This is a genomic window from Pseudomonas sp. GW821-FHT10B02 (genome assembly GCF_059415665.1).
On record NZ_JBWKNR010000009.1, the window covers coordinates 115,344 to 173,014 of the forward strand.

The 57,671-nt window shown below is 61.0% G+C and carries 41 protein-coding genes and 2 pseudogenes (2 of these 43 cut by a window edge); 21 read left to right on the forward strand and 22 right to left on the reverse strand.

What is annotated here, in order from left to right:
• Positions 1-1,995, reverse strand: the 5' portion of a protein-coding gene (locus AC07OF_RS15160) for a patatin-like phospholipase domain-containing protein (RefSeq protein ID WP_495073095.1). Its footprint begins 297 nt before the window's first position; only the first 1,995 of its 2,292 coding nucleotides appear in the window; the start codon lies at positions 1,993-1,995; the stop codon falls past the left edge of the window.
• 252 nt (positions 1,996-2,247) lie between these two features.
• Between AC07OF_RS15160 and AC07OF_RS15165 the strand changes: the two genes are divergently transcribed.
• Both AC07OF_RS15165 and AC07OF_RS15170 read left to right on the forward strand, forming a co-directional pair.
• Positions 2,248-3,213, forward strand: coding sequence for a hypothetical protein (locus tag AC07OF_RS15165; RefSeq protein ID WP_495073096.1), 966 nt, complete (start codon positions 2,248-2,250; stop codon positions 3,211-3,213).
• Positions 3,214-3,225: 12 nt separating this feature from the next.
• On the forward strand, positions 3,226-3,552 hold the full coding sequence (locus AC07OF_RS15170) for a hypothetical protein (RefSeq protein WP_157192379.1): 327 nt from the start codon (positions 3,226-3,228) through the stop codon (positions 3,550-3,552).
• A 202-nt stretch (positions 3,553-3,754) separates the two neighbouring features.
• Here AC07OF_RS15170 and AC07OF_RS15175 read toward each other — a convergent pair whose 3' ends face one another.
• On the reverse strand, positions 3,755-4,453 hold the full coding sequence (locus AC07OF_RS15175; protein ID WP_157192380.1) for a pirin family protein: 699 nt from the start codon (positions 4,451-4,453) through the stop codon (positions 3,755-3,757).
• 221 nt (positions 4,454-4,674) lie between these two features.
• Here AC07OF_RS15175 and AC07OF_RS15180 point away from each other — a divergent pair, with 221 nt between their 5' ends.
• Positions 4,675-7,149: a UvrD-helicase domain-containing protein gene (locus AC07OF_RS15180; protein WP_495073097.1), complete on the forward strand. Its 2,475-nt coding sequence runs from the start codon at positions 4,675-4,677 to the stop codon at positions 7,147-7,149.
• Between the two features lie 124 nt (positions 7,150-7,273).
• On the opposite strand, the gene AC07OF_RS15185 is transcribed toward AC07OF_RS15180, so the two are convergent.
• Together AC07OF_RS15185 and ccoN are read right to left on the reverse strand one after the other, a co-directional pair.
• Positions 7,274-7,486, reverse strand: a complete 213-nt coding sequence (locus AC07OF_RS15185; protein ID WP_038610403.1) for a hypothetical protein — start codon at positions 7,484-7,486, stop codon at positions 7,274-7,276.
• Positions 7,487-7,497: 11 nt separating this feature from the next.
• Positions 7,498-8,925 carry a cytochrome-c oxidase, cbb3-type subunit I gene (gene ccoN / locus AC07OF_RS15190; protein WP_157192382.1) on the reverse strand — a complete coding sequence of 476 codons (1,428 nt, stop codon included), beginning with the start codon at positions 8,923-8,925 and terminating at the stop codon, positions 7,498-7,500.
• Between the two features lie 449 nt (positions 8,926-9,374).
• On the opposite strand from ccoN, the gene AC07OF_RS15195 reads away from it, so the two are divergent.
• The 5 genes from AC07OF_RS15195 to AC07OF_RS15215 all read left to right on the forward strand — a co-directional run bounded on the left by AC07OF_RS15195 (position 9,375) and on the right by AC07OF_RS15215 (position 14,740).
• Positions 9,375-10,976, forward strand: a complete 1,602-nt coding sequence (locus AC07OF_RS15195) for a phosphopantetheine-binding protein (RefSeq protein ID WP_495073098.1) — start codon at positions 9,375-9,377, stop codon at positions 10,974-10,976.
• Positions 10,963-12,540: a class I adenylate-forming enzyme family protein gene (locus AC07OF_RS15200; protein ID WP_157192384.1), complete on the forward strand. Its 1,578-nt coding sequence runs from the start codon at positions 10,963-10,965 to the stop codon at positions 12,538-12,540. The genes AC07OF_RS15195 and AC07OF_RS15200 overlap by 14 nt, the downstream gene beginning before the upstream one ends.
• A 37-nt stretch (positions 12,541-12,577) precedes the next feature.
• Positions 12,578-13,504, forward strand: a complete 927-nt coding sequence (locus tag AC07OF_RS15205; protein WP_157192385.1) for an alpha/beta fold hydrolase — start codon at positions 12,578-12,580, stop codon at positions 13,502-13,504.
• A 12-nt stretch (positions 13,505-13,516) separates the two neighbouring features.
• Positions 13,517-14,200, forward strand: coding sequence for a ribulose-phosphate 3-epimerase (gene rpe, locus AC07OF_RS15210; RefSeq protein WP_157192386.1), 684 nt, complete (start codon positions 13,517-13,519; stop codon positions 14,198-14,200).
• Positions 14,201-14,311: 111 nt separating this feature from the next.
• Complete coding sequence (locus AC07OF_RS15215) at positions 14,312-14,740, forward strand: MarR family winged helix-turn-helix transcriptional regulator (protein ID WP_157192387.1); 429 nt, start codon at positions 14,312-14,314, stop codon at positions 14,738-14,740.
• A 12-nt stretch (positions 14,741-14,752) separates the two neighbouring features.
• Here AC07OF_RS15215 and mobA read toward each other — a convergent pair whose 3' ends face one another.
• The 3 genes from mobA to AC07OF_RS15230 form a co-directional block, all read right to left on the reverse strand.
• Positions 14,753-15,328: a molybdenum cofactor guanylyltransferase MobA gene (gene mobA / locus AC07OF_RS15220; RefSeq protein WP_157192388.1), complete on the reverse strand. Its 576-nt coding sequence runs from the start codon at positions 15,326-15,328 to the stop codon at positions 14,753-14,755.
• Between the two features lie 61 nt (positions 15,329-15,389).
• Positions 15,390-18,518, reverse strand: coding sequence for a multidrug efflux RND transporter permease subunit (locus AC07OF_RS15225; RefSeq protein ID WP_495073099.1), 3,129 nt, complete (start codon positions 18,516-18,518; stop codon positions 15,390-15,392).
• Between the two features lie 11 nt (positions 18,519-18,529).
• The gene (locus AC07OF_RS15230; RefSeq protein WP_157192390.1) at positions 18,530-19,708 is read right to left on the reverse strand and encodes an efflux RND transporter periplasmic adaptor subunit; all 1,179 of its coding nucleotides are present in this window, start codon (positions 19,706-19,708) and stop codon (positions 18,530-18,532) included.
• 157 nt (positions 19,709-19,865) lie between these two features.
• Between AC07OF_RS15230 and AC07OF_RS15235 the strand changes: the two genes are divergently transcribed.
• Positions 19,866-20,567 (forward strand): response regulator, encoded by a 702-nt coding sequence (locus AC07OF_RS15235; RefSeq protein ID WP_157192391.1) that lies wholly within the window; start codon positions 19,866-19,868, stop codon positions 20,565-20,567.
• Between the two features lie 7 nt (positions 20,568-20,574).
• A complete protein-coding gene (locus AC07OF_RS15240; RefSeq protein ID WP_157192392.1) occupies positions 20,575-21,873 on the forward strand; it encodes an ATP-binding protein in 1,299 nt (432 codons plus the stop codon).
• Here the strand turns inward: AC07OF_RS15240 and AC07OF_RS15245 are convergent.
• The 3 genes from AC07OF_RS15245 to AC07OF_RS15255 form a co-directional block, all read right to left on the reverse strand.
• Complete coding sequence (locus AC07OF_RS15245; protein WP_495073100.1) at positions 21,848-22,963, reverse strand: GGDEF domain-containing protein; 1,116 nt, start codon at positions 22,961-22,963, stop codon at positions 21,848-21,850. The genes AC07OF_RS15240 and AC07OF_RS15245 overlap by 26 nt on opposite strands.
• Before the next feature lie 97 nt (positions 22,964-23,060).
• Positions 23,061-24,215: a non-hydrolyzing UDP-N-acetylglucosamine 2-epimerase gene (wecB, locus tag AC07OF_RS15250; RefSeq protein WP_157192393.1), complete on the reverse strand. Its 1,155-nt coding sequence runs from the start codon at positions 24,213-24,215 to the stop codon at positions 23,061-23,063.
• A gap of 81 nt (positions 24,216-24,296) precedes the next feature.
• Complete coding sequence (locus tag AC07OF_RS15255; RefSeq protein WP_198325417.1) at positions 24,297-25,181, reverse strand: LysR substrate-binding domain-containing protein; 885 nt, start codon at positions 25,179-25,181, stop codon at positions 24,297-24,299.
• Between the two features lie 97 nt (positions 25,182-25,278).
• Between AC07OF_RS15255 and AC07OF_RS15260 the strand changes: the two genes are divergently transcribed.
• From AC07OF_RS15260 to yiaY, 3 genes are all read left to right on the forward strand, one after another.
• A complete protein-coding gene (locus tag AC07OF_RS15260; RefSeq protein WP_157192395.1) occupies positions 25,279-25,707 on the forward strand; it encodes a PACE efflux transporter in 429 nt (142 codons plus the stop codon).
• Positions 25,708-25,885: 178 nt separating this feature from the next.
• Positions 25,886-27,448: a threonine ammonia-lyase, biosynthetic gene (ilvA, locus tag AC07OF_RS15265; protein ID WP_157192396.1), complete on the forward strand. Its 1,563-nt coding sequence runs from the start codon at positions 25,886-25,888 to the stop codon at positions 27,446-27,448.
• Positions 27,449-27,530: 82 nt separating this feature from the next.
• Positions 27,531-28,679: an L-threonine dehydrogenase gene (yiaY, locus tag AC07OF_RS15270; protein ID WP_157192397.1), complete on the forward strand. Its 1,149-nt coding sequence runs from the start codon at positions 27,531-27,533 to the stop codon at positions 28,677-28,679.
• Positions 28,680-28,756: 77 nt separating this feature from the next.
• Here yiaY and AC07OF_RS15275 read toward each other — a convergent pair whose 3' ends face one another.
• Together AC07OF_RS15275 and AC07OF_RS15280 are read right to left on the reverse strand one after the other, a co-directional pair.
• Positions 28,757-30,109, reverse strand: coding sequence for a GntP family permease (locus AC07OF_RS15275; protein ID WP_038610434.1), 1,353 nt, complete (start codon positions 30,107-30,109; stop codon positions 28,757-28,759).
• Between the two features lie 97 nt (positions 30,110-30,206).
• Positions 30,207-30,746 carry a gluconokinase gene (locus AC07OF_RS15280; protein WP_157192398.1) on the reverse strand — a complete coding sequence of 180 codons (540 nt, stop codon included), beginning with the start codon at positions 30,744-30,746 and terminating at the stop codon, positions 30,207-30,209.
• 207 nt (positions 30,747-30,953) lie between these two features.
• Between AC07OF_RS15280 and gntR the strand changes: the two genes are divergently transcribed.
• From gntR to AC07OF_RS15295, 3 genes and pseudogenes are all read left to right on the forward strand, one after another.
• On the forward strand, positions 30,954-31,973 hold the full coding sequence (gene gntR / locus AC07OF_RS15285; protein WP_495073101.1) for an HTH-type transcriptional regulator GntR: 1,020 nt from the start codon (positions 30,954-30,956) through the stop codon (positions 31,971-31,973).
• A gap of 204 nt (positions 31,974-32,177) precedes the next feature.
• A pseudogene (locus tag AC07OF_RS15290) lies at positions 32,178-32,855 on the forward strand (PAS domain-containing protein); the annotation flags it as partial.
• A 108-nt stretch (positions 32,856-32,963) separates the two neighbouring features.
• A pseudogene (locus AC07OF_RS15295) lies at positions 32,964-33,392 on the forward strand (methyl-accepting chemotaxis protein); the annotation flags it as partial.
• On the opposite strand, the gene AC07OF_RS15300 reads toward AC07OF_RS15295, so the two are convergent.
• The 7 genes from AC07OF_RS15300 to AC07OF_RS15330 form a co-directional block, all read right to left on the reverse strand.
• Positions 33,367-36,666, reverse strand: a complete 3,300-nt coding sequence (locus AC07OF_RS15300; protein ID WP_476447234.1) for a transporter substrate-binding domain-containing protein — start codon at positions 36,664-36,666, stop codon at positions 33,367-33,369. The pseudogene AC07OF_RS15295 and the gene AC07OF_RS15300 overlap by 26 nt on opposite strands.
• A 7-nt stretch (positions 36,667-36,673) precedes the next feature.
• The gene (locus tag AC07OF_RS15305) at positions 36,674-37,285 is read right to left on the reverse strand and encodes a response regulator transcription factor (protein ID WP_157192402.1); all 612 of its coding nucleotides are present in this window, start codon (positions 37,283-37,285) and stop codon (positions 36,674-36,676) included.
• Positions 37,286-37,517: 232 nt separating this feature from the next.
• A complete protein-coding gene (locus AC07OF_RS15310; RefSeq protein ID WP_495073102.1) occupies positions 37,518-39,764 on the reverse strand; it encodes a FepA family TonB-dependent siderophore receptor in 2,247 nt (748 codons plus the stop codon).
• A gap of 305 nt (positions 39,765-40,069) precedes the next feature.
• Positions 40,070-41,515 (reverse strand): curlin, encoded by a 1,446-nt coding sequence (locus tag AC07OF_RS15315; RefSeq protein WP_157192404.1) that lies wholly within the window; start codon positions 41,513-41,515, stop codon positions 40,070-40,072.
• A gap of 17 nt (positions 41,516-41,532) precedes the next feature.
• A complete protein-coding gene (locus tag AC07OF_RS15320; RefSeq protein ID WP_038610449.1) occupies positions 41,533-42,006 on the reverse strand; it encodes a curlin in 474 nt (157 codons plus the stop codon).
• 18 nt (positions 42,007-42,024) lie between these two features.
• Positions 42,025-44,256: an Ig-like domain-containing protein gene (locus AC07OF_RS15325; RefSeq protein ID WP_157192405.1), complete on the reverse strand. Its 2,232-nt coding sequence runs from the start codon at positions 44,254-44,256 to the stop codon at positions 42,025-42,027.
• A 35-nt stretch (positions 44,257-44,291) separates the two neighbouring features.
• Entirely contained in the window at positions 44,292-45,638 is a 1,347-nt protein-coding gene (locus AC07OF_RS15330) for a hypothetical protein (RefSeq protein WP_157192406.1), read from the reverse strand.
• A gap of 238 nt (positions 45,639-45,876) precedes the next feature.
• Between AC07OF_RS15330 and AC07OF_RS15335 the strand changes: the two genes are divergently transcribed.
• The 5 genes from AC07OF_RS15335 (at position 45,877) to AC07OF_RS15355 (ending at position 54,307) form a co-directional block, all read left to right on the forward strand.
• Positions 45,877-47,334, forward strand: coding sequence for a sensor histidine kinase (locus tag AC07OF_RS15335; RefSeq protein WP_157192407.1), 1,458 nt, complete (start codon positions 45,877-45,879; stop codon positions 47,332-47,334).
• 188 nt (positions 47,335-47,522) lie between these two features.
• Positions 47,523-50,306 carry a multicopper oxidase domain-containing protein gene (locus AC07OF_RS15340; RefSeq protein WP_476447231.1) on the forward strand — a complete coding sequence of 928 codons (2,784 nt, stop codon included), beginning with the start codon at positions 47,523-47,525 and terminating at the stop codon, positions 50,304-50,306.
• A 17-nt stretch (positions 50,307-50,323) separates the two neighbouring features.
• Positions 50,324-51,304, forward strand: coding sequence for an SCO family protein (locus AC07OF_RS15345; protein WP_157192409.1), 981 nt, complete (start codon positions 50,324-50,326; stop codon positions 51,302-51,304).
• Positions 51,305-51,411: 107 nt separating this feature from the next.
• Complete coding sequence (locus tag AC07OF_RS15350) at positions 51,412-52,908, forward strand: sensor histidine kinase (RefSeq protein ID WP_157192410.1); 1,497 nt, start codon at positions 51,412-51,414, stop codon at positions 52,906-52,908.
• The gene (locus AC07OF_RS15355; protein ID WP_495073103.1) at positions 52,877-54,307 is read left to right on the forward strand and encodes a sigma-54-dependent transcriptional regulator; all 1,431 of its coding nucleotides are present in this window, start codon (positions 52,877-52,879) and stop codon (positions 54,305-54,307) included. The genes AC07OF_RS15350 and AC07OF_RS15355 overlap by 32 nt, the downstream gene beginning before the upstream one ends.
• Positions 54,308-54,365: 58 nt before the next feature.
• Here the strand turns inward: AC07OF_RS15355 and AC07OF_RS15360 are convergent, their stop codons facing one another.
• The 3 genes from AC07OF_RS15360 to AC07OF_RS15370 all read right to left on the reverse strand — a co-directional run.
• Positions 54,366-55,559, reverse strand: a complete 1,194-nt coding sequence (locus tag AC07OF_RS15360) for a DUF8534 domain-containing protein (protein WP_495073104.1) — start codon at positions 55,557-55,559, stop codon at positions 54,366-54,368.
• 88 nt (positions 55,560-55,647) lie between these two features.
• Complete coding sequence (locus AC07OF_RS15365) at positions 55,648-56,115, reverse strand: VOC family protein (protein ID WP_157192413.1); 468 nt, start codon at positions 56,113-56,115, stop codon at positions 55,648-55,650.
• A 108-nt stretch (positions 56,116-56,223) separates the two neighbouring features.
• Positions 56,224-57,671: the 3' portion of an NADP-dependent glyceraldehyde-3-phosphate dehydrogenase gene (locus AC07OF_RS15370; protein ID WP_495073105.1), read on the reverse strand. It continues 172 nt past the right edge of the window; only the last 1,448 of its 1,620 coding nucleotides appear in the window; its start codon lies off the right edge, out of view — the gene reads right to left on this strand; it ends in the stop codon at positions 56,224-56,226.

Sequence of the window (57,671 nt, forward strand, 5' to 3'; positions counted from 1 at the left end):
GCCGGTTGCATTTCTGAGGAAGAACGCGAACATTTCGCAGGATGGTGGCGGTGCGCCTTGCCACATCGGACTGTCATCCGAGGTGTTTGGAAATTGGCAGGCGTCTCTGATTTCCTTGGTGCAGGCTCTGTCTCGATCGATCTTGTTTTTAAAGGATTGATAAAAACACACGTTCCCGATCTTGTTGAGTTTTTCCCGCATTGCGGTGTTGGCCAGTGCCGGTTTGATGAGGAACAGGTGGGCGGCATATTGCCCTTTTTCGAGAGAGGTCGGGAGGTTCTCGCAGCCCAGGCTTTCCAGGGATTTGGAGACAATGCAACCCACCAGAACGGGATGTCTCCAGGCGAAAATGTTATAGCCGGTATTGCCGTCCTCATACAGTTGGCAGTGACGATCGAGATTGCTCAAGCCTGGCAATAGCAGTCTCAGGTTTTGATTCTTGAGGGTTTTCTCCAGTCCGTTTTTCAGCCAGCACAGATCAATCATCTCGCCATCACGATCACCGGCATGGTCGGAAACGATCAAGTTGGCAGTACCTCGGCGAATCAGTGCGTAAGCGCCAAGATTCTCCGACATGCCACCGTCGGACAAGTGAATGAAGGCGGAGTTTTCTTCGCCGGCCAAGCGCTCAGCATAGTAAAGCGGGAATGGCAGCAAATAATGCAGGCCGTACTGGAAGTCGCCGGCATTCGGATTGCGGATGGAGTACCCCCAGTCAGCGGCGCTGATTCGCAGTAACGCATTTAAGGCATTTCGTCCGAGTATGTTGGGAACGACCTTTTGCTGCGAGTCTGAGAAAGCAGCTGAGGATAACACCGCCTTGAAGGGAGGCAGGCTGTCGGGGGCGCCCTGATGGTAGCCATACAAACCTGAGCCATGTTGGTAGGGATCGATCTCGAATGCCGATAGGTAGAAGGGTTTGCGCTTTCCTATATCGAGCACACTGCGATCTTCCCCGGCGGTCGTATTGATGATCCATAAGGGGGCGCCTTTTATCTCATGAACCCGCTTGATGTCGTCGAAGGTCAAGGAGCGTGCTTGATCCATATCGCCTTCGATGCGGATATCGTTTCCGTAGATCGTGGTGATGCAGCCTTCGGTTTGCTTGTCGCAATTTGGAGGGCTGGCGCCATAGGTACGCACAATGCCTTTGGCATAGGCGTATTGAGTGGCGGAAAGTTCGAGATTCCAGTCAAAAAGTATATTTCCAAAGGCGTTGGCAACGACGGAGCCCACTTCCATGGGAATCAGTTCAACGACTTCATTGGAGAAGCGGCCATCCTCGCTGGTGGTGGTGTAATCAAATGCATGGGCTCCGAACATGTTCAGCCCTGTGCTGAAGATGTCCTGGTAACCACGCAGGTAATTCTGGAAGCGGTAGGGGTCACTACCCAGTTCAGGTCGATCCAGTGCATCCATGAGTTGGTCAAACTGCTTCTTTACAGTCATCCGTTGCTGGGGGGTGTCGTGCTCGTCGTCACTGGCCACCTTCAGCAGGTTTGTGTGGTTGTACTGGGGACAAGGATGCGGCTGCCTTGGCAGCCAGGTCGATGACTGGAAGGTGACGCCGGATTCGTCCATAAAGCGGCTGGGCAAACAGTCCAGAAAAATCGACTTTATGAAGGCTGGTGCAGTAGCGCGATTGCTAGCGAAATCGGGGTCGTCAAAGACAAGTCGCGAATAGTACCAATAGGTCGCATAGCCGCCGCCTGAGACCGATGAAATTACGTCAACGTTTTCCATTTGCCCTGATTCCACGAGGCCTTTAAGCACGCCCATGGAAAAATTCGAGGCTTTGGTGCCGCCACCTGCCAATGCCAACCCGAGGTAGGGCGGCTTATAGGCCGTGGCTTTCTGCTCGATGGAGAACTTTTCCTGCAATGTTGCCTGGCTGTAGTCAAGGAGAGGCTCTTTGTAGTCGCTGCTGCAACCAGTGAGCAGAACGCCGGCAATCAGCGTCGCAATTCGTCTGGTGAAAGCCTCGGATTGCTGCATTGTTCCCCCCATGTCCTGAGTGTTGCAGGACCCGATTGGATGGTTGTCATATCCCATCGAACCTAGTTCACGGCAGTTGCGGGAGGTCTGGACATGGCGCATTTCCGTGGAAAGTGTGACGCAGTTCACAAAAGAATGTTGTTTTTTTGACGTGCTGAGCTAGTCATTATCAATAGCGATTCTAAGTTGTTGAAGCGGAACCATATTAAATGGTTCGGTTTCTCAAGCGTTCAACCCGACAAGGTGGACAGAATGTCAAAGCCAAGATTCCTACCCGTTTTTGTGGTGTGCTCGCTGCTGACCGCCTGTGCAAGCATTGACAAAGGTGACGCCGCCAAGTTGGCAGAGGAAGGGAAGGCGACCACGCAGGAGGTGGTCAGGAAGAATGATCTTGTCGCTGAAAGCTTTATAACAAAAAACCAATGGCAATTGGTTCAGCGGCAACTCAGGTGCTCTGATTACAAGGACGAAGTTAAGTGTATTTCTGATAGTTCCAATTCCGCTGATGAGAAAATACTTGTTGAACTTTCGGAGTCAACGTCAAGTTATCTTGCGTTATTGAACAAAACCAGCATGGCTTTGAACAAGGTTTATGATGATTATTACAAGCTGGCCACTTATGACGACACTGAAGACATAAAATCCTCGGCAAAGGACTCGATAGCCCTGACCAATCAACTCATTGGTGCCGCCAACAAGCTGTCAGGCAAACAGTTCAGTCCTGTAGCTGAGGAACGTTCGGAAAAAGTTGGCAAGGGGCTTGGGTTTATAGCAAATACGTACAGGAATCATAGTCTGGTTAAGTATAATCAGGCGCTTTGTGATATGAGTGATGGGCTGCTTTATGGCATTAAGACCATGAATGAAAAGATACTTCCGGCGCATTATCAGCAAATAGCCAGTATGAAGTCATCCATCTCGAAATACTTGATCAAAACCGGTATCGTTTCCCCAAGCAATGCGTTAACTCCCTTGGTTGGGCAAGTGATGCCGGGTGTGCCGATGGCCAATCCCTATACGGGTAACAATCGTAAGGTGGTGGACAGTGCAGCGGCTACCTACTTGAAGGCTACAGGAAGCAGGCAAGACAAACTGGATCTTGCAGAACGAAATAAGTCAATCACTGACCTGAACAAGCTAATGGATGATCATGTTAAGTTGGGCGCAGTCAAACGCAAAGAGATAACTACCAATCAGGCCGCCGCTGCCAGGTTTTAAGGAGTTACTTCGATGGATGTATATGACCTTATTGCAAAGTCAGCTGAGAACTATTCGAATGCGGTTTCCAAGCGAGAGTACCATGCGGATGCTGCAGATGACATAGAGCTGAAAGGATTGGATGAGGCGGTTGATGAAGCGTATATGGCTTTAGAAACTGCATTCAATGACGGGCTTCGGTCTGTTGCTCTGGCAACTGACTCCCTTAAGTTTCAGGCTGAGAAAACTTCCAAGGCGATTGAAAGTGCAATAGAGGTGGCAGGGGATATACAAAGTGCTGTGGATAAAATCAATAAAGCCACAAAAGCAATAATTGATTTTATTGGCAAGGTCATTTAAGTGCTGCGTGTTGCTGTTGAGCGTTATCGGGGTGGCTGGCGCAACTCGGCATGTCAGATGTGATCCAAGACGACTCTGAGGCGTTCCAGGATCAAGAAATGCTCAGAGAGCTTGTAGGATGGGCCCGTTCCCACAGGGTGCTGATTCTTCCCTGTGGGAGCGGCGATGCACAATTCGACTTATCCCGCGTTAAGGCCTGACATTACGCCACATCCACCAAAACGATCTCGCTGTCTTCCAGCGCCGTCACCCTGAGCACCTGCTCATCCTCAATGGCAACACCATCGCGCGCTTCGGCCCGCACACCGTTCACCTCGATCAGCCCCTTGGCCGGCACCAGATAGCCACGCCGTCCGGCCTCAAAGCGATACTCAGCGCTTTCCCCTGCCTGCAGGGTTGCCGCCACCAGGCGCGCATCGGCGCGAATGCGCAGGCTGCCTTCATCGCCTTCACGACCGCTGGCCAGGGTCACGAAACCTTCGCCGCGCTCGCCTTTCGGGAAGGGCCGGGTGCCCCACGAAGGCGCCTGTCCGACGCGCTCTGGCACGATCCAGATCTGGAAGATCCGCGTATCGACTTTTTCCAGGTTGTACTCACTGTGGGTGATGCCGGTACCGGCACTCATCACCTGTACGTCACCGGCCTCGGTGCGGCCCTTGTTGCCCAGGTTGTCCTGATGGCTGATGGCGCCTTCACGCACATAAGTGATGATTTCCATGTCGCGGTGCGGGTGCGGCGGGAAGCCGCTGCCTGCCGCAATCAGGTCGTCGTTCCAGACCCGCAGGTTGCCCCAGTGCATCCGTTGCGGGTCGTAGTACTCGGCAAAGGAAAAATGATGGTGGGCGTCGAGCCAGCCATGGTTGGCATGGCCAAGGCTCTTGAAAGGGCGCAGTTGCAGCATGATGGGCTCTCCTGGTGAGTCGGTTGATGGGAGAATCATCGCTGAATCTATGATCGAAATTAAGCGTAAATTTCGGCTGATTCTCATCGATTTGTTGGATATATAGAGCTACGGTGCTTTATACGCTTCATCGTCTAATTCACTGATCTGCAAGCAATCAGCTGGTGATTTCTGCCGGATGGAGCGAACATGAGCGCAGGTTTTTTCTTGTTGGAGTCAGTGTGTCTGAAGAGCGTCCCAAGCTACCCCTGGAGTTGACTCCACCTGCGCAACTGCCCTGGATCCGGCGCCTGGCGGCGCGCCTGCTGGGCCGGGGCTTGAGCCGTTTACAGGCCCAGCACCGCGATTCCTGGTTCCAGGGCCACGCCACCGGCCAGCGCACCGGGCACGCCGACGGTTTGCGCGAAGGCTACGAAGAAGGGCGGGTGGACGGCTATGAAGCCGGGCGCCAGGTGCTGGTGATCCGTGATACGCGTCCCGACGGCCATGGCGTGCCGGGGCAGGATGACCACCTGTTCGACGACTGGCGCCTGCCGTTGACGGCCGAGTTGAAGAAGCGCTTCAAGGCTGACGTCGCCCAGCGCCTGCCAGCGTATGCCCAGCCAAGCGCGGCGCAGTGGAAGATGATCTTCAGCGACACGCCTTCCACCTGCGTGATCGCGGGTGCCGGGGCTGGCAAGTCGACGTCGCTGGTGCTGCGCATCCTGTTGTTGCGTCATTACCTGGGCTACGAGCTGGACGCCATGACCGTGGTGACTTTCACCCGTGAGTCGCGCAAGGATTTCATTGCCCGTCTGGTGCAGGTCTTCGGCCTCTGGCAGCTTGAGCTGAGTCCCGCCCAGGCCCGCGAACTGGTGCGCACCTTCCACTCGCGCATCCTGCCGCTGGTGCGTAGTCTGCCGGGCTTCAGCCAGGTGCGTGCGTTCGAGACCCTGGGCAGCGAGATGCCGGGGGGCAGCGAAGCCAGCGCCGAGAGTAATCCGTTCGACCTGCGCATCAACGACGCCCAGCGCCAGCAACTCAACCTGTGCTACCGCGACCTGCTCAACAGCAGCCCGCGGTTTGCCGAGCTGATTGCCAGCCTGCGCCGCGAAGCCCTGCAGCTCAAGGCCCTGGACCGCGATCACCCGGATGTGCAAAAGCGCGTGGCAGTCACCCAGCTGTCCGCCAGTCGTGACGAAGAGCTGTGCGACACCCTCGAAGACCTCTGGTTTGCCGCCGGTGCCTGGCCGATCAAGGGTATCGAGCCGAGCCGCGAGACAGTCGAGATCAACGGCAGCCGGTTCCACTTCCATGGCCATATCGCCGAGCTGGATGCCTGGGTCGTGCTCGGTTTCGATCCGGGTGAAAACCAGCAGTACAAGCGCCCCGGGGCCAAGCTTCCGGTTTGGGCGGAGTGGGTGATCAAGCGCACCCTGTTTCAAGCTTTCTGCGATAAGCCTGTGATTTGGTTGGAAAATTATGCTGCAGCCAAGCGCCTGACATCCTCTCTGGCGGGTGATGCAGTGGCCGGACCGGGCTTCGATTACAAAGTCAAGGGTGAGCTGTCGGCGGTGCCGCTGCTCGATGCCTTTGTCGGCGCCGCAGGCTTTATCGAGAACCTTGGGCTCGAAGTAAACCAGGCGGTGGGCGCCATGAGCTTTCCCGCAGGCGACAGCGATGCGCAGTTCTTCGAAGCCCTGGGCCTGTACTGGAAGGCCCTGGAGGCGCACCTGCTCGCCCAGTCGCCACCGATCATGAGTTACAACCGCATGTTTGCCCTGTTTGGCGAGAACAACCCGGAGAACCTGCGCTTGTTGCCTGACCCGCTGTTGCGGCCGCTGGCACACCTGATGATCGATGAGTTCCAGGACGTCTCGCCGCAGATCGTCTCGTGGTTGCGGGCCTGCCTGCGCGAGATCCGCAGACGTGGCCCAAGCCTCAACGTCGGGCGAGTAGCCCAGCACTCCTCGCTGTTGTGTGTGGGGGACGATTGGCAGTCGATCTATGGCTGGCGTGGCAGTTCGCCGAAATTCTTCATGGAGTTCAGCAAGGAGTTCGTGTCCCCAGCCAATACCCGGGTGATGCTTGCTGACAACTACCGCAGCCATCAACACATCATCGACGCGGCCGAGCATATCGTGAAGTCGGCGCCGGCGATCACTGGCAAGAAGGCCAGAGCCTGTGGTCCGGCGGCAGAGGATCCGCTGCCGGTCAAAGTGCTTGAGCGTGACGAAGCGGCCTTGGCGCAAACGTTGATGGAGCATTACCGACGCGGCGAATCGGTGATGATGTTGTTTCGAAAAAGTAGCGATAAGCTATTGATATCTGAGCATATTAAGCCTTTGGTAAATCATGAGGCCGGGCTGCCAACCAGCCAGCGCCGGTTCCGCCAACTGACCTATCACAGTGCCAAGGGACTGCAGGCAGATGCGGTGTTCATGCTCGGTGATTGCCAGCACCTGACCAGTTCGCCGTACAAGAACCAGGTGTACCGTCAGGCGGGGCTCGGGCGTGCGGGGGATCCGCTGGCGTTCGACAGCGCCCAGAAGGATGAAGTGTTGCGTCTGGCTTATGTGGCCATCACGCGTGCGGCCAGGCATTGCTATTGGTATGTGGAGAAACCCACGGGTGAGGCGGCCAACTTGCCAAGGGCATCGAGCCAGGTGGATGGGCGCAAGGTGTTTTTCGAGGATGGCCGTGACGCTGCGGGGTGAACTGTGGGAGCTGGCCTTGCCAGCGATGCAGACGCCGCGCAACTACTGGCACCGAGTTGATAGCATCGCCGGCAAGGCCGGCTCCCACAGTGATTCGGGAGCCGGCTCCTGTTTGAAGTTACGATCAGGCTTTGAGCGCCGCATCCGGCTTGACCGCCGGCACCGGTTTGCCGATTGCCTGCTCGACCCGCTGTGCGGCGGCCGGGTCATCGGCAAATGGCATCAGGCTGACCTGGTCGTCCACCTCGCGGCTATGGCCGCGCAGGCAGACGCTGGTGACCAGGTAGAAGAACACGACCCCGTTCAGGCAATACAGCGCATACAGCCACTCGTTCATGGGTGTTCTCCTCAGGCCATCTGGGCGTTGGACAACGCCAGCTTTTCATCTGCTACACGCACCGTGCGCCAGGTGTTGTAAGCCATCAGCAGCATGCCCGTGAGGAACAGCACCCCGCCAATGAAGCGCACCAGGAAGCCCGGATGGCTGGCCACCAGCGCTTCGACAAAGGAGTAGGTGAGGGTGCCGTCTTCGTTGGTGGCGCGCCACATCAGGCCCTGGGCGATACCGTTGACCCACATCGAGGCGATGTACAGCACGGTGCCGATGGTGGCCAGCCAGAAGTGCGCGTTGATCAGGCCGATGCTGTGCATCTGCTCGCGGCCGAAGACTTTCGGGATCATGTGATAGAGCGATCCGAAGGTGATCATCGCCACCCAGCCCAGAGCGCCGGCATGGACGTGGCCGATGGTCCAGTCGGTGTAGTGCGACAAGGCGTTGACGGTCTTGATTGCCATCATCGGGCCTTCGAAGGTCGACATGCCGTAGAACGCCAGCGACAGCACCAGAAAACGCAGGATCGGGTCGCTGCGCAGCTTATGCCAGGCACCCGAGAGGGTCATCATGCCGTTGATCATGCCGCCCCAGCTCGGTGCCAGAAGGATCAGCGACATGGCCATGCCCAGCGATTGCGCCCAGTCGGGCAGGGCGGTGTAGTGCAGGTGGTGGGGACCTGCCCAGATGTACAGGGTGATCAGCGCCCAGAAGTGCACGATCGACAGGCGATAGGAGTACACCGGCCGGCCAACCTGCTTGGGTACGAAGTAATACATCATGCCGAGGAAGCCTGTGGTCAGGAAGAAGCCCACGGCGTTATGCCCGTACCACCACTGGACCATCGCGTCGGTGGCGCCGGAGTAGACCGGGTAGGACTTGAACCAGCTGACCGGAATCGACAGGTGATTGACCACGTGCAGCATGGCGATCACCACGATGAAGGCACCGAAGAACCAGTTGCCGACATAGATGTGCTTGGCCTTGCGGCGCATCAGGGTGGCGAAGAACACGATGCCATAAGCGACCCAGACGATTGCCATCCATACCGCACCGGTGAACTCGATCTCGGCGTATTCCTTGGTGGTGGTCAGGCCCAGCGGCAGGCTGATCAGCATGATGACGATGGTCGCCTGCCAGCCCCAGAAGGTGAAGGCTGCCAGCTTGTCGCTGTACAGGCGCACCTGGCAGGTGCGTTGGACCGCATAGTAACTGGCGGCAAATTGTGCGCTGCCGGCAAAACCGAAGATCACCAGGCTGGTGTGCAGGGGGCGCAAGCGACCGAAGCTGGTCCAGGGCAGTTCAAGATTGAGTTCCGGCCAGACCAGCTGCGAGGCGATCCATACGCCCATCGCCATGCCGACGATGCCCCAGAACACCGTCATGATGACGAATTGCCGGACCACCTTGTAGTTATAGGCCTGGGCCTGTTGATGTGTGCTCATGGCTAGTTTCCACAGTTCCTGTAAGGCTCGTCCTGCCGAAAAGGGCAGGACACCGGCGCAGACTGTAGGAACCTGCCGATATTCAAAACAGACTCAGAAACTGGGCATAACACCGGATCAGATAAAAGCCCCGTATTTACTGGGGATAATCCTCTCTGATATGCACAAGGTGCGACGATTTACCCCTGTTCTGTCCGAAAATTCCCAGAATACCGTGGCTTTCTGCCGCATACCTGTGCCAGTGGAATTACCTTGACATCACCTTCAGGGCGCCCTCAAAATTTCTATAAACTTTGCGCGCAAAGTTTTAAGCTTTACCGCAAGATCGTGTCAGTGATGCGCAATCAACAATGAAGCCAATCCGCCATCGAGCGTGTGCGCCGGTGCTTACACGCCGGGACCAGCACCGCCGCCAGAGCGGGACACTATAAGAACGATGGGAGCAACAGATGAAGCTTTCCAAGGAACTCGTCATCCAGGCAAAAGCGACGTTCGGGACACCGACCTACCTCTACGATGAAGCGGTGCTGCGCAGCAGTTTCAACGAGTTGCGTGACGCATTGCCGGACTGCGTGGATATCTTCTATGCGTTGAAGGTCAATCCCAATCTGTCCCTGGTGAAACTGATCCGGTCATACGGCGGTAACACTGAGGTTTGCTCGCTGGGCGAGTTGGAAATTGCCCTGAAGGCAGGGGTGGCGCCGCAGGACATTATTCTGCTAGGCCCCTACAAGAAGCCTGAAGAGCATCGCCGTGCCCTCGAAATCGGGGTGTTCGCCATCGTTGTCGAATCGGAAAGCGAGTTGCGCAAGTTGTCTGCCCTGGCTGGGGAGCTGGGCTGCGACGCACCGGTTGCGATTCGCATCAATCCGAATTTCTCGGCTGCCGGCTCACCCTGGAAGATGGGCGGGCGGCCTACTCACTTCGGTATCCAGGAAGACACCGCAGTGGCCAACTTCGCCGAGTACCTGGCGCTGCCCAACATCAGGATCAAGGGTATTCACGTCTATAACGGCACCAAGATCCTTGATGCGCAATCGGTCTACGATAACGCCGCGTACATTCTCGGCTTGTTCCGCACCTTGTCTGAACGCCACAAGCTGGACATGCGCATGGTCGATGTGGGTGGCGGCCTGGGTATCAAGTACTACGAAAACGAAACAGAGCTCGATACCGCCCAGCTCAAACAGTTGCTTGCGCCGCTGTTCAATGATTTCCATCAGCAATTCCCGCGTACGCGCATCATCCTTGAGTCGGGGCGTTTCATTGCCGGTAAGTGCGGTGCCTTGCTGGTCACGGTCGACAATATCAAGGAAAACCACGGCAAGACCTTTGCCGTCACCGATGGCGGCACCAATTGCCACGGTGCTGCAGCGGGCAGCGGTCAGGTGCTCAAGCGCAACTTCCGCATCATCAAGGCCACCGGCAATAACGGTGCGCCGCTGCGCGAATACCATATCTCCGGACCGCTCTGTAGTCCCGATGACCTGCTCGGGCGCGATGTGCGCCTGGAAACCCTGCATGAAGGCGATGTTCTGGCCGTGACCGCCTCGGGTGCGTATGGCCCTTCGGCCTCGCCGACCCTGTTCCACAGTCATGGTCACCCGGCCGAAGTGGTGGTCAGCAACAACCAGCTGTTTCTCGCCAGGGCGCGGCAGACCGCCGTGGACATTCGCGACAGTCATGCCGATGTGCCGCTTGAAGCGATGCTCAGTACCGCCGCCGCAGCCGAACCTGCCGCTGAAATCCAGCTGGCGACCCAGCGTCAGCTCAGCGACATCCTGCGGGTGGTACTGAAGTTACCGGAAGGCACGATCATCACGGCCGACTCTCACTTGCGTGATGACCTGGGGCTGGACTCATTGACCTCCATGGAGCTGCTGATCAGCCTGGAGGACGATATCGAAGGCTTTTTCGTCAACCCGGACACCATTGTTCCGGGGCATTTCAATACCGTGGCGACCCTGGCCGGTTACATCGATGCTCATCGACAGACCCGCTCGGTGGGGCGCCCGCTGGGCGTTGTCGAGGTGCAGCATGAGCGTGCGTGAAGTCCTTCTGCAGGATGTGCTGGAAACCCGCAACGGTTTGCATCCGGACAAAGCTGCGATCATCTATGCCGATGAAACCTACACCTATGCGCAGCTGGACGAAGCCAGCGCGCGCCTGGCGGCCGGCTTGCAGGTCAATGGCCTGCAGCGCCAGGAGCGGGTGGTGGTGTGCCTGGGCAACCGCGTCGAAACCGTATGCGCCTTCTGGGGGATCCTCAAGGCCGGTGGCGTAGTGGTCAATGTCGGCCTGGATACTGCGGCCGACTGCCTCGACTATATCGTTCGCGATGCCGAGGCCTCGGTGTTGATCACCACCACCGAGAAAATCGCCAGCCTGCCGGCGAGCATCGCCGACCTCGCGCATCTCAAGCTGATCGTGCTGCTCGATGGCGAAGCCGGTTCGACCGTGGCCCAGACCTTTGAAAGCCTGCTCGGCCAGGGCGGCGGCGAGCCGTTGCCGTGTGGCAACCTTGACCTCGACCTGGCGGCGATCATCTACACCTCAGGCTCCACCGGCGCGCCCAAAGGCGTGATGCTGACTCACCGCAACATGCTCGCGGCGCTGACCTCACTGCACACCTACCTGGGGTACAACGACACCGACAAGGTGCTTTGCTCGCTGCCGCTGTCGTTCGATTACGGTTTGTACCAGATGATCATGGCCATCAGTGCCGGGTCTACCCTGGTGCTGGAAAAGGAATTCACCTGGCCGATTTTCCTGATCAGGAAGATCCGTCAGTACCAGGTGACGGTGATCCCGTTCGTGCCGACCATGCTGACGCTGCTGCATGAGTACGCGCGCAAGCGCGAGGCGGTGTTTGCCGATGTGCGCATGGTTACCAACACCGGTGCCGCGCTCAAGGCGCCGCATATCGCCCAGATGAAGGCGCTGTTTCCCCAGGCGCTGATTTTCTCGATGTATGGCCTGACCGAGTGCAAGCGCTGCACCTACCTGCCACCTGAAGACATCGACAGCAAACCGGGCAGTGTCGGTATCGCCATTCCCAACACCGAATTGTGGCTGGTGGACGAGCAGGACCAGCGTATCGATCAGCCTCATCAGGTCGGGCAACTGGTGATTCGTGGCGCCACGGTCATGGCCGGCTATTGGCGCAACCCAGCAGCCACTGCGCTCAAGCTCAAGCCTGGGCGCTATCCGGGGGAAAGCGTGCTGTATACCGGGGACTACTGCAGCCTCGACGAGGACGGTTATTTGTATTTTCGCGGCCGCATGGACCACATGATCAAGTCGCGGGGCATGAAGGTCAGCCCCAGTGAAGTGGAGGGCTTTCTCTACGCCATCGACGGTGTCGAAGCCGCTGCCGTGGTCGGTGTCGAACACGCTTCGGTCGGCGAGGGACTGTGTGCGTTCATTACCTTGGGGCAAGGTGTGAGCCTCAGCGCCGAGCAATTGCTTGAACGTTGCCGTCATGGCCTGGAGGCGTACAAGGTGCCGTTATCGATCAGCATCGAGAGCAGCCTGCCACGCACCGCCAACGGCAAGATCGACCTGCTGCAGTTACAGCGCTCGGCACGCACCACACAGTCGCTGGTGGCCGGATGACAGCCGGTGCACGGCGGCCCCACAGGGAGAGCCACCCATGAGTCCGGGCCACAGCGGTCGCGACCAATCGCTGGACGTCAATGGCAACCACTTTGCCTTGCGTACCTGGGGTAATGAACGCGGGCATCCGGTGCTGGCCTTGCACGGCTGGCTGGACAATGCCGCCTCCTTCGAGCGCATCGCGCCGTTGTTGCGCGACTGCTTTGTGGTTGCCCCGGACCTGGCCGGGCACGGACGCTCGCAACATCGCCGGGCCGACAGCGGTTACTACCTGTGGGAACACGCCGACGATATGAACGCCCTGGTCGAGTGCCTGGGCTGGAAGCGTTTTTCCGTACTCGGCCATTCCATGGGCACTGGCGTGGCGTCGATTCTTGCGGCGATGAGCCGGGGTATCGACAGCATGGTGTTTCTCGATGGCTTGGGCGCACCGTTTACTGTGGACGACGGCAACACCGTCGAGCACATGCGCAAGGCGCAACGCTTGCTGCGGTTGGCGTTGCGCACCCGTCTGCACGGTTTCAGCGGGCCTGAAGAAGCTCAGTTCAGCAGCCTGGAGGCCGCCATCAACGAGCGGCGTAACAGCATCGACGGCAGCCTCTGTGCCGAAGGGGCACGCTTGCTGGCCCTGCGTGATCTGCTCAATCTGGGGCATGGCTTTCGCTGGCGCCATGACCCGCGCCTGGTGCTCCCCGAACCGCTGCAACTGACCGAACGTCAGGCTTGTGAGTTCCTGCAGCAGATCAGTTGCCCTTTGCATGTGCTACTCGGACGCCAGGGGCTGTTCATGGGTAATGCCTTCGACAAACGAAAAAACGCCTTGCCTGCGGATACCCGTGTGCACTGGCACGACGGCGGTCATCATTTTCACCTGGATGCCCCCACGCCTGCGCTGATCGAACAGCTCAATGCAGCGCTGGGACAGGGTGATTCGGGGCCGCGGCAACGCTTAGTCAATGAGTAATGGAGTACGCGTGTGAAAGATTTCTGGATTGCTCCGTCGATTCTGGCGGCCGATTTCGCCCGGCTGGGAGAGGAGGCCGAGCAGGTGCTGGCCGCCGGTGCCGATGTCATCCATATCGATGTCATGGATAATCACTATGTGCCCAACCTGACCATGGGCCCGCAGTTCTGCAAGGCCTTGCGCAGTCACGGCATTACCGCGCCGATCGATGTGCACTTGATGGTGACGCCGGTGGACGGCATGATCCAGGCCTTCGCCGAGGCAGGCGCCGATTACATTTCGATTCATCCCGAGGCAACCCTGCACCTGGACCGTTCCGTGCAACTGATCAAGGACCTGGGTTGCAAGGCGGGGCTGGTGTTCAACCCGGCCAGTACCCTGGACGCTGCCCAGTACGTGCTTGACCGGCTTGACCTGATCCTGCTGATGTCGGTCAACCCGGGCTTCGGCGGCCAGCGTTTCATCCCCCAGGTGTTGCCCAAGATTGCCGCAGCGCGCAAGCTGATTGATGACAGTGGCCGCAACATCCGCCTGGAAGTGGACGGCGGCGTCAACCTGGAGACTATCGGGCAGGTTGCCGCGGCGGGCGCGGACATGTTCGTTGCCGGCACGGCAATCTTCGCCCAAGACAACTACCGCGAAACGATCTCGGCCTTGCGTCGCCAGATTGCAGACGCTGTGACCAACCGCACCTGATAATAAGCGGACTTACCCACGATTCTCGCGAATCCAGCATGAGTTACCTGTCCTTGCATAACAATACCGAAATCACCTTGCAGGCGTTCAGTCGGGTCAAGGGAGGTGGGCATGCTTGACCCGACCTTCGACTTCGACAAGATGCTGTGCTTCTCGCTGTACTCGACCGCCAACGCCATGGTCCGCGATTATGCCGAGCCATTGAAAAAGCGTGGCATCACCTATCCGCAATTGCTGGTGATGGCCGGATTGTGGGGCAAGGATGATGTGTCGATCAGCGCCTTGAGTGAATTGACCCTGTTTGACCTGGGTACCTTGACGCCTATTGTCAAACGCCTGGCCGATAATGGCTTTATCACCGTGTACCTCGACCCGAACGATCGCCGTCGGCGCAACCTGCTGCTGACAGACAAGGGCCGTGAACTCAAGGCCGAAGCGGCCCAAGTGTTCAATAGCATGGCCTGCAAGATCGACCTTGGGGAGAGCGAGGTGCAGCAGGTGCTGAGCGTGTGCCAGCGGATTCGTTCGCGGTTGCGCTGATGCAGGCCTTGATCAGCCCTGGAGAAACTCCGGCGTATTGAAGTTGCTCAAGCGCCGATCATCCTCCGGGTATTCCAGCGCCCGCACCGGATGCTTGAGCAACGCCCGCTGAATCCCTCGATCACCCTGTTGCCAGGCCTGTTCAAGGTCATCGCGCAAGGCGCAAGGGATCAGGCTGAACATCGGCTGCCAGTAACCACCCTGGCGAATCATTGCCGGTTGCCCCTGGTCATTGGCCTGGCTGAGCAGATCAACAATCAGCGCGCTGTCGATCAATGGGGCATCACAGGCCAGCACCAGCATCCAGGGATGGCGTGCCACTGCAAGCCCCGCCAGCACGCCGGCCAGCGGCCCGGGGAAGTCGGCCTGGGCGTCACTGACCAGTTGATCGGCAAAGGGCCGGTAGTGGTCCTGGTTGCGGTTGCAGGAAATGATCAGGTCATCGGTCAGGGGCCGCACGACCGCCTGGATATGGGCAATCAGTGGCTTGCCCTGCCAGGGCAGCAGGCCCTTGTCCTGGCCGCCCATGCGCTGGCCGCGACCGCCGGCCAGCAGAAGAATGGAGCAGGGTGGAGTGGCGGCGGGCATGGTCAGGGTTCCTGGCAGTGTCAGCCGCTTACCTTCCCATGCACGCCGTCAACTGTCCAGATCAGTGCTCTTCGAGCGCGGCCTGTGGCTGTTGTGCCCGGGTCCGGCGCTTGCCGGTCAGGCGCATGACCACGACGAAGAACACCGGCACGAACACCACCGCCAGCGTGGCACTGAGCATACCGCCGATCACCCCGGTGCCGATCGCCTGCTGGCTGGCCGAGCTGGCGCCGCTGGCAATCGCCAGCGGTACCACGCCGAGGATGAACGCCAGTGAGGTCATGACAATCGGCCGCAGGCGCAGGCGCGCGGCCTGTACCGTCGCTTCCAACAGGTCATGGCCGTCATCGACCAGGCTCTTGGCGAACTCGATGATCAGGATGGCGTTCTTCGCCGACAGGCCGATCAGGGTGATCAAGCCGACTTTGAAGAACACGTCGTTAGGCATGCCGCGCAAGCTCACGGCGATCACCGCACCGAGCACACCCAGCGGCACCACCAGCAGTACCGAGGTCGGAATCGACCAGCTTTCATACAACGCCGCCAGGCACAGGAACACCACCAGCAGCGACAGCGCCATGAGCATCGGTGCCTGGGCGCCAGACAAGCGTTCCTGCAGCGACAGCCCGGTCCACTCCAGGCCCATTCCCAGCGGCAGTTGATCGACCAGGCGCTGGATCTCCTCCATCGCCTGGCCCGAGCTGTAGCCCGGTGCCGGCTCGCCCGACACCGCGATTGCCGGGTAACCGTTGTAGCGCGTCAGTTGTACCGGGCCGGTGATCCACTTGGCCTGGACAAAGGCGGACAGCGGAACCATCTTGCCGCTGTTGTTGCGCACATGAATCTTCAGCAGGTCTTCGACCTGAGCGCGCTGGTCGCCTTCGGCTTGCACCACCACGCGCTGCATGCGCCCCTGGTTGGGGAAGTCGTTGACGTAGTTGGAGCCCACCGCGGTATTGAGCACATTGCCAATATCGGCAAAGGACACGCCCAGGGCGTTGGCCTGCTTGCGGTCGACTTCGAGCTGTACCTGTGGGCTTTCGGCCAGGGCGCTTTCACGCACGTTGACCAGCACCGGGCTCTTTTCGGCATTGGCCAGCAGCTGGTCGCGCGCCGCCATCAGTGCCGCATGGCCGAGGCCGCCACGGTCCTGCAGGCGGAACTCGAAACCGCTGGAGGTACCCAGGCCGTCCACCGGTGGTGGCAGCACGGAATAGGCAACGGCGTCCTTGAGCTGGCTGAAGGCCGCATTGGCGCGGTCGGCAATCGACTGGGCACTGTCGTCGGCACCGCGCTCGGACCAGTCCTTGAGCGTGGTAAAGCCCAGCGCCGCGTTCTGACCGTTGCCGGAGAAGCTGAAACCGAGAATCAGCGTGCTGTTGCCAACCCCTGGTTCTGTGGCGTTGTGCGCCTCGATCTGCGCCGCCACCGCTTCGGTACGCGCCCGGCTGGCGCCTGGCGGCAGCTGGATGTCGGTGATGGTGTAGCCCTGGTCTTCGGTGGGCAGGAACGAGGAGGGCAACTGGCTGAAGCCGTAGACCAGGCCCGCCACCAGCACCAGGTACACCATCAGGTAGCGGCCGCTGCGCTTGAGGGCCTGGATCACCCAGCGCTGGTAGCCATTGCTGAGGTTTTCGAAGCGGCGGTTGAACCAGCCAAAGAACCCGCGTTTTTCGTGGTGCTCGCCCTTGGCGATGGGTTTGAGCAGCGTGGCGCACAGGGCCGGGGTCAGGCTCAGGGCGAGGAACGCCGAGAACAGGATCGACACCGCCATCGACACCGAAAACTGCTGGTAGATAACTCCCACCGAGCCGCTCATGAAGGCCATGGGCAGGAACACCGCCACCAGCACCAAGGTAATGCCGACAATCGCGCCGCTGATCTGGCCCATGGCTTTTTTCGTCGCTTCGCGCGGCGCCAGGCCTTCTTCGCTCATGATCCGCTCGACGTTCTCCACTACGACAATGGCGTCGTCCACCAGGATACCGATGGCCAGGACCATGCCGAACAGGGTCAGCACGTTGACCGAAAAGCCCAGCAGCATCATCACCGCGAAGGTGCCCATCAGCGCCACCGGCACCACCAGGGTCGGGATCAGGGTATAGCGGATGTTCTGCAGGAACAGGAACATCACCGCAAACACCAGGGCCATGGCTTCGAGCAGGGTGGTAATCACTTGCTGGATCGAAACCTTGACGAACGGCGAAGTGTCGTAAGGGATATCGAACTTGGCGCCCGCTGGCAGGTAACGCGACAGCTCGGCAAGCTTGGCCTGCACCAGGGTCGCGGTTTCCATGGCGTTGGCGCCGGGCGACAGCTGCACGCTGAAGGCACTGGTGGGTTTGCCGTTCAGGCGGGTGCCGTATTGATACTCCTGGCTGCCGATCTCGACCCGGGCGACATCGCCAATGGTCAAGCGCGAACCGTCCGGATTGGCACGCAAGACAATGTCTTCGAACTCCTGCACCGTGCTCAGCTGGCCCTTGATCACCACGTTGGCGGTAATTTCCTGGCTGCCGGTGGTGGGTAGGTCGCCGATGCTGCCTGGCGCGACCTGGGCGTTCTGGGCGGCAATCGCCTCGTTGACATCATCCGGGGTGAGGTTGAAACCGATCAGCTTCTGCGGGTCGAGCCAGATCCGCATGGCCCGTTCCGAGCCATACAGCTGGGCCTTGCCGACGCCCTTGAGGCGGCGGATCTCGTTCATCACGTTGCGCGCCAGGAAGTCGCTCAAGGTCACTTCATCGAGACTGCCGTCCTCGGCGGTGAGGGTCACCAGCAACAGGAAGCCAGTGGACACCTTTTCCACCTGCAGGCCCTGCTGGGTAACCGGCCGCGGCAGGCGCGACTCGACCACTTTCAGGCGGTTCTGCACATCGACCTGGGCCAGGTCCGGATTGGTGCCCGGTTCGAAGGTGGCGGTAATGGTGGCGCTGCCCAGGCTGCTTTGCGAGCTGAAGTAGAGCAGGTTGTCGGCGCCGTTGAGCTCCTCTTCGATCAGGCTGACCACGCTTTCGTCGATGGTCTGCGCCGAAGCCCCCGGATAGACGGCATAGATTTCTACCTGCGGCGGCGCCACGTCGGGGTACTGGGCGACCGGCAACTGCGGAATCGCCAGGGCACCGGCCAGCAGGATGAACAGCGCGACCACCCAGGCGAATACCGGGCGATCAATGAAAAACTGCGGCATGAATCAGGCCCTCACTGGCCGGTGGTCTGAACGATGGAAGGGGCGTCCTTGCCCGCGTTGTCGACCTGTACCTGGTCGCCTGGATTGACGTGCTGCAGGCCTTCGATCACCACCCGGTCACCGGGGGCCAGGCCTGCGCTGACGATCCAGCGGTCGTGTTGCACGCCGCCGAGCACTACCGGGCGCTCGCTGATGCGCTGCTGGGCATCGACCAGCAATACCCGTGGATTGCCGGCGCTGTCCCGCAGGATGGCGCGCTGCGGCACGCTGATGCCTTGCTGTTTGATCGCTTGCTCCAGGCGTACGCGAATGAAACTGCCCGGCAGCAGGTCAAGGTCGGGGTTGGGGAACTCGCTGCGCAAGGTGATCTGCCCGGTGCTCGGATCGACACTGATGTCGGAGAACAGCAGCTTGCCCGGCAGCGGGTAGGGCGTGCCGTCGTCCTGGATCAGCGTTGCGCCGGCCTGGTCCTGACCGACCTGTTGCAGCTCGCCGGCGCGCAAGGCGCGACGCAGGGCGGTGAGTTCGCGGGTCGACTGGGTGACATCGGCATGGATCGGGTCCAGTTGCTGGATGGTTGCCAGCGGCGTGCTCTCGTTCTGGCCGACCAGTGCACCCTCGGTTACCAGGGCACGGCCGATGCGCCCGGAAATCGGTGCGGTGACGGTGGCGTAACCCAGGTTCAGCTTCGCCCGTTCCAGCGCGGCCTTGGCTTCGGCGACGGCCGCATCGGCCTGCATCAGCGCGGCGCGGGCGTTGTCGTGGTCCTGGCGGCTGACGGCGTTGATGGTGATCAGTTCGCGGTAGCGCTGATCCTGCAGGCGCGCCTGGTAGCGCGTGGCCTCGGCCTTGGCCAGGGTCGCGCGGGCGCTGTCGTAATCCGCCTGGAACGGCGCCGGGTCGATGCGGAACAGCACGTCGCCCTGTTTGACGTCGCTGCCCTCACGGTACACGCGCTTGAGCACCACGCCGGCCACACGGGCGCGGACCTCGGCGGTACGCGGGGCGAGGATACGGCCATTGAGCTCGGTGCTGATGGCCAGCGGCTGGATTTTCACCGTCTCGATGCTGACGGTGCTGGGCGGTGTCTGCTGTTCTTCGAGGGCGCTGTCATTGCACGCGCTCAGGGACAGCGCGATGGCAAACAGCGGTAGCAGGGCGCACAGACGGGCGGGGCTTGAACTGAACATGCGGATCTTCCATAAATGACCCGGCAATGCTAAGGCAGGAGGCCAACGTCCAACTGTTAAGCTGTGTAGGCCGAGTGTGAAAAAGTGTGAAGGGTTGCGCTGGCTGCGCACAAGGTCCTATATCCTTGCCTGACTTTCCCAGCCTGTCAAACTAGCCATGCCGAATATCCTTCTGGTCGAAGACGACTGCGCCTTGTCCGAATTGATCGCCAGCTACCTGCAGCGCAATGAGTTCTGCGTCACGGTGATTGCCCGTGGTGATCATGTGCTGGCCGAGGCTCGCCGCAGCAAACCGGACCTGGTGATCCTCGACCTGATGCTGCCGGGCCTTGATGGCCTGCAGGTCTGCCGCCTGTTGCGCGCCGAGTCGCAGTCGTTGCCGATCCTCATGCTCACCGCCCGTGACGACAGTCATGATCAGGTGCTCGGGCTGGAGATGGGCGCCGACGACTATGTCACCAAACCCTGCGAACCACGGGTGCTGCTGGCCCGGGTGCGGACCTTGCTGCGCCGCAGCAGCATCAATGAGCCGCGCCTGGAAACCGATCTGATCGTGGTCGGCGGCCTGCGCATCGACCTGGCCGAACGCAATGTGTTCTGGCGCGAGCAATGGGTGGAACTGTCCAGCGGTGAGTACAACCTGCTGGTGGTACTGGCGCGCAATGCCGGCGTGGTGCTCAGCCGCGATCGCATCCTGCAACAGCTGCGCGGCATCGAATTCAATGGCACCGACCGTTCGGTGGACGTGGCCATCTCCAAACTGCGGCGCAAGTTCGACGACAGCGCCGGCGAAGCGCGCAAGATCAAGACCGTGTGGGGCAAGGGCTATCTGTTCAGCCGCCTCGAGTGGGAGTTCTGACACCGGTATGCTGAAGATCCTGATTCGCCTGTACCTGGTGATCATCGCCGCGTACGCCGGTGCCCTGTTGCTGATCCCCGACGCCATTGTCGGGGCGTTTCATGAGCGCTTCATCGCCTACAACCTGAACCAGGCCAAGGGCGTGCAAAAGCTCATTGTCGAGCGCTTTCAACAGGTCCCGGCCGAGCGTTGGCCGGCAGTGGAGCGTGAACTGGCGGCGGACTTCGCTCCGCTGCAGATCGAGCTGCGGCGCCAGGACCAGATCGGCCTGGCGCATGCCGACCGGGCGCGGCTGGCGGCTGGCGAGAATGTCGTGCGCCTGGGCGACTGGGGCTATTACAAGTCGGCTCTGGCACCTCTGGACGCGACCTGGGCGGTGGAACTGCGCAATCCCCCGGACCCACTGGATATCAACCTGATTTCCTGGGGCGTCACGGTGCTGATCGTTGCCGCCTTGCTCGGCTGCCTGCTGCTGTGGGTCTGGCCGCACTGGCGTGACCTCGAGCGCCTCAAGGAAACCGCCCGCAGCCTGGGCCAGGGGCGCTTGTCGGAACGTACGCAGATCCCGGCGCGCTCGAACATTGGCGAACTGGCCGAGGTGTTCGACACCATGGCCCAGGATGTCGAACGGTTGCTGACCCAGCAACGCGAACTGCTCAACGCCGTCTCCCATGAACTGCGCACGCCGCTGACCCGCCTTGATTTTGGCCTGGTGCTGCTGTTCGACGAAGTTCCGCCGCAGTGCCGCAAGCGCTTGCTGGAACTGGTCGGGCATGTGCGTGAGCTGGACGAACTGGTGCTTGAGCTGTTGTCCTACAGCCGCTTGCAGAACGCCGATCAGGCGCGCGAACGCGTCGAGGTGTCGTTGCTGGAGCTGGTCGACAGCATTCTCGGCAGCTTTGCCGAAGAACTCGATGGCCGCGGTATCGAATGGCAGGTGCGTGCCGAAGACAACCTGCCGCGCTTTATCCTCGACCCGCGCCTCACGGCCCGGGCCTTGCAGAATCTGGTGCGCAATGCCATGCGCTACTGCGACCGGCAATTGTTGCTGCGCCTGAGCCTGGATGCCGAGGGTCACTGCCTGCTGACTGTCGAGGATGACGGCATCGGTATTCCAGCGGACCAGCGTGAATTGATCTTTCAGCCGTTCTACCGCCTCGACCGCAGCCGTGATCGCGCCACCGGTGGCTTTGGCCTGGGGCTGGCGATCAGCCGGCGGGCGATCGAAGGACAGGGTGGGACCTTGACCGTGAGCCAGTCGGCGTTGGGCGGCGCGCAGTTCAGGATTCGTCTGCCGCGGGGCTGAGCAGGGGATTTGTGGCTTCCCGCCACAACACATACCGATCCTTGCCGCCATGCTTGGCCTGATACAGGGCTTCATCCGCCTTCACCAGCGCATTGCTCAGGTTGTCTTCGCGGCGTATCCGGGTCAGGCCAATGCTGATGGTGACCGGGTGCTCGGCGGCATCTTCGCGGACCCGTTGGCACAGCGCATCGACGCGCTGCTCGGCGTCAGCCTGATTAATGCCCCAGAGGTAGATGGCAAACTCTTCACCCCCCAGGCGTGCGTACTCGAACTCGGTCATCGAGGCCTTGATGTTAGCCGCGGTACGTTTGAGCACGACGTCGCCGATGTCGTGGCCGAACTGGTCGTTGACCTTCTTGAAATTGTCGATATCGACCATCGCCAGGTAGCGGCTCTGCTCGTCGTCTTCCTGCAGGTGGGTCTGCGCCTTGGCCATGAATGAGCGGCGGTTGGGGATCTCGGTGAGGGCGTCGACGTAGGCCTGGTCCAGCAGCACCTTGGACATGTAGAAGTTGTACAGCTTGGCGCGGCGCATTTTCAGGTAGGTGTAGAGGATCAGGCCGTTGATGAACACGGCGTAGCAGATGAACATCACGCCGCGCAGATCCAGCAGGTGCAAGCCGGGTACCTGGAAGGGGTGAAGATTGATCCAGGTGATCACCAGCGCGGCGAAAAACGACCAGCGCCGCACCGGCAGTACCGACACGCTGTACAGCACGCTGGAGGCGCCCAGCATCAGCCAGGCCGGGCGCAGTTCCTGCGGCAGGCCTTCGATCACCAGGCGCATGGCCAGGGTGATGATGCCGATGAATACCAGGTTGAGAAGGTCGAAGTGCCCGGCCTTGCGGGTAAACGCCAGGATGATGCTGAGGGTCGCCATGACCGTGATGAAGGCCATCGACTTCCAGGTGAAGTCCTGCTGGCCGAGGTAGCTGACGATCAGGTCGAACAGAAGCCAGATGCCGATGCTGATGCCGAAGATCAGTAGGCAGAACGAATGCAGACTTTCGAAATCATGCTGGCGAAACTCCCGGCGCAGCTCGGGCGGTGCGATATTCCTGCGCACCTGTTGTTCGATGGTCTTGTACATGGCGGCCTTGCGTATTCGATGAGTTCTTGTAGTGCTTCCATTGCCGCTCAAGATTAGCAGGCCCGCTACGCAGGGGTAACATCGACCAACGCCAACCTCATGGCTCGGGACGTTCGCGAGGGTTTTCCTCAAGCCAGCGGCTCAGCCGTTCGGCGATACGCTCGCTCGCATGGCCATCGCCATAGGGGAGGAAGACGCGACTCATCCGCTTGTAGGCTTCAGGGTCGTCGAGCAGCACGCAGGTTTCCTTGACGATCCGCTCGGTCTGGGTACCCACCAGTTTCACGGTGCCGCCTTCGAGCACCGAGTGTCGCTCGGTGACTTTACGCAGTACCAGCAGCGGCTTGCCCAGCGCCGGTGCCTCTTCCTGGATGCCGCCGGAGTCGCTGAGGATCAGGTAGGCGCGGTCCATCAGCCAGACGAAATGCTGGTAGTCCTGAGGGGGTACCAAGAGCATGTTCGAATGGCGCGAGAGCAGCGGGTACACCGATTTTTGCACCTGTGGATTGAGGTGCACCGGGTAGACGAACTGTATGTCCGGGTAGCGCAGGGCCAGTTCCGCCAGGGCCAGGCAGATGCGCTCGAAGCCCGGGCCGAAGTTTTCCCGACGGTGGCCGGTGATCAGCACCAGCCGCTGGTCATCGCGCAACTGCGCCAGCGGGGAGCCTGCGCCCGGCTTCCAGCGGCTCTTGATCAAGTGTTCGCGCATCCACAGCAAGGCATCGATGACGGTGTTGCCAGTGACTTCGATCTGCTCGGGCGCCACGCCTTCATGCAACAGGTTGTCGCGGGCGCGGTTGGTGGGCGGGAAATGCAGGTCGGCGAGTACTGAAGTCAGGCGCCGGTTGCCTTCTTCGGGCCAGGGCGACTTGAGATTGCCGGAGCGCAATCCGGCTTCGACATGACCGATGGGGATCTGCCGGTTGAAGGCGGCGAGGGCGGCAATAAAGCTGGTGGTGGTACTGCCATGGACCAGGACGATGTCTGGCTGGATCCGCGCGTAGGTGGCGTCCAGCTGTGCCAGCAATTGCTGTGACAGGCTGTTGAGGGTCTGGTTCTGGGCCATTACCCGCAGGTCTTCATCCACGCTCAGACCAAAGTCCCGAAGCACCTGCTGAAGCATTTCCCGGTGCTGGCCGGTGGAGCAGATGTTCAGCTCGATGTCCGGCCACAGCCGCAATATTTGCGCCAAGGGGGCCATCTTGATCGCTTCAGGACGGGTACCGAACACCATCATGACTTTGTAGGCCATTGTTGTGCGCTTTTTCCGCTTCTGTAGGCTTTAGATACAAGCAGCAGAAGGCCGGGTTGTCCACTGACTGTAGGAGCGGATTCAGGTGTTCAACTGACCTTGCAACCAATCGAGAAAAGCCCGCAGCGCCGGTTCGCGCTGGCGCCCCGGCAGCCACACCGCGCTGTACTGCGCCGCCGCCAGGCGCACGTCTTCGCGCCATGGCTGCAGCAGGCCCTGCCTGACACTGTCGGCCACCAGCACGTTGCTCGCCAGCACCAGGCCATAGCCGGCGGCGGCTGCCTGCAAGGCGTAATGCTCATCGTCATAGTGATGAAAGCGTGCGCGCTGCAGCCAGTCTTCGCAACCGGCCAGGGCGCACCAGCGCGGCCAGTCGATGATCACCCCGCTGACCGATACCCAGGGCACTGCAAGCAACGACAAGGGCTGATCGGCAGGCGGCTCCTGCCAGCCGGGCGGGGTGTACACCGAAAAATACTCCGCCAGCAGCGGCAAACGCTGCAACCCGGGGTCGGGGTTGAATTCGGCGCGCAAGGCCAGGTCGAAACTGTGGTCGCGCTGCAGGTCGACCACCTCGCTGCCGGTCAGCACCCGTACCTGGATGTCGGCATGGCGGCGATGGAAGTCGCCCAGGCGCGGGATCAACCACAGGCTGGCAAAGGCGGCGGTGGTGGTCAGGGTCAGTTGCTGGCGATCGCAAGGTGGTTGCAGCTCGCCGAGGCTGCGCTGCAGGTCGGCCAGCCCCTGATGCACCTGGCGATACAGGCGCTCACCGGCTTCGCTGAGCATCACCCCTTGCGCGCTGCGTTGAAACAGTAGCAGGCCAAGGTGCGATTCCAGGCGCTTGATCTGGTGCGAGACGGCTGCCGGGGTCACCGCCAGTTCGTCGCTGGCAGCCTTGAAGCCGCCCAGACGAGCCGCCGATTCGAAGGTGCGCAAGGCCGTCAGGGGCAGTTTGGCGAACACGGTGCTCAAGCCAATTGAGGGAGACTCAATTTAGCTCAATTGAACCGGCGCCTCAACGCAGCTAGGGTGGTGGCTCATTTCCCGAATGGAGCCGGTCATGCAAGGCAAGGCGCGTAAAGTGGTTCAGGCCATCCTCTACGAAACCATCGCGGTGGTGTGTGTCGCTCCGGTGCTGTCCTGGGCCTTCGATGCCAGCATGGCCCACTCCACGGCGTTGTCGTTGATCCTCTCGGCCGTGGCCCTGACCTGGAACATGTTCTACAACTGGGCGTTCGAACACTGGGAAGCCCGCCAGCAGCAACGCCGGCGTACCCTGTGGCGGCGCTTCCTGCATGCCTTGGGTTTCGAAGGCGGCCTGGTGCTGATTCTCCTTCCGGTGGTCGCCGGTTGGTTGCAGATCAGCCTGTGGGCGGCACTGTTGACTAACCTGGCGCTGTTCCTGTTCTTCTTTGTCTATGCCTTTGTCTTTCAGTGGGGTTTCGACCGGGTATTCGATGTGCCTGAGTCGGCGCGCGAGCCCGCTTGACTTTGACTGCTGGCCTGCGCTAGTTTCCTCGCAATGAACACATTCCTGCAGTCGCCTCAGCAAAGCATTATTACCGCCATTATCGTTTTGGCGGGCTAGCTGGCACTTGCACCGAACCCGCCCTGGAGGCGGGTTCTTTCTCTCTCTCCTGGGCACTTTAAAAAACCAGGAGTCACTGATGACCAGCCTTGCCGTTAGCCCTCGCACACCGTCCGCGTCGCTGAACCTGCTGTCCGACTATGTGCGGCGCATTCTTGCTGCACCGGTGTACGACCTGGCAATCGAGACGCCCCTGCAGTTGGCGCCAGCCTTGTCCGCGGCCCTGGGCAATCAGGTGCTGCTCAAGCGTGAAGACCTGCAACCGACTTTCTCGTTCAAGATCCGCGGCGCCTATAACCGTCTCAGCCGCCTGAGCCCGGCTCAGCGCGGCCGTGGAGTAATCACTGCATCGGCCGGCAACCACGCCCAGGGGGTGGCCCTGGCGGCCCGTGAACTGGGCATGCGCGCCACCATCGTCATGCCGACCACCACACCGGAATTGAAGGTCAACGGGGTACGCTCACGCGGTGGTGAAGTGGTCCTGCATGGCGACAGTTTTCCTCATGCCCTGGCCCATGCGCTGAAACTCGCCGACAGCGAAGGCGCGACCTTTGTCCCGCCCTTCGACGATCCGGACGTGATCGCAGGCCAGGGCACGGTGGCCATGGAGATCCTGCGTCAGCAGCCGGGCGCACTGGATGCGATCTTCGTTCCCGTGGGGGGCGGCGGCTTGATCGCCGGGATCGCCGCCTACGTCAAATACCTGCGCCCTGAAGTGAAGGTGATCGGCGTCGAACCCCAGGACTCCAACTGCCTGCAGGCCGCCATGCTGGCCGGCGAGCGGGTGGTGCTGGCGCAGGTCGGCAGTTTTGCTGAAGGCGTTGCCGTGGCGCAGATCGGTGCGCATTGCTTCGAGCTATGCCGACACTATGTGGACGAGGTAATCACCGTCAGCAACGATGAGCTGTGCGCCGCGATCAAGGATATCTACGACGACACCCGCTCGATCACCGAACCGTCCGGCGCCCTGGCGGTGGCCGGGATCAAGAAGTACGTCGTTCGCGAGCAGGCCCAAGGCCAGACCCTGGTGGCGATCGACTCGGGGGCCAACGTCAACTTCGACCGCCTGCGCCATGTCGCCGAACGCGCCGAGCTGGGCGAGCAGCGCGAAGCGATCATCGCCGTGACCATCCCGGAGCAGCCCGGCAGTTTCCGCGCCTTCTGCCAGGCCCTGGGCAAACGCCAGATCACCGAGTTCAACTACCGCTATTACCCGGGCAAGGAAGCGCGGCTGTTTGTCGGCGTGCAGACTCACCCGCAGCATGATCCGCGCGATCAGTTGCTGGCCAGCCTGAGTGCCCAGGGCTACAGCGTGCTCGATCTGACCGATAACGAACTGGCCAAGCTGCACGTACGCCACACGGTGGGCGGGCATGCCGGGCCGGGGGCGAAAGAGCGGGTGATGCGCTTTGAATTCCCGGAGCGTCCAGGGGCTTTGCTGGGCTTTCTGGAGCGTCTGGGCAAACGCTGGAACATCAGCCTGTTCCACTACCGCAACCACGGTGCGGCTGAAGCACGGGTGTTCGCGGCGCTGGAGGTGCCGGAAGAAGAGCAGGCCGGCTTGCCTGCGGCCCTCGATGCCATGGGTTATCGCTACTGGGATGAAACCGACAACCCGGCCTACCGGTTGTTCCTCGGCTGAGCAAGGCTTGCCCCAGATCAACACGTAGTGGGGCATAGAGGCGGATCCTGAAGGCAATGGAATATTGCACGAGGGTTTCGCCATGAGCAGCACGTTCTTCATCCCCGCCGTCAACATCATGGGCATCGACTGCCTCGACGAAGCGATGGCCGCCATCGCCGGCTACGGATTGCGCAAGGCGCTGATCGTCACCGACACCGGCCTGGCCAAGGCCGGGGTCGCCGAGCGTATTGCCGAACTGCTGGCGATGCGTGACATCGACTCGTCGATTTTCGACGGCGCCAAACCCAACCCCAGCATCGCCAACGTCGAGCAAGGCCTGGCGCAGTTGCAGCGCGAGCGCTGCGATTGTGTGATTTCCCTCGGTGGCGGCTCGCCCCATGACTGCGCCAAGGGCATTGCCCTGTGCGCGACCAACGGCGGCAAGATCAGCGACTATGAGGGGGTCGACCGCTCGGCCAAGCCGCAGCTACCGTTGATTGCCATCAACACCACGGCTGGCACAGCCAGTGAAATGACCCGTTTCTGCATCATCACCGACGAGGCGCGCCATGTGAAAATGGCCATCGTCGACCGCAACGTCACGCCCTTGCTGTCGGTCAACGACCCGGCATTGATGGCGGCCATGCCCAAGGGCCTGACCGCAGCGACCGGTATGGATGCGCTGACCCACGCCATCGAGGCCTATGTCTCCACGGCCGCCACACCGATTACCGATGCCTGTGCCATCAAGGCCATTGAACTGATCAGCCAGAACCTGCGCCAGGCCGTGGCCGTTGGCAGCGACTTGCAGGCGCGGGAAAACATGGCCTATGCGCAGTTCCTCGCCGGCATGGCCTTCAATAACGCCTCGTTGGGTTATGTGCACGCCATGGCGCACCAGCTGGGCGGTTTCTACGACCTGCCGCATGGTGTGTGCAACGCCGTACTGCTGCCGCATGTACAGCGCTTCAATGCCAAGGTCAGCGCCGCGCGTTTGCGTGATGTAGCCAAGGCGATGGGTGTGGAGGTGTCCGGCATGAGTGCGGAGCAGGGCAGTGATGCGGCGATTGCAGCGATTGAGAGCCTGTCGCGGGACATCGATATCCCGGCCGGTCTGGCAGTGTTGGGCGCCAAAGAAGCGGATGTGCCGACCCTGGCCAGTAATGCGCTGAAAGATGCCTGTGGCCTGACCAACCCGCGGGTGGCCAGTCAGGAGGAGATTGAGGGTATCTTCAAGGCTGCCTTTTAAGCACATCGCGGGGCAAGCCCGCTCCCACAGGTTTATCACAAACCTGTGGGAGCGGGCTTGCCCCGCGATAAGGGCCTTCAGACCACCAACGACAACAGCATGATAAAGATGATGCCAACCACCGAAAGGATGGTCTCCATCATGCTCCAGGTTTTGAAGGTCTCGGCCACGGTCATGTTGAAGTACTGTTTCACCAGCCAGAAACCGGCGTCGTTGACGTGCGACAGAATCAACGAACCGGCACCGGTAGCCAGCACCAGCAACTCACGGTTGACCCCCGGCATCATGCCGATCACCGGTGCCACGATACCGGCACCGGTAATGGTCGCCACTGTCGCCGACCCGGTAGCGATGCGAATCACTGCCGCCACCAGCCAGGCCAGCATGATCGGAGAAATCTGCGCCTGCACGGCCATCTGGCCGATGACATTACCTACCCCGGTGTCCACCAGCATCTGCTTGAAACCACCCCCGGCGCCGACAATCAATATGATCGCTGCGGTGGGCGCCAGGCTCTGGTCGAGCAGTTTCATGATCTGCTGACGCGAGAAGCCCCGGGCTGCCCCAAAGGTATAGAACGCCAGCAGCAGCGCGGCGAGCAGGGCGGTGATCGGGTGGCCGATCAGGTCCATCCATTGGCGCACGATGTGTTCAGCCGGCAACACCACATCGGCGAAGGTCTTCAGCAGCATCAGGAACACTGGCAGCAGCACGGTGATCAGGGTCACGGTGAAGCTGGGCAGGTTCTTTTGCTCGGACTCGCGGGCGATCTGGTCCATCAGCTCCTGGGACGGCGATCCCGGAATGTAGCGGGAGATGAAGTTGCCGTACAACGGGCCGGCAATGATCGCGGTGGGCAGGGCGACGATCAGGCCGTAGAAAATGGTCTTGCCGATATCGGCATTGAAAATGCCGATGGCCAGCAAAGGCCCCGGATGCGGCGGTACCAGGCCATGCACCACCGACAGCCCGGCGAGCAGCGGAATACCGATCTTGATCAGCGACACCCCGGAACGCCGGGCGACGATGAATACCAGCGGAATCAGCAGCACAAAGCCGATTTCGAAGAACAGCGGAATGCCCACCAGGAACGCGGCGAACATCATCGCCCAGTGCACTTTCTGTTTGCCGAAGGCGCGGATCAGCGTCTGCGCGATCTGGTCGGCGCCGCCAGAGTCGGCCATCAGTTTGCCGAGCATGGTACCCAGGGCGAGGACGATACCGACAAAGCCAAGCACGCCACCAAAACCGTCCTGGAAGGATTTCATGACCTTGGCCACCGGCATGCCCGAGGTCAGGCCGAGAAAACCGGCGGCCAGGGTCAGGGCGACAAAGGGGTGGACCTTGAAGTGGGTGATCAGCAGCACCAGGCCGACGATGGTGACCACTGCATCGAGCAGCAGGTAGGTATCAGTTGCCAAACCGAACATGGTTCAGTGCCTCATCTTGTCATTGTTGTGGGCGGAGCATTTGCAGCGTTTACGTATCGAGACAGCGCTATCTTTGGTGAGCCGGAAAACCGCCTGATCAGGCCGTTCGCGCCAGCACCGGCTCACCGCAAGGCTTTAGCCACAGGTCGACCTGCACCGCCAGTTGTGCCACCGGCAGCGTGGCATCCAGGGGCAGGGTCAGGGCTTCGCCGTTGGGGCGTTCGAGGGCGGCGAACTGGCTGTCGATCAGGCTGGCCGGCATGAAGTGCCCAGGGCGGGCAAGCACCCGGCGGCTGGCTTCTTCAGGGGTGAGATCGAGAAACACGAAACCCAGGTCGGGCACGGCATGGCGCAAGGCGTCGCGATAGCGCTTTTTCAGCGCCGAACAGGTCAGGATCGGGCGTTCGCCGGACTTGAGGGTGGCCTGCATCTCTTCACCCAGACGGATCAGCCAACCGGCACGGTCGTCATCGTCCAGGGGAATGCCGGCACTCATCTTTTCGATGTTGGCAGCAGGGTGGAAGTCGTCGCCTTCGATCAGGCGACCGCCGCTCAAGCCGGCAATGGCGGCGCCGACGTAGCTCTTGCCGCAGCCAGCTACGCCCATGACCACGATCGCGGATAGGGGTGGGTTCATCGGTACCTCCTGCAGGGCAAGATAGCGCTATCTTTAGCCGCGACTGAATTAGCCTCGGGCGCTTCTTTCCTGGATGTTATTGATCTTGTATTCAGCAGTCTGGATGCTCAATTCAGGTCACCTGCAGTTATGCATTGCCTGTGTAGTGAGACAGCGCTACCTTAGTGCCCGTTCCCCATTCTTTGCAAGTCGAAAATACAATTCCCCATGACCCGCATCGGCTCCCGTACTACCGGTCGTCCCACTCTGGCTGAAGTGGCCAGGCTTTCCGGGGTTTCCCCGATTACCGCTTCGCGCGCCCTGCGCGGGGTCAGCACCGTTGCCCCGGAGCTGGTCGAGAAGGTCAAGCTGGCAGCAACCACCCTCGGTTATGTCGCCAACCCGGCGGCCCGGGCGTTGGCCTCGGCGCAGAGCGAGTCGATCGTGGTGTTGATTCCGTCGCTGTCCAACCAGTTGTTCATCGAGACCCTGGAGGCCGTCCACGAGGTCATGCGCCCGCGCGGCCTTGAAGTGCTGATCGGTAACTATCACTACGATATCGCCGAAGAAGAGAACCTGATTCGCAACTATCTGGCCTATCAGCCGCGTGGCATGCTGCTCACCGGTTTTGATCGCAGCGAAGCGTCCAAGCAGATGCTCAGCGCCAGTGGCGTGCCCTGTGTGCACATGATGGAGCTGGGGCTGCAGGAGCAGGGCATGTCGGTGGGTTTTTCCCAGCAGCAGGCCGGTGCGGCGGCGGCGCAGCACTTGCTTGAGCGCGGCTGCCAGCGCCTGGGCTTCATCGCCGCGCAGCTCGACCCGCGGGTGATGCAGCGTGCCGAAGGTTTTCGCCAGGCCCTGGTTGCAGCGGGGAGCTATGCCAGTGAACTGCAGGTACTGTCGCCGCAGCCATCATCCATCGGTCTGGGTGGTGAGTTGTTCAGGCAGTTGCTGGCCGAACATGGCGATGTCGATGGCATTTTCTTCTGCAACGACGACCTGGCCCAAGGGGCGATTCTTGAGGCACTGCGCCTGGGTGTAAAGGTGCCACAACAAGTGGCCATGGTCGGCTTCAACGACCTGCCGGCATCGGCGCACATGGTTCCGCGCCTGACCTCGATCCGCACCCCGCGCGCGGCCATTGGCCGGTGCGCCGCCCAGGCCTTGCTGGGCTTGCTCGATGGCAAGCGTGGCACCGTGCACAACCAGGATCTGGGCTTTGAACTGGTGGTCCGCGAGAGCAGTTGAGCGTTGCCCCTCCCATGAAGGGTGGGGTGACATCAAAGTGCTTGCACGGCGCCAAAGCCTATCTATGCTCAGCAACACCTGAGCCTGGAGGGCGCTTCGATGTTTGATTTTCATCGCAAGTCCGATTTGCTTGAAATTGAGCAGTGCAACCGGGTTTTGGCCGGCATCAATGCCAAACTGGCCGCCATCAGCCGCTCCATGGCGATGATCGAGTTCAGCCCGGATGGCATCATCCTTGAAGCCAACGACAACTTCTGCAAGGCCATGGGCTATAGCCTTGAGCAGATTCGTGGCAAACACCACCGGATTTTCTGCGAGCCGGGCTACGCCAACAGTGAAGCGTACCGGCACCTGTGGCGGGACCTGGCGCGGGGCGAGGCGCAAAGCGGCACCTTTGCCCGGATAGACCAGCAAGGCCGCGAGCTCTGGCTTGAAGCCAGCTACATGCCGGTGCTGGGACCTCAGCAGCAAGTCACCAGCGTGATCAAAGTGGCCTCCGACATCACCCGCCGGGTGAAAGACGAGCATGAGAGCGAAAGCCTGATCAAGGCCATCAGCCGCTCAATGGCGATGATCGAGTTCACCCCGCAAGGCAAGGTGATCAAGGCCAACCAGAACTTTCTCGACACCATGCATTATCGTCACGAAGAGATTGTCGGCCAGCATCACAGCCTGTTCTGCCACAAAAGCGAAAGCGAGTCGGCAAGCTACAAGGCCTTCTGGGCCTCGCTCAATCGTGGCGAATACCATTCGCACCGCTTCGAGCGGGTCAACAAGCTGGGGCAGATGGTTTACCTCGAGGCTTCCTACAACCCGATCTTCGACACCCAAGGCCGCCTGTACAAAGTGGTCAAGTTCGCCAGCGACATTACTTCGCAGGTCTGTACCCAGCAGACGGCCGCCGAGGCGGCCCATGCCACCTCGGTGCAAAATGATGCCTGCGCCCGCAAAGGCACGCAGGTCGTGCAGCAGACCGTGCAGGTGATCGAGGAGATATCGGTAAACCTCAATGCGGCGGCGCGCAGTATCGATGCGGTGAGCAAACAGTCGGAACTGATCGGGCAGATCATTCAGACTATTCGCGGCATTGCCGACCAGACCAACCTGTTGGCACTCAATGCGGCCATCGAGGCGGCCCGCGCCGGTGAGCACGGCCGGGGGTTTGCTGTCGTCGCCGATGAGGTGCGCAGCCTGGCGGCGCGTACCAGCAAGGCAACCCTGGAAATTGTCGAGGTGGTGCGTCAGAACCACGACCTGTCGCTGACAGCCGTGGCCAGCATGCAATCGAGCCTGAGCCGCACCGGGATTGGCGTGGAGCTGGCCAACGAGGCCGGGGAGGTGATCCGGGAAATCCAGCAGGGCTCTCAGCATGTGGTCGATGCCATCAGTCAGATCAACTCGACCCTGCAGTTACACTGACAAGTTGGCTCAGCTGTTTTTCCAGGGTCAGCAAACTGTGCTCCAGGGTATTGAGCAATACATTGAGCTGTTCATCCGTGGCATCACCGAGACTGGCCTGCTCCAGCGCTTCGCAGTTGCGCACCAGAGCGCGCGCTTTGAGCATCTTGGCGCCGCCTTTGATCCGGTGGGCCAGGGCACGCAGGCTGCTGCGTGAAGGTTGCGGGCCCAAGGCGCGCAGGGCACTGAGATCTTCATGGTTGCTGCGTGCCAGTTCGCCGACCAGGCGGCGGATCAGCGCTGGGTCGCCCAAGGTCAGGTACTGGAGGTTGTCGATGTCGAAACCACTGGGGTGTCCATCATCGTCGGCAGTTTCCGGCAGCGGCGTCTGGGAAGTACCGGCCTGCAGATGACGACGCAATTCGGCCAGGCCAATGGGCTTGAACAGGCAACCGTTCATGCCGCTGGCCAGGCAACGCTCGCGTTCTTCGGCCTGGGCATTGGCGGTCAAGCCGAGAATCAGGCAGGCGGGTAGCTGCAGCCGCTGCTCCTGGGCGCGGATCTGCCGGGCCAGTTGATGCCCGTCCATGTCTGGCATGTGGCAATCGGTGATCACCGTATCGAAGGCGCCTTCTTGCCACAGCACCAACGCCTGCTGAGCGTCGCAGGCCTGAATGACCCGGTGGCCAAGTACTGTGAGTTGACGTTCGAGCAGCATCAGGTTGGCGGGGTAGTCGTCCACTACCAGAATGGACTGCGTCGGCATGCCGTTGTCGCTGGCCTGCGGTTTGCTGTCGGTGTGAGCGGCAGATTCGGCCAGGGCCAGGTTCAGTTTGACCTGCACACGTGTGCCCTGGTGCGGGGCACTGTGCAGGTTCAAGGTTCCGCCCATGAGTTCACACAGGCTGCGGCTGATGACCAGGCCCAGCCCTGTGCCCTGACGCGCCGTTTGCGTACCGACCTGGGCAAAATGCTGGAACAGACGTTGCTGATCTTCGCTGCTGATGCCGATGCCGCTGTCTATGACCTCCAGCAGAACCTGCAATTGTCCATCCTCGCGCAGGTGAAGCCGAAGGCTGACCTTGACGCTGCCCTGATCGGTGAACTTGATCGCATTGCTTACCAGGTTCGAGAGGATCTGCTTGAGACGCAGCGAATCGACCAGGACCAGCTGCTGCGTGGGCTGCAGATCGCTTTCCAGTCTCAGCCCTTTGAGCCTGGCATTGCCTTCGAATACCCGCACGGTCGCGCTGGCCAGGGCATTGAGGTCGGTCGGCTGCGGCGCCAGAGACATGTGCCCGGATTCGATACGGGCGATGTCGAGAATGTCGCCGATCAGTTCCAGCATGCCATTGGCCGACTCGAATGCCACCTGCAGGGACGCGCGGTCGGCACGGCCCTGTTCAGCATCCTGGACGGCTAACTCAAGCAAACCGATGACCGCGTTCATCGGCGTACGGATCTCATGGCTCATGGTCGCCAGGAAGGTGCTTTTGGCGCGACTGGCGTCTTCGGCCTGCTCTTTGGCCAGGCGTAACTCTTCAAGCAGGCGCTTGCTGAAACCCAGCTCCGTTTGCAGGGCCTGTTCGGCCGCGCTGCGTTGCTGGATCAGTTTGCGCAGGTAGCGGTTCCAGACAATCACCGCCGCGATCAGTACCCCTGCGCCCAGCAGGATCTGCAGGATAAGCCCGCGGTAGTTGTACCAGAGGCTGTCGCTGATCAGCGCATTGGTTCGCCAGCGGCCGGTCAGTTCGGTCATTTCGTCGGGGGGGATGCTGAGCAGGGCTTTGTCGAGGATCGAGTGCAACTGTGTGGCGTCACGGCCCACGGCAAAGGAGAAAATGCCCGGTTGGTCACCGTATATAGAGGCAATCTGCAGACGATCCTTGAACATGCGGCTGACAAAATAGGCAGCGTTGATCTGTGAGCTCAAGGCCACATCGGCCTTGCCCTGCGCCACAGATTCCATCAGCGACAACGGGTTATCGACGGCTACCAATGTGGTTTGCGGGTAGCGCAGACGCAGCTCGGCTTCGACCGGGGAGACGTCACGTATCAACGCCAGGCGCTTGCCGTTGAGCTGTGCGGCGCCGCTCAGGCTGGAGTTGTCAGTCCGGGTGACCAGTACTCGCGGGGTAATCAAGTAAGGGCGAGTGAAGCGCAAAGTGCCTTCGCGAGCCGGGGTGGGCGGCAGCACACCGGCAATATCGACATGACCTAGTTCGACCTGGCTGATCATTTGCGCTATCGAATCGACCACTTGAATGTCGAACTTCAGACCGGTGCGCAGGCTGATCTGGTCAAGGACATCGGCAGTGATGCCGCGAAACTGATGACGGTCATCGTAAAAGCTCATGGGCGCAAAGTACTTGTTGATCGCCACCCGCACCCGTGGATGCTGCTCGATCCAGCTGCGCTCAGCGGCGCTCAGGCTCAGGCTGCTGCGGTTGAGCAGCACCCGGGTACTGCCGCTGGTCCAGCGGCGCAGAATGTTCAAACGGTCGTTGTCGCCGATGCGGTCGAGCGCCTGATTGACCAGGCGCAGTACGCCAGGGTTGTTGCGGGACACGGCAAAGGCGAAGGTGCCGCGCAGGTTCTTGATGAAGTGATCGATCTGCACGCTGCCCAGGTACACGCGGGTGATCAGGTAGTCACTGCTGACCGCATCGCCGAGAAACGCGTCGGCCTGTCCCAGCGATACGGCCGAGAGGCCGGCCAGGTTGGAGCTGTAAAGCTGCAGCTTGGCCTGGGGGTAAAGCGCGGTGACCACAGGGGTTGGCAGATAATGATCGACCATCGCCAGGCGCAACCCTGCAAGCTTGTCGTTGAGCCCCAGGGATTTCCCTGAGCCGATGGCAATCACTGATTGGTCGTCGGTGTAGGCGCGGCTAAGTACCAGCTGCGCGTCGGCGGCTTCGAAGGCGTTGGAACTGCCCAGCAGATCGATCTTGCCGGCATGCAGCGCGGCAATCGCCTGGGCGCGATCGGCAAAGCGTCGGACCTCGATCGGAATGCCGAGCAGCTCACTGACCAGTCCGGCGTAATCGGCAGTCAAACCTTCATAGTCACTGCTGCTGACATTGATATCGAACGGCGGGTAGTCGGGATTGGTGGTGCCGAGCAGCAAGTGATGCTTGTGCTTGAGCCAGTTTCGGTCTTCGGCCGACAGCGTCAACATCGTGCTGCTGATCGAGCGCGCCAGGAGCTGGCGAGGCTCACCGACATCAATGGCAAAGGCGAGGAGTGTCTGCAGGCTTAGCAGACAACCCAGTAGTAAGGCTGTGAGCCGGTTCATGGCGGGCTCAGAGCGAATGACGGCGCGACAGTTCGATCAGCTCCACGAAGGATCGCAGCTCCAGTTTGTCCAGGATCCGGGTTTTGTAGGTGCTGACGGTTTTCGCACTCAGGTGCATGCAGTCAGCGATGGCGTTGTTCGATTGTCCTTCTATCAGCAGCCGTAGTACGGCTAACTCCTGATCGGAAAGTTTCTTCAAGCGCTGTTGTTCGCTCAGCATTGGACCGTGCTGCATCGGTAGGTCGGGAAAAACCGAGTAGCCCTTGATCATGGCTTTCAATGCCGACAACAGGGCTTCGAGGTCTTCGTCCTTGCGAATGAAGGCTGAAGCACCGGCGTCCAGGCAGCGGCGGGCAAACAGATTGGCGGGCTGGCCGGTCAGCACCATCACGCGCGGCGCAGGTTCGAGTTGTTGCAAGCGTTTCAATACGCTCAGGCCATCAATACCTGGCAGACCGATGTCGAGAATCACCACACCAGGGCGAAGGTCCCGTGCCATCTGCACTGCAGTTTCACCGTCGTGGGCTTCACCGACGACAGTGAAGTGTTCGCGTTCAAGCAGCATGCGAACGGCCAAGCGCACAGTGGAGTGGTCGTCAACAATCAACACAGAGGTCAAAGTTCAGCTCCTTGTCGAGTATGTAAGCAAAATCCCGAGTCATTCAGGAGGGCGGCTCTGGCCTGGGCCGGAAGGGCGCCAACGATACGTCGAATCAAGGAACGATAGTACGGGGGGTGTAGTTGTGTTGAATTTATCGGGTAGCGCTGACGAAAAATCCTACACGTGAAGAGTTTTCGTCTGGCTGGATCTAGTCAGGGCCGACACAGTGTTGTGCGGCCCCTGTAGGTTTTTAGAACGAAGTAGTGAAGGAAGCGTAGTAGGCTCGTCCAGCTTCGTTGTAGGTCAATGCACCGGCTTCGTCAGAATTACCTTCACGGTACAGGCGCTTGTCGAACAGGTTGTTGACTCCGACCCGCACACTCAGGTGCTTGTTGAATTCATAGCCACTGCTGATGCCGACCAGCCCATAAGGGTCGACGTCCTTTTGCACTTTGGGGTCCAGTGTTTCATTGGCGCGAGCGTTGTAGCTGGGTGCTTCCTGCTTGCCATAGTAGGTGCCGTTGAGCTGGAACGAGAGTTTGTCGGTGGCATTCCAGTCCAGGGTCGAGTTGACCGTGTACTCCGGGATGATGCTCAGCGGTTCGCCGGTTTTCTTGTCTTCTGATTCGATCATGTAGGTGAAGTTGGTGTTCCAGTCCAGGCTTGGCGTGAGCGCGATGAACAGGTTGCCTTCCACCCCTTGCACCACCGCCTTGCCGGTATTCTCCCAGCGCAGGATGCGGCGGCCGTTGGGCAGGCGGAACAAGGTCTGGTTACCGGCCTCGATCTTGTTCTTGTAATCGTTACGGAAGTAGGTGGCGCTGGTGCGCCAGGTGCCTTTGTCGTATGCCAGGCCCAGCTCTTTGTTGACGCTGGTTTCCGGGTCGAGGTTGGCGTTGCCCAGCAAGTAGCAGCCGCCTTCGTTGACCTCACTGGAGTTGCAGCCACCACCACGACTGTAGAGCAGGTAATTGGGGTTGGCCTGGTACAGGTTCGGGGTCTTGTAGGCGCGGGCGATACCGCCCTTGACGCTCAAGGCTTCGGTGATCTGGTGCGAGGCGTTGAGGCTCGGGCTCCAGTTGCTGCCGAAGTCCTCGTGATGGTCGTAGCGCAGGCCGGGGGTGACGATGGTGTTGGCGCCGACTTCGATGTTGTCTTCGGCGTACAGGGCAAAGCTGCGTGCCGTGGATTTGGTCTGGGAGCGGTCGAAGCCTGGCAGTTCGGCGCCCGGGTCATAGCTTTGCGGGCGCAGCGAGCCTGGGTCGTTGAGCGACTCGTAAAGGTATTCGCCGCCCAGGGTCAGCACTTGCTCAAGGCCCGTACTCAGCGGCAGGTTGACCTCGCCGGTGGCGCGGGTGTTGCGCAGGCGCGATTCAAAGCGCCCGGCACTGCCTGAGGGGGCACCTTCACCCCAGCCGGCCAGGCCTTCATTGAGGCGACCGTTACGGGTCAGGTCGTAGGACAGCGATGCGGTCGAGGTGCCCCAGTCGTAGTCACCGCGATGGGTCGCGGCGAAACTGGAGCGTTGCATGACGTTGGTTTCCTTGCCGACCTGGCTTTCGACGAATTCGCCACCGGCGTTGAGCATGGTGTCACCGGCGAAGATATTGCCCTGGCGACTGTAGCTTGCTTCCAGGTCGACGGTGTTGGCCGGGTCGATCTTCCAGCTCAGCATGCCGTTGATGTCTTTGTTGCGCACGCCTTCACGGCCGGCCATCAAGGACTCTTCATAGGCCTGGTGCGCCGAGTTGATTTTCATGTCATCGGCGTCGGTCTTGTTCAGGTTGCCGTACACGCGAAAGATCAGGCTGTCGGTCAGCGGCCCGCTGAGGCTGAAGTTGACACGCTTGCCAGTGCCCTCGGCATCGTCCTCGGGAAGCATGGTGTACAGGGTCATGGAACCGCGCAGGTCCTCGGTCGGGCGTTTGGTGATGATGTTCACCACGCCACCCATGGCCCCGGAGCCGTAGCGAGCGGCGGCCGGGCCGCGCAGGATTTCGATGCGCTCGACTTCTTCGGCGGGTACCCAGTTGGTTTCGCCGCGGGTGTCACGGTCGCCGCTCCAGCCATAACGCACGGCATTGCGCGAGGTGGAAGGCTTGCCGTCGATGAGGATCAAGGTGTTTTCCGGGCCCATGCCGCGCAGGTCGATCTGGCGGTTGTTGCCGCGCGCACCGCTGCTGCTGTTGCCGGTAAGGTTGACCCCGGGTTCGCGGCGGATGATGTCGGAGAGGTCGTTGACCGGCGGGCGCTTCTTGATGTCTTCAGCAGTGATGATCGACACACCGGGGGCTTGTTTGAGCTCCTCTTCGGCGGTGCCCAGCACTTTGGTGTCTTCCAGCTCTATAGCCTGGCGGGTGCCTGCGACCGGCAGGTCGGTAGGCTGGATCTGCACTTCATCGGCGGGCAGTTGCAGGGGAGCGGCGGTGAGAGTCGAGGAGCCCAGTGTTGCCAGCAAGGCAATACTCAAGGGGCTGAGGTTGAAGCGCGACGCCATGTCAAATGTCTCCTTGAACAAAGGGTGAGCAGGGCCCGGGACTGACAGGCCTTGCTCAAGGCGTCGAGAATGATAAGGATTAGCATTTACATGTAAAGCGTTCAGGCGAGAAATAAAATATTAAGGGGGCGAAAGCGAAGGCTCTGAGTCGAGGGTTCTGGCGGGGAGGGTGGGCAAACAGACGCCTGGGGGAGAGGAAAAAGGACCGCAGTCACCCCCATCGGTAACTGCGGCCAAGCGGGAAAATCCGGTGAGCAAAATCGTCGGGCAAGTTGCACCGCCGCTGGTACAAGCCGGCGGTGATGCTATTGCTGCAACACAGTGGCCTGGTTGCCGTAGCCATACTGCTGGACGGTCGCGTTCATGCTCGCGCCGCTCTGGTCGACCGATGCCTGGTTGTAGGAGCCACCTTGAGTCACGTAGGCGACGTTGACGCCTTCGGTCTGTTTGATGGTGGCGCTGTTGTGGTCACCGTACAGCTGCCAGGTGGAGCTCTGGTTGCCAGTGCCGGACTGGTCCAGCTTGACAACGTTGCTCTCGCCAGCGCTGGAGCCGGTGGCGTAGTTGGTGGTACCGCGTTGATCGGCGATCAGCAGGTTGTCAGTGCCGTTCTGTTCAAAGTACAGCTCGTTGTTGTTTTCGATCTGGGTCACTTCGGCGGTGTTGCCGGTGCCGTACTGGTCCAGCCGTGCCATTTGCGCGACGTCCTTCTGGGTCAGGTTGGCGCTGTTGCCGTTACCGTTCTGGTTGATCACCGCGGTCTGGCTGGTGCCGAACTGGCCACCGGTCTTGTCGCCTTTCCAGTTGCTGGCCAGCACCTTGTTGCCGGTGCCGTTGGAGGTGACTTCCAGCACATGGTTGTCGCCGGTCTGGTAGGTGAAGCTGACGTTGCCGTTACCTGACTGTGCCAGGGTCGACAGCGAACCTGTCGATTCGTACTGGTCGGCATAGATGGCATTGAGGTTGCCGCTCTGGAAGATGCTGGCGATGTTGTTTTCGCCAAAACTCTGGTCGATCACGCCTTCGTTGGTCATGCCATATTGCGTTACCGTTGCATGGCTGCCCGCCTGAGTGTCCTGCCAGACTTCAGTGGAGTTGCCGGTGCCGTTCTGGGTAATGGTGACGGTGCCACCCTGACCCTCGCGCTGGTCGCCATAGGCCCAGTTGCTTTCACCGGTCTGATAGATGCCGATCTGGCCGTCGTTATGGTTGATGTGTTCGGCGGCGCTGTAGTTGTCGGTACCGGTCTGGATACTCAAGGCGTTGTTGGCAGCGCCGCTGATCAGTTGTTCGACGAAGGCGCGGTTATCGTTACCGTACTGCACCGTAGTGCCGGTGCTGCCGGTCTGGGTGTCCTGGTAGACGAACGAGAAGTTGCCACTGCCTTCCTGGGTTTGCTCGGCTTCGTTTTCGGTGCCCAGGGACTGGCTGGCATGGGTGTTGTTCAGCGACCCGGACGATTGCTGTTTGATCTGGCTGCCGAACTCGAACAGTTGCTCGGCGTAACCGGCGTTGTATTCACCGGTGGTGCTCTGCTGGATATTGCTGTTGCCACCTTCCTGCTTGGCGGCGTGGTTGTTGCCCAGGCCAACCTGGTCCTGGGTGGTGACACTGAGCGGGGCAGCGGTCTGTTTGACCTCTGCGATGTTTTCGGTACCCGACTGGTTCTGGGTCGACAGGCTTTCATCGGCAATCGCCTGGCCTGCAAGGCACAGTACGATGGCGGCGCTTAAGGGAGCGAGCTTGAACATGGTGGTGCCTCCAGGTTTCAACGGTATTGGTTGACTTGCACACGCTGGCCGTTGCCGGCCTGGACCACCGAGCTTTGCAGCCCGGTGCCGTCCTGTTTGATGCTGGCGCTATTGCTGTTGCCGTATTGCTCGATGTTTGCGCGGTTGTTGCTGCCGCTCTGAGCAATCGAGGCACTGTTGCCATAGCCTTGTTGGTTGATGCTGGCCATAAGGTCGTTGCCTTGTTGCAGGATGTACGCCTCCTGCGCACCGCCCGACTGCACGATACGGCCCAGCAGGGCCTGACCGTCCTGGCCGATAGCGGCGCGGTTGGCCTGGCCGTTCTGCTCGATCTGCGCCTGCTGCCCGGTGCTGGCCGGTAGCGGTTGCAGCGACAGCGGTTCACCCAGGTCGCCACCGGGGCCGAGGTCGGCGTTGTCCATCAAGTCGTCGGCCAGGGCGGCCTGACCGAGCAAGGTCAGGCACAGCAGCAAGGTGGTCAGGCGCGCCATGGTCATTTCTCCTGCGTTCTACTGCACGTTGACCGGCACGGTACGGACAGTGCCCTGGCTGGTGCGGATGGTCGCCGACGGTGCTGCGGTCGGGATCACCGTGGTGCTGTTGCTCACCGTCAGCCGCCAGCGTCCGGTCAGCGGTACCGTGGTACTGCCCAGAGTGACCAGCCCGGTCGGGGTGGTGACCTGCACGGTGACGGTGTTACCGGTGGTCACCGACGAAGTGCCGGAGAGGTCCCAGTTGTAGCGGTTGTTGGAGCGCGCGGTGACGGTCGCGGTGGTGACGGCGAAGGTTTCTGCCGCCGGCCGTGGCGAGACCTGTACCGTGACGGTGGCAGGTGTCGACAGGGCCCCGAGGCTGTCGCGGGCGATGTAGGTGAAGCTGGTGGTGAACGGCGCCGGGATCGTTGCCGGTGGGGTGTAGGTGACCAGGTTGCCATCGGTGCTCACCGAGCCGCGGCCGTCCACAGGTTGCGACACGCTGTTGACCGCCAGAGGCGTGTTGCCTTCCGGATCACTGTCGTTGAGCAAGACGTTGATCGGCAGGGCGACACCCAGGGTTGCAGCGGTGTCGTTGACCACCGTTGGCGCCTGGTTCGGGGCGACGTTGATGGTCACCGCGGTCACCTGCGACTTCAGCCCTTTGTTGTCCTGGGCCCGGTAGGTGAAAGTGGCGGTCATCGGCCCGTTGACCACTGGTGGTGGGGTATAGAGCACGGCAGCACTGCCGCTGAGGGCAACGCTGCCCAGGCCAGCGTCCGGCTGGGTAAGGTCGGCGATGCTCAGCGGCACGTTGTTGTCCGGGTCGCGGTCATTGCTCAGCAGGTTCAGGGTCAGCGGCACGCCGAAGCTGGTGCTGCCCTGATCCGCAACGGCCACCGGCGCCTGGTTCTCGGCTTCGACCGGCGCATTGCCGACGATCACCACCGCTTCGGTATCACTGCCACCGGCGGCGGATTTGATCGTGACACTGGCCGGAGGCTGTGCCAGGCCATTGACCGTCAGGCTTTGCACGGTGCCGGACTTGGACAGGCGGCCATAGCCCTGGGCGACCAGGTCGGGCACCTGTACTTCGTCGCTGGAGCTGGCTTCGATCCGCAGGCGTTTGTTGGCCCAGTCGTAACGCGCAGTGGTGACTTTGACCACATCGCTGAGCTTGCGCGACAGCGCGGTGGGGCGGGTAGCCCCGCTAGGGTCGGTGGCGGTGACCACGATCACCGGTGGTGGCGCGCCAGGGCTCAAGCGGTGAGCGAAGAACAGGCCGTTGTTGTCAGGCAACAGGTTGAACTGGCAAGGCGAAGCCGGGGTGCCGGGGACCAGTGCCAGGGTTTCGCGAAAGCACAGGGTGGCGTTGTTCGGTGCCTTGGCAAACACCTCTACCCGGGTACCGTCTGAAGTACGCCGGTAGCTGGCGCGTTCAAGCTCTGCAGGGGTCTGTTTGCGGGCATCGAGCACCTTGCCGGACACGGTGAAAACGTCGGTGCGGATGGTGCCGGCCGGCCCTTTGATCTCCACATAGTTGGTGTTGAACGGGCTGCCGATGACCGCTTCAGTGATGTTCGGGTCGCCGATGAAGGTTTCGCTGGCGCTGGTATCCGGGTTGATCTCGGTGTAAGGCCCCCCGACGCCGCGCAGGAACGGCCCCAAGGCACCTTTGAGCACACCGCTGAAATCGCCCGGAGCACCGATGCCGATGTCACGGGTGATATTGATTGCGCGCCGACCGGGCGTGGTGACGTTGACTGTTTCGACACCGTAGGGGTGGGTGATCACATAGGTGCCGGCCTGGGGCACCGAGACACGAATGCGGATCCGGGCAAAGCTCTGCTGGTCGCCGTCGATCGGGTTCTCGCTGGCAAACGCCGCTTCGATGCCGGCGACATAAACATCCATCTCATAGCCGCTGTTGCCCACTGCCGGAATCGAGGTTTCAGCCAGGTACCAGAACATCTCCGGTGGCCAGTTATCGGGGAACACCAGCGGCAGGGCATCATCGTAGATACCAGGCTCAGGCAGCAGCGTACACATGTAGGCCGGTGGTACCGATACCGGCACCCGCGAACTCGCCGCTCTTGACTGGCACAGCTCCATGGACAGGTCGTTGTGGTCCTGGTACCACATCGGGTAACGCCCGGTGGCCAGGGTGTAGGGGCCCGGATCGACCGCTTTGAGGCCGGCCCAGGCAGTGCCGGCCAGCGAGAGGGAAAGCCCGGCTGCGCAGAGCGCCAGGCGTGGCCAGTTATTCATGCTGCCTCCTGCTACGGGACGTGGCGTAATGATGTTCATGGCACGAGCACCACTTCTTCGCTGTCGCTACCGCCATAGGCGCTGGTCACCGTGACCGTGGCCGGTGGCAGTGGCGTTTGTCCGGCGGTGAGTGTCTTGACCGCGCCAGTGCCACTCAAGGTGCCGATGAGCGCGCCGTTGCCGGTGGTGGCGGTGAGCGACGGTGGGCTGGTTTCGTCGCTGGTCGAGGCGACCAGGGTCAGTTCTCCGGCATTCAGGCTGTACTCGGCGCGCTGGATCACGACCAGGTCGGTCAACGGCAGGCTCAGCGTGGTCGGGGTGCTGCTGGGGATCGCCAACTGGTTGTCGGCGGTTACCTGCAGGGTCAACGGCAGTGTCGGGTTGAGGGCCGACTGGCCATACCAGGCACCGGTGGAGTTGGCTTCGGTGAGGTTCAGGTTCGGGGTCTGACTGATCAGAGCGGCGGTGCCCGGTGGCGGCGGAGCCTGCACGAAGACATCCTGCTGGGCGCGCAGGTCGCCGTTTTCGCTGTGGCGCGAGAACGTGCTGCGCTGGGCAATCACCGGCGTTGGCCGCACGACCTCAGAGAGCTTGCCGGAGACCGAGAACAGTGTGGTGCGCAGGTCCAGGCCATTGGGCCCTTCGATGCGTACGAAGTTGGTGTTGAACGGGCTGCCGGTCACCGCCTCATTGAGGTTCGGGTCGCCGATGTAACGCTCGCTGGCACCGGATTGCGGATTGGTCTCAGTGTAAGGACCACCGACACCACGCAGGAACGGGCCGACATCGCCTTTGAGCGCACCGGTGTAGGTTTGTGGCGAGCCGATGCCGATGTCGCGGGTCATGTTGATCGCCCGCGTGCCGCCCGCAGGGACATCGAACACTTCGACACCGTAGGGGTGAGTGACGATGTAAGTGCCTGCTGTCGGTACATCGACACGAATCCGTACCCGGGCGAAACTGACCTGATCGCCATCAACCACATCTTCGGCGGCGAAGGCGGCCTCGATGGCGGTGCCGTAGCTCAAGTCAATCCCGCGTGCTGCGTCGACAATTGCCGCGTCGGCAGTGAACCAGAAGGTCTCGTCGGGGTAGTTGGTGGGAAAGCTGATCGGCTGGGTGTCGTCGAACACCCCGGGTGCGGGGTTCAGTACACACATGTACGAGGGCGCGCCGGGAGCGCCGGCCACCCGCGAACTGACAGCCTTGGACAAGCATAGGTCGAGCACCCGGCCGTGGGTGTCCTGGTACCAAGCGGCGAATCCACCAGTTGCCGGCAGGTAAGGGCCGGGGTCTACTTCAAAGAGCGCGGCCTGAGCCGGCGCTTGAGTCAGGCTAGCCAGGATCAGCAAAGCCAGTGGGTGGGGCGTTGGACGGTGCATGAGTCTTCCCTCTTGCAATCGGGCCCATGGGGGTTGGGTCGTCTGCACAGGGCTCGGCAACTTCCGTACCAGTTTTTTAAAAGCCTTCTACGGCGCGCCTTGCAAGGAAATTTCGTGCTGTTGGAGGCAAGTAATGGCGGGGCCGATGACCCAGGGTTGGGGGCAATTGGGGCAAGCTTGCGGGGCAAGTGGAAGCAACTGGGCTATAACCTAAGAAGTCATTTGCCAGGAGTTCGCGATGGACTTGCAATCACGCCTGGATTCACCCTCCGTACACGAAGCCGCGCATGACCAAGCGCCAGCCAAGCGGCCGTTCAACCTGTTGCGTTGGTATGCGTTCGTCAGTCTGGCGATCATCCTCTCGGTGGCCGTAGGACTGGGGCTGATTTCCAGCCGCTTCGTGATCAACGAAAGCGTCGAGCGCGATGCGCTGCTCACTGCGCAGTTCATCCAGTCCATTGCATCGGCCGAAGTACGCCATGTGTCCATTCCCAATGTGCGGACCATGGGCGAACTGCTCGATCCACGGCTGGACCAGAGCTTTCCCGAGGTCAACCCCGAGGCGCGGCGCAATGCTCGCGGTGAGTTTCTTGATCATGTTGCCCACTTGCCCGACATGCTCCTGGCTAACATCTATGCCCCGGACCGCACGGTGATCTGGTCAAGCAACCCGGCGTTGGTTGGCCGGATGATCGAGTCGGACGAAGACCTTGATCACGCCTTCGATAACAAAGTGCGGGTCTCGGCCAGTTACCACAACGTCGATCAGGCGCGCGCCGAACAGAAATTCATCACCCCCCCTGAGAGCTTGTTCATCGAAAACTACATTCCACTGTTCGATGCTGACGGTGTGAACGTCACCGCCATGGTTGAAATCTACAAGGAACCCCGTGACCTGATCGGGCGTATCGAGCACGGCCTGCTGATGATCTGGATGGCTGTCGCAGTGGGGGCTGCACTGGTCTATGGCGGCCTGTACTGGCTGATGTACCGTGCCAACCGGCACCTGCAGCAGCAGCAAAAGCGTCTGATCAACAACGAAACCTTTGTCGCGCTGGGGGAGATGTCTTCGGCGGTGGCGCACAGCCTGCGCAACCCGCTTGCCAGCATTCGCTCCAGTGCCGAACTGGCTCAGGAGGTCGAGGAAGGGCCGGCGCAGAAGAACATTGGCGACATCATCAGCCAGGTCGATCGCATGTCGCACTGGGTGCGCCAATTGCTGCAGTCGTTACGCCCGCTCAATGACGAAGCGCAGGCGGTGGAACTGGAGCGGGTGCTGCAGGACAGCCTGCAGGCGTTCTCGCTGCAACTCAGGCGCCAGGGCGTCGAGGTCCAGGTTGACCCGCTGGCCAATGTCCAGGTGCTCAGCCAGGCAGTTTTGCTCGGGCAGATCTTCAACAGCCTGATTGCCAATGCCCTGGAAGCCATGAGCGACGGTGGGACGTTGCGTGTTGAACAGGTTCGCCAAAGCCGAAAAACCCTGACCTTGCGCCTGTGTGACAGTGGCAAGGGTATGACCGACGAGCAATTGCGCATGGCCTTCAGGCCGTTCTACACCACCAAGCAGGGTGGCCTGGGCGTAGGGCTGGTGCTGGTCAAACGGATTATGGAGCGCTTTGGCGGCACGGTGCGCCTGAGCAGCCGCGAAGGCGAGGGCACGCGTGTGCAGCTGAGCTTTCGCGTGGCCCGGGAGTAGTGTCGGGCTGAAGGTAGTGGTGCTGGTGAAACCCGAATCTGGGGGAGGTTTCCCCCATTTTTTCTTAACAAACACTGACAGATTTTGCTGCTAAGTCATTGATAACTAGCTTGTACATATCTTGAAACAGTTTTGGCCGGGTAATTGCACTTCGACATTACCGGTTGGCAAACACTGGGTGAAAGATCATGAGCAAGCGTGTGCATTACCCCCTGTGCCTGAGCGCCGCTCTGGCATTGCTGCTGGCGGCTGAAGTGCCTGCCAGTCCGATTGACGATGTCGAGCAGCCGGAGCCGGGAGATCCGTCGGCTTACAACGATGTGCCCGCCGATCCTGCTACTGCCTTGAACAACCTGCGCCTGCTGCCGGAGGCCAATGTCGGTGCCTTCGACCTGCCGGATGGTGTCGAAGGCGACCGTAATACGCCGCGTCAGGACAACTCTCGGCCACCGGCATTGCAGACTTCCTTCAACTACCCCACCAACGGTGCCCCGAGCCCGATGTTCGGCGCTCAGCCTTTCAGTCAACAGCTGTTGCTGTTCGAAGAATTCGGTCCGACCCGTCTGGACCCCACCACCCCGTCTGGTCTACAGGTGTTTCCCGCGCCCAGCACCGGGCCCGCGCCGCAGCAGGACCCTGTCAATGTGTCGCGCAGTGCACCTAACGGGCCACTGCTCGATGCCTTTCTCAAAGAGCCAGGGCTGACCCCGTATCCCAGCCAGTATGCCAATGTGGTCGATCGCAACCCCTGGCAAGTGCAGATCGAGGGGTTTCTCAATCGCCATATCGGCGCTTCCGCCGAAGGCCGGCCACCAGGAAAAGGCTGGTCGCACCAGCGCTGGAACGAGTTCTACCCGCAAGCGGCGTACAAGACTGCGCAGGCCGGCGCACGGATCAACGGCGGGCTGCGTGATGCGATGCAGATGCACCACTACAGCGTCGGTGAATTCGGCCCCGGTGGCCTGTATTACAACACTGCCGGGCAGGCCAACACTCTGGGCACGACCAAAGGCGTCGACACGCGCTTTCATCCCAACATGCCCCTGCAGGATCACAAATCGCTATGGACCTTCGACGGCACCCTGCCAGCCAAGCTGTTGATGGTGCGTTACGGCCAGCCGCTGTTGATGCGTCACTACAACGCTTTGCCGATTGATCCGGCCGCCAACCACGGCTTTGGCTTGCACACCATCAGCACCCATGAGCACAACGGGCACGCGCCGGCGGAAAGCGACGGTTATGCCAACGCGTTTTTCTTTCCCGGGCAGTATTACGACTACCGCTGGCCGATCCAGCTGGCCGGTTACGACAGCATCAACACCCGCGCCGAAGATCCGCGGGCGGCGTTCCCGTGCACGCCCGGCGAAAAACTGTGGGTCAACGACGCTGAGCCGGGCCTTAAAACCTGTAACAACGGCAGCATCCGTATCCGTGGCGACTGGCGCGAAACCATGAGCACCCATTGGTTTCACGACCACATGCTCGATTTCACCGCGCAGAACGTCTACAAGGGCAACGCGGCGATGATGAACTATTACAGCGCCCTGGATCGCGGCAACGAAGCCTTCGAAGACGGCGTCAACCTGCGCTTGCCCAGCGGCTCGGCCTTGTCCTGGGGTAACCGCGACTATGACGTCAACCTGCTGATCGCCGACAAGGCCTGGGGGGCGGACGGCCAGCTGTGGTTCAACCCGTTCAACACCGACGGCTTTCTCGGTGACCAGGTGCTGGTCAACTGGCAGTACAAACCGTACCTCGACGTGCGCGCGCGCAGTTACCGCCTGCGGATTCTCAACGGCTCGGTATCACGCTACTTCAAACTGGCGCTGGTGCGCGAGATCAAGGGCAGTGGCGGTGAGTTCGCCGGGCCCAAGGGTTCGGGCCTGTCGTATGCGCGGGTGCCGTTCCACATGATCGCCAACGACGGCAACATCATGGAACACTCGGTGCCGTTTGACGGCAGCATGGACCTGGATGCCGACGGCGACCGCCAGAACCACAACGCGATTCTGCCGACCCAGGGGATCGCCGAGCGTTTCGACATCATCGTCAACTTCGCCAAAAACGGAATCAAACCGGGCGACAAACTGTTCTTCGTCAATCTCAAGGCGCACGACACCGGTAAAGGTCCGAAAGAGGACATCCCCTTGGCTGACGTGCTGTCGGAGAAGTACCTGGCGGTGATCAAACAGACCAGCAAGGGCCCGCAATGGGACAGGGGTGACCCTGCGGTGGGCAAGGTCCTGCAACTCAACGTCAAAGCCTACAGCGGCCAGGACCTGGCCATGGACCCGGCGGCCTATGAGCCGGCCAAACCGGGCAAGGCCGAAGGCAAAATCATGATCCCGCTCAAGCTGCACCGTGATAACCCGGCCGATCTGGCACGCCTGGCCCAGGCCCGGCACCGGACCTTTGTCTTCGGACGCTCGGACGGCACAGACCAGGTGCCGTGGACCATCAAGTCCGATGGCGGCCTGGGCTACAACATGGACCCGCGCCGGCTCAGTGCCGCGCCACAGCTGGCCAGCGGGCCCACGGATGGCGGTTACGCCGGCGTCGGCACCCTGGAAGTGTGGAAGATCCAGAACGGCGGCAATGGCTGGAGCCATCCGGTGCATGTGCACTTCGAGGAAGGCATCATCCTCAGCCGCGGCGGCAAGGCCCCTCCGGAATGGGAAAAATGGGCGCGCAAGGACGTCTACCGCATCGGCAGCGAAAGTGACGGCCTGGATAACGTCGAAGTGGCGATCAACTTCCGCGAGTTCGCCGGGACCTACATGGAGCACTGTCACAACACCCAGCATGAGGACAACTCGATGCTGTTGCGCTGGGACATCGAGCATCCCGGCCAGTTGCAACTGATGCCCACGCCACTGCCCAGCTGGGACGGCGTCAAGTACATCAATTCCGCCGCGCTGCCGACCTGGCGCAGCGGGGATGGCAAGGGCCCGCAAGTCAAGATCAGCAACTAGCCGAGGGGGAGTGGGCCATGGGGCGTTTATCAATCTGGCTAGGCACGGCATTGCTGTGCTGGACCTTCCAGGTGCTGGCAGAAGACGCCACGCCCTGGGGGGAGGGGTATTTTCCGAACACACCACTGACGGATCAGGACGGACAACAGGTGCACTTTTTCGATGACCTGATCAAGGACAAGGTGGTGGTGATCAACTTCATCTTCACCGGCTGCGGCGACTCCTGTCCGCTGGAAACCGCACGTTTGCGCCAGGTCCAGCAACTGCTGGGGGATAGAGTCGGGCGTGATGTGTTTTTCTATTCGATCAGCATCGACCCGCTCAGTGACACCCCTGAAGTGCTCAAGGCCTACGCCGCCCGGTTCAAGGTCGGACCGGGCTGGCGTTTTCTGACCGGTGACAAGGATCAGATCGACCAGTTGCGTCGGCGCCTGGGCCTGTTCATCGAAGGGGTCGACAATGGCCGCAGCCGCGACCACAACCTGAGCCTGATTGTCGGCAACCAGGCAACCGGGCGCTGGATGAAGGCCTCGCCGTTCGAAAACCCCTGGATCCTCGCCGACCAGTTGGCCAACAGCCTGCAGAACTGGAAGACCCCCAGTGCCGAGCAAAGCTATGCCCAGGCGCCGGATATTCGCCCACCCAGCAGCGGCGAGGAGCTGTTTCGCACGCGCTGCGCTGCTTGTCACAGCCTGGGCCCGGAAGATGGCCAAGGCATCGGCATGCGCAGCGTCGGACCGGATCTGCTCGGCGTCACCCAGCGCCGCGAGCGGGCCTGGCTGAGCCGCTGGATTCGTGAGCCTGATCGCATGCTGGCGGAGCGCGATGCTTTGGCGGTGATGCTCTATCAGCAGTTCAACCGGGTGGCCATGCCCAACCTGCGTCTGAACCAGCAGGATGCCGACAACCTGCTTGAATTTCTTCAGCAGGAAACCGAGCGTCAGGGGACGCTGAAGCAGGCGCACGCAGCGAACGACGGGGCGGGCAGCGCGCAGTAAAGGCAAAATACTATCAGTGGGCGACTGGCCATTAGTATTGATTCCAAACGTCGTCACCTGGCTGGGCTATAAGTTGTAAGAAAAAAACAGCCCGCCAGGAACGATCGATGCAGGTGCTGAACAAGAAACTGGCCGATGAGGGCCACCCAAACCAGGCTTCACCTGACCGGACCTTGCGCGAGTTCAACCTGTTGCGCTGGTTTTCTGTGGTCAGTCTGCTGATCATCGCCTCGGTGGCGGTAGGACTGGGCTATGTCTCGACGCAATTTGTGGTCGAAGACAGCGTCGAACGTGATGCCATGCTCACCGCGCAGTTCATCCAGGCCATGGCCAAGGCCGAGGTGCGCCATTCACGGATTCCGCCGGGCACCACCATGGCGCAACTGCTTGATCCGCGGATGGACAAGCAGCACCCAGGGATCAGCGCCGACCTGGCGGCGTCCACGCGTATCGAGTTCCTCGACCACGTCGAGCACTTGCCCGACACCCTGTTGACCAATGTCTATGCCCTGGACCGGACCATTGTCTGGTCCACCAACCCGTTGCTGATTGGTCAGAAGATCGTCGGCGATGACGACCTCGACGAGTCGTTCCATTCGCAAGTACCGGTATCGGCCAGTTACCACAAGGCCGATGAAGACCGCGAAGAACAGAAGTTCCAGCGTGAGCCGGAGTACCTGTTCATCGAGAACTACATCCCGATGTTCGACGAGAGTGGCACTCAGGTGCTGTCGATGGTGGAGGTGTACAAGGAGCCGCAGGACCTGGTGCGGCGCATTCAGCGTGGCTATGTGCTGATCTGGACGTCGACCTTGCTTGGCGGCGCGCTGATCTACTTCGGCCTGTTCTGGATCGTGCGCCGTGCGGCGGGCTTGCTGCATGCGCAACAGACCAAGCTGGTGGCCAGCGAAACCTTTGTCGCCCTTGGCGAGATGTCCTCGGCGGTGGCCCACAGCTTGCGCAATCCGTTGGCCACCATCCGCTCCAGTGCTGAACTGGCTCAGGAAATTGCCAGTGAGCGCTCGCAGAAAAACATCGGCGACATCATCAATCAGGTTGACCGTATGTCGCGTTGGGTGCGTGAGCTACTGGTGTCGTTGCGGCCGTTGAAGGACGATGCCGAAGCCGTTGACCTGATTGCGGCGGTTGAAGACACCTGCAGCGCCTTTGCCCAGCAGACCGAGCGCAACAAGGTGCAGTTGCAAGTCAGCACGCCGCCGTCAGCGTTGGTGGTGAGCCAGCCGGTATTGCTCACGCAGATCCTCAACAGCCTGTTTTCCAACGCCCTTGAGGCGATGCCAGGCGGTGGCCGGTTGACCCTCGAGGTGCTTGAGCTGACCGGCGAAGGCAAGGTCCAGCTAACCTTGAGTGATACTGGCAAAGGCATGAGCCAGCAACAGGAGCGAATGGTTTTCAAACCTTTTTTCACCACCAAACAGGGCGGCCTGGGCGTCGGTCTGGTGTTGGTCAAACGAATAATGGAGCGTTTCGGCGGCGCGGTCAGCCTGACCAGTCGCGAAGAGGAAGGAACCCGCGTATGCCTGATTTTCAATGTTGCAGCGGGAGGGGATCATGGAGCAGAGCATCCTGGTGGTGGAGGATGATGAAATCCTTGCTGAGAATATCCAGACCTATCTAGAGCGCAAAGGGTTCGAGGTCACGGTTTGTCATAGCGCCGAGGAGGCGCTGGAGCAACTGCCCAAGTGTCAACCCGATGCGGTGCTGACCGACAACTCGTTGCCGGGCATGAACGGTCATGAGTTGATCAAGGCCTTGGCCGAGCGGGCGCCGGAGCTCAAGGTGATCATGATGACCGGCTACGGCAACGTCGAAGATGCCGTGCTGGCGATGAAGGAGGGCGCCTTTCACTACCTGACCAAACCGGTGGTGCTGGCCGAACTCAAACTGATGCTCGACAAAGCCCTGGCGGCCGAGCGCATGGAACGTACGCTGTCGTTCTACCAGGAGCGCGAAGCACAAAAATCCGGTGGCCAGTCGCTGATCGGCGAGTCGCCGGCGATGCTCGGGCTCAAGCACACGCTGACGCAGTTGCTCGATGCCGAACGACGCATGGCCAGCGGTGATTTGCCGCCGGTGCTGGTGGAAGGCGAGACCGGTACGGGCAAGGAACTGGTGGCCCGAGCCCTGCATTTTGACGGCGCACGCAGCAAGGGGCCGTTTATCGAGTTCAACTGCGCCTCGATTCCGGCCAACCTGCTGGAGGCGGAGCTGTTTGGCCATGAGAAGGGCGCGTTCACCGATGCCAAGGACCGCCGGGTCGGCCTGGTGGAGGCGGCGGATGGCGGCACGCTGTTTCTCGACGAAATCGGGGAAATGGACCTGATCCTGCAGGCCAAGCTGCTGAAGTTGCTGGAAGACCGGACCATTCGCCGGATTGGCGCGGTGAAGGAACGCAAGGTCGATCTGCGCATCATCAGTGCCACCAACTGCAACCTGGAGCAGATGGTGCAACAGGGCAAGTTTCGCCGTGACCTGTTCTTTCGCCTGCGCATCATCTCGATCAAGGTCCCGAGGTTGTATGCCCGGGGTGAAGACATCCTGCTGCTGGCCCGGCACTTCCTCGCCCTGCATGGCAAGCGCTATGGCAAGTCGCACCTGTATTTCAGCCCGGAGGCTGAGGAGCTGCTGCTCAACTATAGCTGGCCGGGCAACGTGCGGGAACTGCGCAATATGCTTGAGCAGACGGTATTGCTTGCGCCTAACGAGGAGATTGCGCCGCATCAGCTCAATGTCTGCATGAGCCTGGTCGATGAGCCGTTTGAGATGCCGGCGCCGGCGTATCATGACAACCATCATGGCAGTGCTGAGGTTCCGGCTTCCACCAGCTTGCCTGAGGTGGAGCGCGAGATGGTGCGCAAGATGCTTGACCGTACCGACTGGAATGTCACCAAATCGGCGCGGCTTTTGGGGTTGAGCCGGGATATGTTGCGTTACCGGATCGAAAAGCTTGGGCTGACCCGGCCGGATAAGCGGCAGTGGTGATCATCGCGGGGCAAGCCCGCTCCCACAGATTCCGGTGGGAGCGGGCCTTGCCCCGCGATTACTCACGCCCACGCATGAAGAAGCCCGCAACATACTTGCGAAAGGTATCCAGGCTCTTGAAGTCGGCATAGCGCTTGAACGTTTCGCCTTCAGGCTCCGGCCCCAGCGGTTGTTCGGTCAGCGATACCGATAGCACCCGGTCCTGATCGGAGCTGAGCACCAATGCATCCATGCCCTGACCACCAATCACCGGGCGGCGCATGATCACCCTGACGCCCTTGCTGGCCATCCAGTCGATCAAGGAGATGAGCATCTTCAACGGCTCGCGCTCTTCATCGCGATACACCGGAAACAGCTGCCCACGCGACAGCACCGGGACGCTGGCGACATGAATCAGTTCGTAAAAATGGCTGCCCGCACTGGCCGGTGAGTAGATGGCCAGGGCCAGCAGCGGCCCCGCGGTCTTGCTGCCGCCCCACAACAGGTGATGCCCCTGAAAGTCGAAGCCGTCTTCGCTGCGTTCGTTGTACACCTTGCGTGCCTTGATCTGGCTGACGCAGTCGAGCATCAAGCCGTAGCGACGATGATTGCCAAAGGCGCTGGAGTCGCGCAGGCGTGCCTTGAGCATCATCATGTGCTTCATGTCCAGGCGGGTTTCCAGGTAGTTGCTGGCCGGCACCCGCTCGATCAAGGGGTAACGGCTGGCGACGCTGCGCAGCTCGGCAAATTGTCCGCTGAGGTCTTTTTTCAGGTGGCTGGCATAGACGTTCAGGCCACCGGCCTCGATCAGCGTCAGCAGCAAGGACAGCAGCCGGTGTTGCTCGCGCTTGTCACCACCATTGCCAGCCTCGCCAGCGCTACCAGGGGCGGGACGGCGAAAATCGCCGATCAGGCGCAAGGGCGTGTCGGGGGGTAACCAGGCGGCTGGGATTACCTCAGCATCCTCTGGGCGAGCAGCCTCGCGCTCATCCTTGATGAACGCGCAGTCGCGGGCATGCTCGGCGGTGCCTGGGTTGTTCTTGAGAAACAGGGTGCCGGTATTGCCGTTGAGATTGACGTTGAGAATCGGCATTGCCCGCGGTTGGCAGTCACAGGCCAGCCAGTGCCCGGCGGCGCGGATCTTGAGCAACAGCTGATTGGCCTGCAGCAGACGCGGGCCGGCCAGGTTGCCCTGGACAAAACCATGCAGCAGCTCATCTTCGGCAGGGGTAAGCGTGCGCACCAGCGCAGTGTTTTTTTCGATGATTCTCATGAGCAATCCTGGCCAGCCTTCCTGTGCCCGCCACCTTAATGCAAAGCCCGGCTGACGGCCATGGCTCGCCAGCCGGGAACCACCGGAATTACTGTCCGCCGAACAGCTTGGCGGCGCGGGCGCGGATTTCTTCCACCGAGACGTCCTCAACGTGGGACGAGACGAACCAGAGATTGCCGAACGGGTCTTTCAAGGTGCCGCTGCGGTCACCGTAGAACTGGTTTTCCACGGCCCTGACCTGGGTAGCACCGGCCTTGAGGGCCTGGGCAAAGCGCGCATCGACATCATCGACATACAGGTGCAGGCCAATCGCTGCGCCACCGAGCGACTGGCTGCTGACCAGGCCACCCTCCATGTCGCAAGGGTCGGCGAGCATCAGCGACGAATCGCCAATCTTCAGCTCCGCATGCCCGACCCGGCCATCCGGGCTGTCCAGGCGGAACATCTCGACCGCGCCGAACGCGGCTTTGTAGAAGTCGATGGCCTTGCCGGCATCCTTGATGCCCAGGTAAGGGGTGATGGTGTGTTGTCCTTCGGGGATTGGTTTGACGGCCATTTTATGAATCCTCCTTAGCGCGCCGCAGGGTGGATGGCGCGAAACTGTATGTTTGTACAGTTTCGGCGATTGGGCAAATCAAAACCTGCGGCGCTGGACGGACGGCAATCAGAAAATGTAATCGGTGGTCAGGAAGCTGGAATCACGATTACGGATGATGTCGCTGATCAGCTGCTTGTTGCTCTCCTGGAACTTGGTCGCCACCAGTGTGCGGATCGAGAACACGCGCAGCGCATCGTGTACCGACAAGGTGCCTTCGGCAGAGTTCTTGCGGCCGTTGAACGGGTAAGTGTCCGGGCCACGCTGGCACTGGGCGTTGAGGTTGATCCGTCCGACCTGGTTGGCGAAGGTGTCGACCAGGCGCCCGACTTCAGCCGGATTGGTGCCGAAGATGCTCAACTGCTGGCCGAAGTCGGAGTCGAGCACATAGTCGATCACGCTCTGCAGGTCGCGATAGGGCACCACCGGCACCACCGGGCCGAACTGTTCTTCCTGGTACACGCGCATCCCGGCATTCACCGGGTACAGCAGCGCCGGGTAGAAAAACGAGCCACGGCTGCTGCCGCCTCCTGGGTTGATGACCTGCGCGCCTTTTTCGACGGCATCGGCCACCAGGCCGTTGAGGTAGTCGATCTTGCCCGCCTCGGGCAGCGGCGTCAGGGCTACGCCAGGTTCCCAGGGCATGCCTGGCTTGAGCGCGGCCAGCTTGCGCTGGAACTTGTCGAGGAAGCTGTCGACCACCTGCTCATGGACGAAGAGGATCTTCAGCGCCGTGCAGCGCTGGCCGTTGAACGACAGGGCGCCGGTAACGGCCTCGTTGACGGCATTGTCCAGATCGACCTCGGGCAGCACGATCCCCGGGTTCTTCGCATCCAGGCCCAGAGCGGCGCGCAGGCGATGCGGGCGTGGGTGGAGCTTTTTCAGGTCGCTGGCCGCCTTGTTGGTGCCGATGAAGGCAAACACATCGATCTTGCCACTGGCCATCAGCGCGCTGACGGTCTCGCGGCCGCGCCCATAGATAACGTTGATCACCCCCGCCGGGAAGCTGTCGCGGAAGGCTTCGAGCAGCGGGCGAATCAGCAGCACGCCGAACTTGGCCGGTTTGAACACCACGGTGTTACCCATGATCAGCGCTGGAATCAGGGTGGTGAAGGTTTCGTTCAGCGGGTAGTTGTAGGGGCCCATGCACAGTGCCACGCCCAGCGGCGCGCGACGGATCTGGCCGAGGGTGTCCTGTTCCAGTTCGAAGCGGCTGGAGCGGCGGTCCAGCTCTTTTAGGGCATTGATGGTGTCGACGATGTAGTCGCAGGTGCGGTCGAACTCTTTTTCCGAGTCCTTGAGGTTTTTGCCGATCTCCCACATCAGCAGCTTGACCACTGCCTCACGCTGCGCGCGCATTTTGCCCAGGAAGGTCTCGACGTGCTGGATACGTTCAGCCACACGCAGGGTCGGCCAGGCACCGCGGCCTTTGTCGTAGGCGTGCACGGCGGCGTCCAGGGCGGTGAGGGCGGTGTCGGCATCGAGCAGTGGCGTGTTGCCGAGGATCACCTGGCGCT

Bases quoted from the DNA above. Each gene is read 5' to 3' on its own strand.
- AC07OF_RS15165 (WP_495073096.1), top strand. From the start codon at position 2,248: ATGTCAAAGCCAAGATTCCTACCCGTTTTTGTGGTGTGCTCGCTGCTG.
- AC07OF_RS15170 (WP_157192379.1), top strand. From the start codon at position 3,226: ATGGATGTATATGACCTTATTGCAAAGTCAGCTGAGAACTATTCGAAT.
- AC07OF_RS15175 (WP_157192380.1), bottom strand. From the start codon at position 4,453: ATGCTGCAACTGCGCCCTTTCAAGAGCCTTGGCCATGCCAACCATGGC.
- AC07OF_RS15185 (WP_038610403.1), bottom strand. From the start codon at position 7,486: ATGAACGAGTGGCTGTATGCGCTGTATTGCCTGAACGGGGTCGTGTTC.
- ccoN (WP_157192382.1), bottom strand. From the start codon at position 8,925: ATGAGCACACATCAACAGGCCCAGGCCTATAACTACAAGGTGGTCCGG.
- AC07OF_RS15195 (WP_495073098.1), top strand. From the start codon at position 9,375: ATGAAGCTTTCCAAGGAACTCGTCATCCAGGCAAAAGCGACGTTCGGG.
- AC07OF_RS15200 (WP_157192384.1), top strand. From the start codon at position 10,963: ATGAGCGTGCGTGAAGTCCTTCTGCAGGATGTGCTGGAAACCCGCAAC.
- AC07OF_RS15205 (WP_157192385.1), top strand. From the start codon at position 12,578: ATGAGTCCGGGCCACAGCGGTCGCGACCAATCGCTGGACGTCAATGGC.
- AC07OF_RS15215 (WP_157192387.1), top strand. From the start codon at position 14,312: ATGCTTGACCCGACCTTCGACTTCGACAAGATGCTGTGCTTCTCGCTG.
- mobA (WP_157192388.1), bottom strand. From the start codon at position 15,328: ATGCCCGCCGCCACTCCACCCTGCTCCATTCTTCTGCTGGCCGGCGGT.
- AC07OF_RS15225 (WP_495073099.1), bottom strand. From the start codon at position 18,518: ATGCCGCAGTTTTTCATTGATCGCCCGGTATTCGCCTGGGTGGTCGCG.
- AC07OF_RS15230 (WP_157192390.1), bottom strand. From the start codon at position 19,708: ATGTTCAGTTCAAGCCCCGCCCGTCTGTGCGCCCTGCTACCGCTGTTT.
- AC07OF_RS15235 (WP_157192391.1), top strand. From the start codon at position 19,866: ATGCCGAATATCCTTCTGGTCGAAGACGACTGCGCCTTGTCCGAATTG.
- AC07OF_RS15240 (WP_157192392.1), top strand. From the start codon at position 20,575: ATGCTGAAGATCCTGATTCGCCTGTACCTGGTGATCATCGCCGCGTAC.
- AC07OF_RS15245 (WP_495073100.1), bottom strand. From the start codon at position 22,963: ATGTACAAGACCATCGAACAACAGGTGCGCAGGAATATCGCACCGCCC.
- wecB (WP_157192393.1), bottom strand. From the start codon at position 24,215: ATGGCCTACAAAGTCATGATGGTGTTCGGTACCCGTCCTGAAGCGATC.
- AC07OF_RS15260 (WP_157192395.1), top strand. From the start codon at position 25,279: ATGCAAGGCAAGGCGCGTAAAGTGGTTCAGGCCATCCTCTACGAAACC.
- ilvA (WP_157192396.1), top strand. From the start codon at position 25,886: ATGACCAGCCTTGCCGTTAGCCCTCGCACACCGTCCGCGTCGCTGAAC.
- yiaY (WP_157192397.1), top strand. From the start codon at position 27,531: ATGAGCAGCACGTTCTTCATCCCCGCCGTCAACATCATGGGCATCGAC.
- AC07OF_RS15275 (WP_038610434.1), bottom strand. From the start codon at position 30,109: ATGTTCGGTTTGGCAACTGATACCTACCTGCTGCTCGATGCAGTGGTC.
- AC07OF_RS15280 (WP_157192398.1), bottom strand. From the start codon at position 30,746: ATGAACCCACCCCTATCCGCGATCGTGGTCATGGGCGTAGCTGGCTGC.
- gntR (WP_495073101.1), top strand. From the start codon at position 30,954: ATGACCCGCATCGGCTCCCGTACTACCGGTCGTCCCACTCTGGCTGAA.
- AC07OF_RS15300 (WP_476447234.1), bottom strand. From the start codon at position 36,666: ATGAACCGGCTCACAGCCTTACTACTGGGTTGTCTGCTAAGCCTGCAG.
- AC07OF_RS15310 (WP_495073102.1), bottom strand. From the start codon at position 39,764: ATGGCGTCGCGCTTCAACCTCAGCCCCTTGAGTATTGCCTTGCTGGCA.
- AC07OF_RS15315 (WP_157192404.1), bottom strand. From the start codon at position 41,515: ATGTTCAAGCTCGCTCCCTTAAGCGCCGCCATCGTACTGTGCCTTGCA.
- AC07OF_RS15320 (WP_038610449.1), bottom strand. From the start codon at position 42,006: ATGGCGCGCCTGACCACCTTGCTGCTGTGCCTGACCTTGCTCGGTCAG.
- AC07OF_RS15325 (WP_157192405.1), bottom strand. From the start codon at position 44,256: ATGAATAACTGGCCACGCCTGGCGCTCTGCGCAGCCGGGCTTTCCCTC.
- AC07OF_RS15330 (WP_157192406.1), bottom strand. From the start codon at position 45,638: ATGCACCGTCCAACGCCCCACCCACTGGCTTTGCTGATCCTGGCTAGC.
- AC07OF_RS15335 (WP_157192407.1), top strand. From the start codon at position 45,877: ATGGACTTGCAATCACGCCTGGATTCACCCTCCGTACACGAAGCCGCG.
- AC07OF_RS15340 (WP_476447231.1), top strand. From the start codon at position 47,523: ATGAGCAAGCGTGTGCATTACCCCCTGTGCCTGAGCGCCGCTCTGGCA.
- AC07OF_RS15345 (WP_157192409.1), top strand. From the start codon at position 50,324: ATGGGGCGTTTATCAATCTGGCTAGGCACGGCATTGCTGTGCTGGACC.
- AC07OF_RS15350 (WP_157192410.1), top strand. From the start codon at position 51,412: ATGCAGGTGCTGAACAAGAAACTGGCCGATGAGGGCCACCCAAACCAG.
- AC07OF_RS15355 (WP_495073103.1), top strand. From the start codon at position 52,877: ATGGAGCAGAGCATCCTGGTGGTGGAGGATGATGAAATCCTTGCTGAG.
- AC07OF_RS15360 (WP_495073104.1), bottom strand. From the start codon at position 55,559: ATGAGAATCATCGAAAAAAACACTGCGCTGGTGCGCACGCTTACCCCT.
- AC07OF_RS15365 (WP_157192413.1), bottom strand. From the start codon at position 56,115: ATGGCCGTCAAACCAATCCCCGAAGGACAACACACCATCACCCCTTAC.